Raw genomic sequence first — 56,096 nt, 5'->3', positions numbered from 1 at the left:
CATCCGCGCGTGCTGATGCTGGACGAGCCGGTCGAAGGCCTGGCGCCGGTGATCGTCGAGGAGATCGTGGCGCAGATCAAGTCCATCAAGCAGGCCGGCGTCACCATCCTGCTGGTGGAGCAGAACCTGGAAGTCTGCATCCAGCTGGCCGACCGCCATTTCATCATCGAGCAGGGATCCATCGCCTACGCAGGCAGCAACGCGGCCTTCATCGCGGACGAAAACGTGAAGGACCGATACCTGGGCGTGGGCGTCTAGGGACCGCCTGTGCCGCGCAACGTGAAGCAAGGGAACATCATGGAAATGAACACATTGGAGGCCGTCAGCGGCATCCGCGTCGACGGCAACCGTCTTTGGAACTCGTTGATGGAGCTGGCCCGCATCGGCGCCACCGACAAGGGCGGGGTGTGCCGGCTGGCGCTGAGCGACCTGGACCGGCAGGGCCGCGACCTGGTCTGCGCCTGGGCCCGCGAGCTGGGCTGCAGCGTGCGCGTGGACGCCATCGGCAATATCTTCATGCGCCGCCCGGGCCTGCGCGATGATTTGCCCGCCGTGATGACCGGCAGCCATATCGACACCCAGCCCACCGGCGGCAAATTCGACGGCAACTACGGCGTGCTCGCCGGGATCGAGGTTCTGCGCACTCTGCACGAGCGCGGCATCGCCACCGAGGCGCCGCTGGAAGTGGTGGTGTGGACCAACGAAGAAGGCTCGCGCTTCGTGCCGGTGATGATGGGCTCGGGCGTGTACGCCGGCGCCTTCACGCTGGAGCATGCGCTGGCGGCGCGGGACCGCGACGGCGTCAGCGTGGACCAGGCGCTGCGCGCCATCGGCTACGCGGGGCCGGAGCCCGCTCGTCCGGGCTCGGTCAGCGCCTACTTCGAGGCGCACATCGAGCAAGGCCCCATCCTGGAGGATCGCGGCATCACCATCGGCGCGGTGCAGGGCGCCCTGGGCCAGCGCTGGTACGACGTGGCCATCACCGGCCAGGAAGCGCATGCCGGGCCCACGCCCATGGAGCTGCGCCGCGACGCCTTGCTGACCGCGTCCAGGCTGGTGCTGGAGGTCAACCGGATCGCGCTGGAGCACGCGCCGCATGGCCGCGGCACCGTGGGCTGCATCGACAGCTTCCCGAACTCGCGCAATGTGATCCCGGGCCGGGTGGCGCTCACCGTGGATTTGCGCGCCGCCGATGACGCCACGCTGGACAGCATGGCTGCGGCGTTCGCCCGCGTCTGCGAGGAACTGGCCGAACCGGGCCGCTTCCAGGTCGAAAGCAAGGAGGTGGTGTACTTCCCGCCGCAGCCCTTCGAGCCTCGGCTGGTGCAGGCGATCCGCGACGGCGCGCGCACGCTGGGCCTGGATTCGCTGGACGTGATCAGCGGCGCGGGCCATGACGCCGTCTACATGGCGCGGGTGGCGCCCACCGCCATGATCTTCGTGCCGTGCAAGGATGGCATCAGCCACAACGAGATCGAGGACGCGCAGCCCGAGCATCTGGAGGCGGGCTGCAATGTGCTGCTGCACGCCATGTTGCGCTGCTGCGGGCGTATCCAGTTGGCCGATGGGACCGCGCAATGAAGGCGCTGATCGCAAGGCTGAACCATGAAACCAACACCTTCTCGCCGGTGCCCACGCCCTTGTCGGCCTTCGGCAACGGCGGTCCCGCCTACGATGCGGCGGCCTACGAAGAGAACCAGGGCAAGCGCACGGCGATGTCGGCATTCATAGACCTGGCCGAAGCGCGCGGCGCCGAACTGGTCACGCCGGTCTCGGCCACCGCCTATCCCAGCGGGCGCGTCGACGGCCAGGCCTATGCGGAACTCTGCGACCGCATCGTGGCCGCCGCGCCGGGTTGCGACGTCATCCTGCTGGATCTGCATGGCGCCATGGCGGTGGAGACCACCGACGATGGCGAGGGCGACCTGCTCGAACGGCTGCGCGCGGCCGCGCCCGGCGCGCCGATCGCGGTGGCGCTGGACCTGCATGGCAACGTCACGCAGAAGATGATGGACAACGCCGACGTCATCGTCAGCTTCAAGACCTATCCCCATATCGACATGTACGAAACCGGCGAGCACGCCGGCAGGCTGCTGTTCGCCGGCATCGACGGCGGGTGCAAGCCGGTCATGGCGTGGCGCCGGCTGCCGTTGGTGTCGCATTCCCTGCGCAGCAACACCGCCGAAGGCGCCATGCGCGCCGCCGTCGAAGCGGCGCGCCAGGCCGAGGCCGCGGGGGCGCTGGGCGTGTCGGTGCTGGCGGGCTTCGGCCTGGCCGACATCCCGCATCCCTGTGTCAGCGTGGTCGTGGTGGCCGACGGCGACCGCGCCGAGGCGGAGCGCGTGGCGGGCGAGATCGCCGCCCTGATCTGGGAGCAGCGCGACGGATTCTTCTATGACAGCGAGCCGCTGGCCGAGTCGCTGGCGCGCGCCAAGATCCTGGCCGAAGGTGCAAGTAAGCCGGTGCTGCTGCTGGACCATGGCGACAACTGCATGAGCGGCGGCACTTGCGACACCCTGGACGTGCTGATGGCCGCGCTGGATGCAGGCCTGGAAGGCATACAGGCGGGGCTGTACTGCGATCCCGAGGCGGTGGCCGAATTGACCCGCGCCGGCGTCGGCGCCACGGTGGAGCTGCCGGTGGGCAACAAGCGCGCCATCGGCGAGATCGGCCGGCAGGCGCGGCCCGTCACGCTGCGCGGCACCGTGCGCGCGTTGAGCAACGGCGAATACGTGATCAGCGGCCCGACCTACACCGGGCAACTGGCCTGCATGGGCCGCAGCGCGGTGCTGGACATAGGCGCCGCGCAGCTGGTGCTGACCGAGCAGACCCACGAGCCCTGGGACCTGGGCGTGTTCCAGAGCCTGGGACTGGATCCGTCCCGCGCCCGCTACGTGCTGGTGAAGTCGCGCATGTATTGCCGCCCGGTGTTCGTGCCGATCTCGCAGGCGCTGGTTGAATGCGACAGCCCCGGCGTGACCAGCTCCGACTGGTCGCTGTTCGAATTCCGCAGGCGCGCGCGGCCGCTGCATCCGCTGGAACCCATGGCGGCGGGCGACTACGATCCCCGCGCAGACGGTCAATAAACCAGCTGGAAGAGCAGGGCGCCGCAGGCGGCAGCTGTGGCGCCCGGGCAACGGACATTCTCAAACAAAAAGTAACATAAATGAGAATGATTCCGTTTGTCGTAGAATGGGGCGCTCAGTGATTCCAGCCCCCTTTGGTGCAGCCGGCCCGGCAAGGCCCTGGCCTTCCGGCACATTCCAGACGCATTCGTAGTTCTCCAGTGCGCGCGTGACCCCATCGGGATTTTGATTTCTGCCCGCGAACTTCCCGACATGAAAATCCGAACTCTTGCCTGCATGGCCGCCGCGCTGCCGTGCTATCTCCCCGTTGTCCACGCCCAATCCGCGTCCGATCAATCCGGTTCCGTCGTTTCCATGGACGCGATCAAGGTCGAGGCCAGCGCCGATGCCTCGGCCGGCGGCTTGGCCGAACCCTTTGCTGGCGGGCAGGTTGCGCGCGGCGGCCGCATCGGCCTGTTTGGCACCCAGGACATCATGGACACGCCGTTCAGCATCACCAGCTACACCAATGAATTGATCCAGGACCGGCAGGCCCGCAGCGTGGGCGACGTGCTGCAGAACGATTCCGGCGTGCGAGTGGCGCGCGGTTTCGGCAACTTCCAGGAGTCGTACTTCATCCGCGGCTTCATCCTGGGTTCGGACGACGTGGCCTATAACGGCCTCTACAGCCTGCTGCCGCGCCAGTACATCGCCACCGAGCTGTTCGAGCGCGTGGAGGTCCTGCGCGGCGCTTCGACCTTCCTGACGGGCGCCTCGCCTGGCGGCGGCGGCATCGGCGGGGTGATCAACCTGGTGCCCAAGCGCGCGCCGAACGAACCGTTGACCCGCGTCACCACCGGCGTGTCCAGCGGCGGACAGTTCCAGTTGTCCACCGACATCGCCCGCCGCTTCGGCCCCGGCGACAGCACCGGCATCCGCTTGAACGCCGCGCAGCGCAGCGGCGACACCGGCATCGACGATGAACACTCGCGTACCAGCCTGGTCTCGCTGGGCCTGGACTGGCGTTCGGCCGACACGCGATTGTCCGCGGACATCGGCTGGCAGGAAAACAAGCTCAAGCGCGCGCGTCCCAACGTGACGCTGGGCGCCGGCGTCACCAAAGTGCCGGACGCGCCCGACGCCAGCTCCAACTATGCGCAGCCGTGGTCGTATTCGAATGAGCGCGATGTCTTCGGCACCGTGCGCGGCGAACATGATTTCAGCGACAAGCTGACCGCCTATGCGGCGTTTGGCATGCGCCGCAGCGACGAAGCGAACTCGCTGGGCAACGTCACGCTGACCAACGGCAGCACGGGCGCGGGCACCTTCTACCGCTTCGACAACACCCGCGAAGACAGCGTGAACACGGGCGAACTGGGCCTGCGCGGCAAAGTGCGCACGGGCCCGGTGGGCCACGAGTTCGTCGTGTCGGCATCGTTCTTCGACCTGAAGAAGAAGAACGCTTATGTGATGGACTGGCAGAACACCTATCCCACCAATATCTACAACCCGATTTCGTATGACAAGCCGCCGTTCAGCGCCACCGCGCTGCGCGGCAACGACCTGGACGATCCGGCGCTGCAGGGCCGTACCCGCCTGAGCAGCTACGCCATTGGCGACACGCTGTCGTTCCTGGACGACAAGGTGCTGCTCACGGCCGGCATCCGCCATCAGCGCTTGTCGCAACGCGACTACGCGTACAACACCGGCAAGGAAAACGGCGCCTACGACGCCAGCCACAATTCGCCCGCCGCGGGTCTGGTCGTCAAGGTCGCGCCCAGCGTTTCGCTGTATGCGAACTACATCGAGGCGCTGGTCGCGGGACCGACCGCCCCGGCCAATGCCGGCGGCAAGCCGGTGCCCAACGCCGGCCAGAGCCTGCCGCCGTTTGTCTCCAAGCAGAAGGAAATCGGCGCGAAGTATGAAGGTGATGGACTGGGCGCGGGACTCGCGCTGTTCTCGACCGACAAGCCGCGCGCCATGTACAACGCCAGCAACGAGCTGACCACGTCCGGCAAGGACCGCCACCAGGGCGTGGAACTCACGATGTACGGCGAGCCCATCAAGAGCGTGCGCCTCTTGGGCGGCCTGACCTGGCTGGACGCCAAGCAGATCTCCACCGGCAACCCGTCCATCGACGGCAACCGCGTGATCGGCGTGCCGCGCTTCCAGGCCAACATGGGCGTGGAATGGGACATCCCCGGCGTGCCGGGCCTGGCGGTGGACGGCCGCGTGGTCTATACCGGCTCGTCCTACGCTGACGACGCGAACACGCTCAAGGTGCCGGGCTGGACCCGCTTCGATGCGGGCCTGCGCTACATGATGGATGTGGACGGCCACGTCGTGACCCTGCGCGCCCGCGTGGACAATATCGCCAACCGCAACTACTGGTCCTCGGTGGGCGGCTATCCGGGCAACGGCTACCTGGTGCTGGGCGGACCGCGCACCTTCTTGCTCAGCGCAAGCATGGACTTCTAAGGCCGGGCGGCGTTCACCAGAACCAGCCGCCACGCGTCAGATCCGCCTCGCAGCCCTTGTACTGCGAGGCGAATTTCTGGGCCCGCGCCTGCACCTTCTGCGATACGGTCTTGAGCCAGGCCTTGCGGTCATAGCTGCGGTTGCGGTAGCCGGTCCAGCCTTCGTGGTAGTTCAGGTACTGGCCGTAGGCATCCGACTTGGACACGCCGTTGATGCGCTGGGTCTTGTTCATGTACCAGCCCATGAAGTCCAGCGCGTCGGCGAAGTCGTCGCGGCTGGAGCCCCAGCCGCCGGCATCTTTCTTGTAGTCGTCCCAGGTTTCGTCCTTGACCTGGGCGTAGCCGTAGGCGGAACTGACGCGGCCCCAGGGGATGAAGCCCAGGAAGTAATAGCGCGGCGGCACCGCGTCATGCTTGAAGGAAGACTCCTGGTACATCATGGCCATGGGCACCGGCACGGGCGCGCCCCATTTCTTCTGTACCTTCAGGGCGGCATCGTGCCAGTCCGGCTTTTCGCGAAAGATGGCGCAGATATTCTCGGGATTCGAGGGCGGCGCGGTGGCGCAGCCGGCAAGCGCCAGCAGTAGCAGCGGCGGCAGCAATAGCCGGGTCATTGGCGGTCTTCCTCCGGAGATCGGGGCTGGGGTGGGGCGGATGTCACAAGATACCGCGATTGTATGAAAACGTATCGCCGAAAAAGTTCCGTCCCTGAAATTCTCCGACCCATGCCGCATGCGCCAGGCAAAGAAAAACGGCCCCGGATCGCTCCGGGGCCGTCTTGCAGGCAATGCAGCCAGGCTGCGCTGCCCGTGATGCTTAGACTTCGATGACGTCAGCGACGTCCTTGTAGTCGGCGATCTTGTCGAAGTTCAGGTACTGGTAGATCTGGTCGCCGCTCTTGTTGATGACGCCCATGTCGGCCATGTACTCGTCCTTGGTCGGGATGCGGCCCAGCTTCGAGCAGATGGCGGCCAGTTCGGCCGAACCCAGGTACACGTTGGTGTTCTTGCCCAGGCGGTTGGGGAAGTTGCGGGTGCTGGTCGACATCACGGTCGCGCCTTCGCGCACCTGTGCCTGGTTGCCCATGCACAGCGAGCAGCCCGGCATTTCCGTGCGGGCGCCGGCGGTGCCGAACACGCCGTAATGGCCTTCCTCGGTCAGTTGCGTGGCGTCCATCTTGGTCGGCGGGGCGACCCACAGCTTGACCGGGATGTCGCGCTTGCCTTCCAGCAGCTTGGAGGCTGCGCGGAAGTGGCCGATGTTGGTCATGCAGCTGCCGATGAACACTTCGTCGATCTTGGCGCCGGCGACTTCCGACAGCGTCTTCACGTCGTCCGGGTCGTTCGGGCAGGCCACGATGGGCTCGTGCACGTCGGCCAGGTCGATCTCGATCACGGCGGCGTACTCGGCGTCGGCGTCCGGCTCCAGCAGCTTGGGGTCGGCCAGCCAGGCTTCCATGGCCTTGATGCGGCGGCCCAGCGTGCGCTCGTCTTCGTAGCCGTTGGCGATCATCCACTTCAGCATCACGATGTTGCTGTTGATGTACTCGATGATCGGTTCCTTGTTCAGGAACACCGAGCAGCCGGCGGCCGAACGTTCGGCGGAAGCGTCCGACAGTTCAAAGGCTTGTTCGACCTTCAGGTCGGGCAGGCCTTCGATTTCGAGGATGCGGCCGGAGAAGATGTTCTTCTTGCCTTGCTTGGCGACCGTCAGCAGGCCTTGCTTGATGGCGTACAGCGGGATCGCGTTGACCAGGTCGCGCAGGGTCACGCCGGGCTGCAGCTTGCCCTTGAAGCGGACCAGCACCGATTCCGGCATGTCCAGCGGCATCACGCCGGTGGCGGCGGCAAAGGCGACCAGGCCCGAACCGGCCGGGAACGAGATGCCGATGGGGAAGCGGGTGTGCGAGTCGCCGCCGGTGCCGACGGTGTCGGGCAGCAGCATGCGGTTGAGCCACGAGTGGATCACGCCGTCGCCCGGGCGCAGCGAGACGCCGCCGCGGGTGCTGATGAATTCCGGCAGCGTGTGGTGCGTCTTGACGTCCACGGGCTTCGGGTAGGCGGCGGTGTGGCAGAACGACTGCATCACCAGGTCGGCCGAGAAGCCCAGGCAGGCCAGGTCCTTCAGTTCGTCGCGGGTCATGGGGCCGGTGGTGTCCTGGCTGCCGACCGAGGTCATCTTCGGTTCGCAGTAGGTGCCCGGGCGGATGCCGCGGCCTTCCGGCATGCCGCAGGCGCGGCCGACCATCTTCTGGGCCAGGGTGTAACCCTTACCGGTATCGGCCGGATCCTTGGGCAGGCGGAACAGCGTCGAGGCCGGCAGGCCCAGCGCTTCGCGCGCCTTGGCGGTCAGGCCGCGGCCGATGATCAGCGGAATGCGGCCGCCGGCGCGCACTTCGTCGAACAGCACGTCGGACTTCACTTCGAATTCGGCGATGACTTCGCCGTTCTTCAGAGCCTTTCCGTCATAGGGGCGCAGTTCGACCACGTCGCCCATTTCCATCTTGGAAACGTCGAGTTCGATCGGCAGGGCGCCGGCGTCTTCCATGGTGTTGTAGAAGATCGGAGCGATCTTGTTGCCCAGGCACACGCCGCCGAAACGCTTGTTCGGCACGAAGGGGATGTCTTCGCCGGTGAACCACAGCACCGAGTTGGTGGCCGACTTGCGCGACGAACCCGTGCCGACCACGTCGCCCACGTAGGCGACCAGGTGGCCCTTTTCCTTCAGGGATTCGATGAACTTGACCGGGCCGCGCTTGCCGTCTTCTTCCGGTTCGAACGCGGCGCCGTCGCGCTTGTTCTTCAGCATCGCCAGGGCGTGCATCGGGATGTCGGGGCGGGTGGTGGCGTCGGGAGCCGGCGACAGGTCGTCGGTGTTGGTTTCGCCGGGCACCTTGAAGACGGTGATCGTCAGGCTTTGCGGCAGTTCCGGACGGCTGGTGAACCATTCGGCGTCGGCCCAGCTTTGCATCACAGACTTGGCGTTGGCGTTGCCCTTGTCCGCCTTTTCCTTCACGTCGTGGAAGGCGTCGAACATCAACAGGGTCTTCTTCAGCGCATCGGCGGCGATGGTGCCGATTTCAGCGTCGTCCAGCAGGTCGACCAGCGGGCCAATGTTGTAGCCGCCCAGCATGGTGCCGAGCAGTTCAGTCGCCTTGGCGCGGCTGATCAGCGCACAAGCTTCCTTGCCCAGCGCCACGGCGGCCAGGTACGAAGCCTTGACCTTGGCGGCGTCGTCCACGCCGGCCGGCACGCGGTGGGTCAGCAGCTCGACCAGGTTCTGCTCTTCGCCAGCGGGCGGGTTCTTGAGCAGTTCGATCAGTTCAGCGGTTTGTTTGGCCGTAAGGGGCAGCGGGGGGATCCCCAGAGCCGCGCGTTCGGCAACGTGTTGGCGGTAGTTATCCAGCATGTGAGGCCTGCTCAAAGTCGGGTTGGAAGAAGGGTTGTTGGCCGGATTGTAGAGGTAACAGGGGGACGCAAGCAAATGTCTTATATCTTATATAAGACTTGAGGCCATAGCTGTTGCTTAAGGGCGACGCGCAGGCGGCGCAGCCGGCTGAGGGGGGCTGCGGGTACGGGCCTGCCGGGGGAGTCCGGGCGCGCGCAGGGGCACGCCCGGCGGGACGGCCTAGCGCGGTCCGGCGTCGTAAACCACGCCCACCCGCGCGAAATTGCCGCCGTACTGCTTCACGTCAACCTGGAACGGCGCGCTTTCCTCCGGCTTGAGCTTGGGCAGCCGCAGTTCCTGGTAGGCCGCGCCGGTCAGCTTGTCCTGGGCGTCGTACAGGCTGACCCAGACCTTGACGTTTTCGACCTCGGCCTGGCTGTCGTTGCGTACGCGCCCGTGCACGGTCACGTACTTGTAGCGGAAGCGGTAGCTGAAGTTCAGGGTGCCGGTCCCGACCTGGGCCTCGGTGTTCTCGACCGTGACCGCCAGCTTGGGGCGGGGGCCGGGCAGGGCGGCGCGCTTGGCGGGCAGCCAGTCGGTCTTGGCCTCGGTGTAGCGGTCGATGCGGCCGGTCAGGGCCACCGGCACCCGTTCGCCGGGATACAGGCGGGCTGGCAGGCTCCAGGCCTGGCGGACGTCCAGCCGGCGGGAACCGTCGAACAGCGAGATATCCGCCTTCGGCGACAGGACGACGTACTGGTCGCTGGTGTTGACCAGCTCGGCGTACAGGATCGGGCGCTCGATCTCGTCGAGCAGGCGGCGCGGCGCGGACAGCTTGAGCGCGCTGGCGTCGAACAGGGCGAAGTCCGGATCCAGCAGTTCCTCGGTGGTCAGGCGCACATGTTCGATGACGCGCACATCGGCCGGGCTGACGCGCACGATGCGGCTGGGCGGCGCTTCTTCCTTGGACGCGGCGGGCATGGCGGCATGGTCTTCGCTTTGCACCATATAGTCGTAGGACGCGACCCGGCCTTCGGCCAGCATCTCGCCGCGCGCGTCGAACGAGGTCAGCGCATTCGGCGCCAGCGGGCTGGCGGCGCCGTAGCCATTGGCCGTGCCGATCAGCTTGCCGTCCTCGCCGTACAGCATCACCGTGATCTGGCTGCTGTTGGCCTCGTTGGCGCCGTTGTTCTTCAACAGGCCGACCAGGCGGTAGGCGCCGTCGTTGCGCACCAATTGCACCTTGCTGGCGACCACGTCGTTGTTCTTGCCCCGCGCCAGCGACGGCTGGGACACCTGCAAGGTGTAGCGGCTGTAGGCCTGGCTGGGCGTGGAGATCGTGACGGGGGTGTATTCGCCCGGTTGCAGCGAGCGCGCCGGCGCCGATCCGGAATTCGACGGCAACGACAGTTCGCCCTGGAAGAACGAAGCCGTGACGCGCGGCACCTCGATCTTCCTGCCGGTCTCGTTGCGCATGATCATGACCAGCTGCGTGCGGTCGCGGACCCGGATTTCCTGCACGTCCGTCAGCTTGACCAGCGAGGCGTCGATGGGAGGGGGCGCCGGCGGCTGCCGCGTGACGGTCGGCTTGGAACCGAGCAGGGAGGCGGCCAGCGGAACCACGAACACGGCGGCGACGGCGACCGCGATCGCCGCGATGGCGCGCGGGCCGAGCTGCGGCTTGGGCGCCGGCTGCTGCATCCCGCGCAGGATCTTCTCCAGCCTTTGCGCGACGTTGTCTTCGACCAGCGTGACCGCGTGGCAATGGCTGCAGCGGTATTCGTTGGTGTCCAGCTTGGTGAATTGGGCGCTGCCGCAGGTCGAGCAGGTCAGCGTCACCGTATTGATCGTGGTCTGTTTGGGCGTCATTCTCGCAGCCGTGCACGCCGGATCCAGACGGCGCGGCGGATGGCGCGGCGGGAGCAAGGCGCAAGGGATTTACAGGGCGGCAAGGATAGCGGCAGGGGGTGGGAGGCATGGTGCACGAGCGCATCTGTTTGTGACCAAATGTGTTATTGGGCTTGCCGGTGCTATCATCGCCGGCGGAAAAATCAGATCCGAAATCCCTTACGCTGTTCCCCGTCGATCCGCTCCCGTGCCGCGCAACGCGCCGCCCCGGGCAGAGCCGAGGCAGGTCAGGCTCTACCCACTAGCATGAGCATTTCCCAATATTTGCTGTTCCTCGCCTGCGTGGCGCTCGCCACCTATGCGCAGACCATGACGGGCTTCGCCTTCGGGCTGGTGCTGCTGGGCCTGTCGGGCGTGTTCCAGCTGGCGTCGGTGTCCGAAGTGGCCAACGTGGTCAGCGTGCTGTCGCTGGTGAACGCGGCGGTGACGCTGGCGCGCGCCAAGCCCCAGGTGAACTGGTCGCTGATGCGGCCCGCCATGGCCAGCAGCCTGATCGGCGTGGGGGCGGGCGTGGCGGCGCTGGCCTGGATCAGCGGTTCCATGAGCGTGCTGCTGCAGCTGCTTCTGGGCTGCACCATCCTGGGCTGCGCGGTGTTGCTGATTGCCCGCGCGCAGCCGCTGGCGCGCGTGTCCTCGCGCGGTTCGTTCGTGTTCTTCGGGGCGATTTCGGGCGTGCTGGGCGGATTGTTTTCCAGCGCCGGGCCGCCCATGGTCTATCACCTGTACCGCCAACCCCTGCCGCTGGCCGCCATCCGCAACAGCCTGCTCATCCTGTTCTCGCTCAATGCGGTCGTGCGCCTGGCGCTCGTGACCGGGCAGGGGGCCTTCATGGCCTCGTCGTTCTGGCTGAGTCTGCTGGCGCTGCCGGTTGTGATCGGCGTCACCTGGGTGGCGCGCCGCTACAGCACGGCTGGCTCGATGAAGACCGTCAAGCGCATGGTGTTCGTGCTGCTGCTGGCGGCCGGCATGGGTTTGATCGTGCCGGCATTCAGGACGCTCGCGGCCGGCTAGCCGCGAGTCCGCGTGGATGACGCGGCGTCAGCCGCGTTCGCCGGTGATGTAGCGTTCGAGTTCGTGGATGATGAACTTCTGTTCGCTCATGACGTCCTTGACCAGGTCGCCGATGGAGAGCAGGCCGATCAGTTTGCCGTCTTCGATGACAGGCAGATGACGGAAGTGGCGTTCCGTCATCATCGCCATGCAGTGCTCGCGCGTATCCGTGCGGCCGACGTAGTAGACGGAATCGGTCATGATGTCCCGCACTTTCGTGGTGCGCGAGGAGCGGTCCTGCAGCACGATCTTGCGGGCGTAATCGCGCTCGGTCAGCATGCCCAGCACTTCGTCGCCCTGGACCACCACCACGGCGCCGATGCTGCGTTCCGCCATGATCCTGACGGCTTCGAACACCGAGGCGTCGGGCGAAACCGTCACGACGGAATGATTGGCTTTTTCCCTGAGTATCTCAGCAACTGTCTTCACGATGCGCTCCCGTATCGCTGGTGAGGATAAAACCCAAGCTCCATCCTAAGCCTGGCGGCGGTGTTGCCGCAAGCGCGGCGCTTATTTCACCGCCTTGTCCCGGAACGCCTGGCTGGCCATTTCGCGCAGGTTGCGCGTGGCGCTGCGCTCGGTGGCGGGATTCCACGCCAGCGAAATGCCGATCGTTGCATCGGCGGGAAAATCGGCCAGCGTCTTGTAGACGACATTGGTGCCCGGAAGGCGCCGGCCGCCGGCCGGCACCAGGGCCACGCCCAGGCCGCTTTCCACCAGGCTGAGCAGCGTCTGCACTTGCACCGCTTCCTGTGTGATGCGGGGCGTGAAGCCGCGCAGCTGGCAGGCGTTGATGGCGGCCATGCGCAGGCCGGCGGCCTCGGTGGCGGTGTACATGATGAAGGCTTCGTCGGCCAGGTCCGCCAGGCGGATACGGCCGCGCCGCGCCAGCGGATGCGTCTTGGGCACGGCCAGCGCGAAGTTCTCGGTCGTCAGCGGCGCAAGCCGCACGTTCGATCCCATCGCCACCGGCACGCGCACGATGCCGATCTCCAGCGTGTCTTCCTCGAGTTCCTGCATGATGCGTATGGAAGTGGCTTCGCGCAGCACCACGGTGACGCCGGGATAGCGCTGCCGGAACGGCGGCAGGATGCGCGGCAGCACGCCGTGCGTGGCCGAGCCCACGAAACCGATGCGCACGGTGCCGCCTTCGCCCGCGGCGCCGGCGCGCGCCGCCTGCCGGAATTGCTCGGCATGGAACAGGGCGCGGCGGGCCTCGTCCAGCGCGGCCAGGCCCGCCTCGGTGAGTTTTACGCCCTGGCGGCCGCGCAGGAATAGCGGCACGCCCACCATCTCTTCGAGCTTGCGTATCGAGACGGACAGGGGCGGCTGCGACATGTGCAGTTTTTCGGCCGCGCGGTGGAAATTCAACGTTTCGGCCAAGACCAGGAACTGCTGCAGATGACGGAAATCCATGGGGGCGCTCCGGATGGCGGTGGGCATGGATGATATGAAGTTCGTATCGATAGGGATATTGGTGCTATCCCTTCGGTATCGGGCAGTCATGCCGCGCAAGCCCCGGGCACAAGACGGCGGCGGTATGATGGAACGCATTACAAGGAGGAAACACCATGAATGAAGTCATCGTCGCGTCCGCCGTCCGCACCGCCATCGGCGATTTCGGGGGCGCGCTGAAAGACGTGCCGCCGTGCGATCTGGGCGCAACCGTCATCAAGGCCGCGCTGGAACGCGCCGCCGTCAAGGGCGATGAGGTCGGCCACGTCGCCGTGGGCCACGTCATCAACACCGAACCCCGCGACATGTACCTGTCGCGCGTGGCGGCGATGAACGCCGGCATCGCCAAGGAAACCCCCGCCTTCAACGTCAACCGCCTTTGCGGTTCCGGCCTGCAGGCCATCGTGTCGGCCGCGCAGACCATCATGCTGGGCGACGCTGAAATCGCCGTCGGCGCGGGCGCCGAAAGCATGAGCCGCGCGCCGTACATCGCGCCGGCGCAGCGCTGGGGCGCGCGCATGGGCGACAGCGTGATGCTGGACATGATGACCGGCGCGCTGTCGGATCCATTCGGCCGCATGCACATGGGCGTGACCGCCGAGAACGTGGCGGCCAAGTTCGGCATCAGCCGCCAGGACCAGGACGCCGTGGCCGCGGAATCGCATCGCCGCGCCGCGGCCGCCATCGACGCCGGCTACTTCCGCGACCAGATCGTGCCGGTGGTGATGAAGTCGCGCAAGGGCGAAGTGGTGTTCGACACCGATGAGCACGTGCGCCGCGACGTCACGGCCGAAAACCTTGCCAGCTTGAAGGCCGTATTCCAGAAGGAAAACGGCACCGTCACGGCGGGCAACGCCTCGGGCCTGAACGACGGCGCGGGCGCGGTGGTGCTGATGAACGCCTCGGTCGCGGCCAAGCGCGGCGTCAAGCCGCTGGCGCGCCTGGTGGCCTATGCCCACGCGGGCGTGGATCCCAACATCATGGGCATCGGTCCGGTGCCGGCCACGCAGGCCGCGCTCAAGCGCGCGGGCCTGACCGTGGACCAGCTGGACGTGATCGAAGCCAACGAAGCGTTCGCCGCGCAGGCATGCGCCGTGTCGCGCGAACTGAAGCTGGATCCGGCCAAGGTGAACCCCAACGGCAGCGGCATCGGCCTGGGTCACCCCATCGGCGCCACCGGCGCGATCATCACCGTCAAGGCGCTGCACGAACTGCAGCGCGTGGGCGGGCGCTACGCGCTGGTGACCATGTGCATCGGCGGCGGCCAGGGTATCGCCGCCATCTTCGAGCGGATCTGAAGCGCCAGGGGGCGCCCTGGAGCGCCCAGTCGCTAGTCAGCCCCCTCGCTGCGCGAGGGGGCTTTATTTTTCGAGGTAGTCCTGGGCCCACGCCTGGCATTCGGCGCGCAGCAGCGCGCCCATCTGCGCCCGCCGCGGCGCGTCCAGCCGGCTGCTGATCGCGCCGAAGCTGAAAGCCACCCAGGTCAGTTCCGACACGCGGAACGCCGCGCCCACGCCCGACACGCCGGGCGTGATGGTGTCGACGATCTCTGAATAGCCCGAGGCGCGCGCCTGCCTGACCGATTTCATCAGGGCGGCGCTGGATGCGCCGATCTGCGCGTAGGTCGCGGCATGCCGCGCATACAGCGCGGCGATTTCTTCGTCGGGCAGCGTGGCCATCAGCGCCAGTCCGCCCGCGCCCACGCCCAGCAGGCGCCGCTCGCCCTGGTCGATGGTAAACACCTTGACGGGGAATGAACCCGCCTCGCGCAGCAGGCACAGGGCGTAGTCGCCCTGGCGTATCACCAGGAACACCGTGTCGCCCGACAGGCGCGCGAGCTTCTGCGCGAATGGACGCAGCGCGTCCAGCAGCGGCGTGCGCCGCAACGCCGCGAATCCCAGTTGCATGGAATCCACGCCCAGACGATAGCGCCGGGTCGTGGCATCGCGCTCGGCGAACTGCTCTTCCAGCAGGCAACTGAGCAGCCGGTGCGCGGTGGAGCGTTCCAGCCCGGCCTCGGCCATGACGCCTTGCAGATCTATGCCTTCTTCCTGATGCTGCGCCAGCACGCGCAGCAGGCCCAGGGCGCGCCGCATGCTCTGAGTACCGCCTGTGGAACCGCTGTTGTTCATAATGTGGGAAAAAGTAGTTGAATATTTTGTATTTTAGGATTCCAGGTGCGTTAATTCAATCCAGTCGACCGCGCCGCCTCTCAAGGCGCGGCAGAACAAGGACGAGGAGACCATGGAATACGCCACCCTGGCCGTCGAGCGGCACGACTCGGTATGCCGCATCAGCCTGGCGCGCGAATCCGCGCGCAATGCCCAAAGCCAGCAGATGCTGGACGAACTGGACGACGCGTTGACGCGCGCCGAACAGGACGATTCGGTGCGGGTCGTGGTGCTGGCCGGACGCGGCGCGCACTTTTCCGCCGGCCATGACCTGAAGGAAGCGCAGGCCAAGCGCGCCGACTTCACGGTGGAGGAGCGCTGGGATTACGAGTCGCGCCGCTACTACGGCTATTGCATGCGCATCTGGGACTTTCCCAAGCCGACGGTGGCGCAGGTGCAGGGCGCCTGCGTGGCAGGCGGTTTCATGATCGCCAATATGTGCGACCTGGTGGTGTGTTCCGACACGGCCTATTTTTCGGATCCCGTCGGCCACACGCTGGCGGCCGCCGCCACCGAGGTGCTGATCCATCCCTGGGTCATGGGGCTGCGCAAGGCCAAGGAAATGCTCTACACGGGCGAAAAAGTGGACGCGCAGGAAGCGCTGCGCATCGGCATGGTGAACCGCGTGGTGCCCGAGGCCGAGCTGGACGCCGCGACCCTGGCGCTGGCGCAGCGCATCGCGCAGGCGCCGCCTTTCGGCCTGCGCCTCATCAAGCGCTCGCTGAACCGCACGGCCGACGCGCAGGGCTTTCGCACCGCCTTGTCGGCGCATTTCGATACGCACCAGCTGTCGCACATGAGCGAAGAGTTCCAGGCCGTGCGCGACCGCGGCTTGGCCCAGGCCATCCAGCGTAATAAGAAGGGCGAGACCGCATGACTCTGGACCCCTTGCTCAACCCGCGCTCCATCGCGATGATCGGCGCCAGCGCCGACGCCGGGCGCATCGGCGGCATGCCGCTGGACCTGCTGACCCGCTTCGGTTACGCGGGCGGCATCTATCCCGTAAATCCGAAGTACCAGGAAGTGTTCGGCCGCCGCTGCTGGCCGGATATCGAATCCGTGCCCGAGCCGGTGGACTTGGCGGTGCTGGCGATCGCGGCCGCGGATGTCACGCCCATGCTGCGCCGCTGCCACGCAAAGGGCGTGCGCGCCGCCATCGTCTACGCCGCGGGCTTTGCCGAAGCGGGCGGCGAGGGCGCGCGCCTGCAGGACGAGCTGGAGGCCTTCGTGGCGGAAAGCGGCATGGCCGTGGCCGGCCCGAACTGCATGGGCTTCGCCAACCTGAACACGCAGGCCTACACGGCGTTCGCCTCGGTCTTCAAGACCGCGCCGGCGCAGACGGGGCCGGGCAAGGTCAGCCTGCTGACGCAGAGCGGCAACGTGTGCGCGGCGGTGTATGCGATTGCGCGCCGGCTGGACCTGCCGTTCTCGCATTTCATCAACACCGGCAACGAAGCCTGCCTGGATTTTTCGCAATACCTGGAGTACCTGGCGGCGGATCCGCAGACGGAAATCGTGCTGGGCTACATCGAGCAGCTGCGCGACGGCGAACGCTTCATACGCGCCTGCCGCGAACTGGAACGCCAGGGCAAGCTGTTGATCGCGCTGAAGGCCGGCACCACGGACAAGGGCGCGCAGGCGGTGCAGTCGCATACCTCGGCGCTGGCCGGGGACCGGCGCGTGTACGGCGCGGCCTTCCGCCAATTGAATGTGATCGAGGCCACCGATTTCGCGCAGATGGCGCATCTGGCCAGCCTGGCCACGCTACGCCACCGCACGGCGGGCAAGCGCGTCGCGGTGCTGACCATGTCGGGCGCGCTGGGCGCGATCCTGGCGGACAAGTTCATCGGCGCGGGGCTGGACCTGCCCGACCTGCCGCCCGAACTGCAGGCGGTGCTGCGCGGCGGCATTCCCGACTACGGCATGGTCGGCAATCCGGTGGACGTGACCGGCAACGTGGTCAACGATCCGGCCTTCGTGCATACCGTGCTGGAAGCGCTGGCCACGACCGATGCGATCGACGCGGTCGTCGTGTATGCGCCCGGCTACATGCTGGACCGCATGGCCGACGCGCTGACGGACGTGTCGCGCCGCCATCAACGGCTGTTCGTCGCCATCGATACCGGCCTGGCGCAGAGCCGCGCCGCCTTGCGCGACGCCGAGGTGGCCGTGTTCGAGGACTTGGGCCTGGCAGTCGCCGCCCTGGCGCCCTACCTGCTGTGGTGCGAGGCGCGCGGCGCCAAGCGCATCGCGGCGGCGCCACAACTGGACGCGCCAGCGGTGCCGGCCTTGCCCTGCAATGAAGCGGATGCTCGCGGTTACGTGGCCGCTTTCGGACTGCCGCAGGCGCGAATCAACGTGGCCGCGACCGCGGACGAAGCCGTCGCGCAAGCGCGGGCGGCCGGATATCCGGTGGCCCTGAAGATACTGAGCGCCGACATCGCCCACAAGACCGAGGCGGGCGGCGTCGCGCTGAACCTGGCCGACGACGACGCCGTGCGCCGCGCGTACGGCGAGGTGACGCGGGCCGCGGCCGCGGCGCAGCCGGACGCGCGCATCGACGGCGCGATGGTGCAGAAGATGGAGCGCGGCGTGGCCGAGATCATCGTCGGCGCCACGCGCGATCCCGTCTTCGGTCCGGTGCTGACCGTGGGCCTGGGCGGCGTGCTGACCGAGTTGTACCAGGACACCAGCCACCGCCTGCTGCCAGTGGACGAGGACATTGCGCTGCAAATGCTGCGGGAGCTCAAGGCCTACGCGTTGCTGGACGGCTATCGCGGCAAGCCCCTAGCCGACGTGGCGGCCGCGTGCCGCAGCATCGTGGCGGTGGGCAATGCCTTGCTTGCCGCGCCCGAGCATGTGGCGGAAATCGAAGTCAATCCATTGCTGATCAAAGAGGCGGGACAGGGCGTGGCGGTACTGGACGCGCTGATCCTGCCCGCAACCCGTAGCGCCTAGCGCGCAATCCATCCCAGGAGGAGACAAGCATGATGAAGAGACTATTGGCCGGCGTCGCGCTGGCTTGCATGGGCGTCACGGGCCAGGCGATGGCCCAGGACAGCTATCCCAACCGCCCGATACGCATCGTGGTGCCGTTCTCGCCGGGCGGCGCGACCGACATCATGAGCCGCCTGCTGGCGGAAAAGCTCAGCGGCAAGCTGGGCCAGCCGGTGATCGTGGAAAACAAGCCGGGCGGCGGCACCATGATCGCGTCAGACTACGTGTCGCGCGCCGAGCCCGACGGCTATACCTTGCTGATGGCGGCGTCGTCGCTGGGCATCGCGCCCAGCATCTACGCCAAGGTGAACTACGACCCGATCAAGGACTTCGCGCCCATCAGCCAGGTAGCCTCGGTGGTGCACGTGCTGGAAGTGCATCCCTCGGTGCCCGCCAAGAACGTGGGCGAGCTGATCGCCTATCTGAAGGCGAACCCGGGCAAGGTCAGCTACGGTTCGGTCGGCACCGGCAGCTCGACCCATCTGGAGGCCGAACTCTTCAACAGCATGGCGGGCGTGCAGATGACGCACATTCCGTACAAGGGCAGCGCGCCGGCGCTCAACGATCTGGTGGCGGGCCGCCTGCAGGTCATGTTCGACGCCTGGGCCTCGTCCGGTCCCTTCGTCAAGGACGGCAAGCTGCGCGTGCTGGCGGTGACCACCGCCCAGCCCTCGGCCTCGGTGCCGGACCTGCCCACCGTCGCGGCCTCGGGCTTGCCGGGCTATTCCGCCATGCCGTGGCTGGGCCTGGTGGCGCCGGCGCGCACGCCGCAGCCGGTGGTGGACAAGATCTACAGCAACCTGGCGCAGATCCTGCAACAGCCCGACGTCAAGGCGCAGTTCACCGGCCTGGGGCTGGACATCATCGGCAGCGATCCCAAGACTTTCGCCGCCTTCATCCGCCAGGACGTGACCACCTGGGCCAAGGTCGCGCGCGACTCGAACATCCGCCTGGAGTAATGGCATGACGCAGTTGGAAAGCGCCGCGCGGGAAGACCAGGCATTCCGCCTGGACCTGCGCGGCTGGCTGGCATCGGCCTACGCCGGTTTCGTCAAGGACTGGCCGGGCGGGGCCGAGCCGCGCAGCCTCGATTTCCGGCGGGCATGGGAAGACACCCTGTGCGCCAACGGCTGGTCCGGGCTGGGCTGGCCCAAGGAGCACGGGGGGCGCGCTCTGCCGCTGTCGCGGCAGGCGGTGTTTCACGAAGAGCACGCGCGCTGCGGCGCGCCGCTGGGCGTGAACCTGATCGGCCACGGCATTCTGGCGCCGACCCTGCTGCATTTCGGCACCGAGGCGCAGAAGCGGCGCTTTCTGCCCGGCATCCTGTCCAACCGCGAAGTCTGGTGCCAGGGTTATTCGGAACCGGGCGCCGGCTCCGACCTGGCATCGGTGCGCACGCGGGCGGAGGCCGCGCCCGGCGGCTTGCGCTTGAACGGCCACAAGATCTGGACCTCGTTCGCCGACCGCGCGCAGTGGTGCTTCGTGCTGGCGCGCACCGATGCGCAGGCCCCCAAGCACAAGGGCCTGAGTTTCCTGCTGGTGGACCTGCGCAGCCCGGGCGTGCGGGTTGAGCCGATCCGGCAGATCACGGGCGAGGCCGAGTTCTGCGAGGTGTTCTTCGAGGACGTGTTCGTGCCTGAAGACTGCCTGCTGGGTGAGCCGAACCAGGGCTGGAGGATCGCCATGGCCGCGGCCAGCTTCGAGCGCGGCACCTACTTCATCCCGCGCCTGGTGCGCTTCGCGCAGGAACTGAGCCAGGTGCGCGAACTGGCGCTGCGCGCCGATGCCCACGGCCACGTGCCGGCGTCTTCGGCCGCGGTGCGCCATCAATGGGCGCGGCTGGCGGCCGACAGCCATGTGCTGGCGCTGAAGTCGCAGCGCGCGCTGGCTGGCGCGATGCGCGGCGATCCGCCGGGGCCCGAAGGCTCGTCGACCAAGATCCATTGGAGCGAAGCGCATCAGCGGCTGCTGGAATTGTCGCTGCAACTGCTGGGCGAGGATGCCTGTCTGGCGGACGACGCGCCCGACGCGCTTGCCGCCGAGCTGACGCACGCCTACCTGTGGTCGCGCGCCGAGACCATATTGGCCGGCACTTCCGAAATCCAGCGCAATATCATCGCCGAGCAGATGCTCGGCCTGCCCAAGGCTTGAATCTCATGGACCTGCATCCGACCGAAGACCAGCGCATGCTGGACGACGCGGCCCGGCGCTTTCTGGCCGACCGTCATCCGCCAGCCACGGCCCGCGCCGCGGCCGGCAAATCCCGCGAAACGCGCCTGGCGCAGTGGCGCGAGATCGCGGCCCAGGGCTGGCCCGCCTTGCTGGCGCCGGCCGGGTTGGACGGACTGGGGCTGGGCATGCGCGAGGCCTGGATCGTCGCCGAAGCCGCCGGGCGGCACCTGCTGAGCCTGCCTCTGGCGGCCAACATGGCGGTGCTGCCGACACTTTGCGCGGCGGGCGCGGCGGGACCGGCCGCGCAATGGGCCGGCGCCGTGATGGCGGGCGACGCGTACTTTGCCGACGCCACCCTGCGTCCCGACGGATCGGCCTTCATCGAAGGCGCAGGCGAGGGCGTGCGCGCCCTGGCCGTGCGGCGCGTAAGCGCTACCGCCCTGAGCTTGGAACTGCTGGCGCCCGTGCCCGGTTCTGCCGGGCTGGATCCGACCATGCCTGTGGCGCGCGTGAGCTGCCCGCTGGTGTTGGACCGCGTGGAGCTGCAGGTCGAATCGGGCGCCTGGGAACGGCTGCGCACTCGGTTGCGCCTGTTGCGTTCGGCCGAACTGCTGGGCGCGGCCTCGGCCGCGTTGGACATGGCGGCGGCCCATGCGCGCGAGCGCCGTCAGTTCGACCGCGCCATCGGCGCCAACCAGGCGATCAAGCATCGGCTGGCGGAAGACTGGATGGCCCTGGACGACGCCAGGCTGGCGGGAGTGGCGGCGGTCGCCGCGCATGATGCGGGCGCTGCCTCGGCGCAACGCGACAGCCTGTTCGCGCCACTGCTTGCGGTGGAGGCGGGCCGGCGCGCGGCGCAGAACGCCATCCAGGTCCACGGCGCCTTGGGCGTCACCTGGGAGTGCGATGCGCACCTTTACCTGAAGCGGGTGCTGCGGCTGGCGGCCGGCCTGCAAGCCGAAACGTCCCGCGCGGAACTGCTGGAACGCATCTGGGAGAGCGGGGACGGCCGCCTGGCCGCCTGACGCAGAGGCGGCGTCCGACCTACAATCGCCGCCATGCATAAATCGAACTTTCCTTCCGAGCTGGACCAGCCGACCCTGTCCGAAGTGGACGGCGTCCGCTATCTGCACTTCAACACCGTCTGGGTCCAGGGCGCCATGCGCATCAAGAACCCGTCGGAGCTGGTGCTCGAGTACACCGCCCAGATGATGGCCTGGCTGCTGTTCCTGGAACCGCCCAAGGACGAAGCCATCGGCATGCTGGGCCTGGGCGCCGGCTCGCTGGCGCGCTACTGCGTGAAGCACACGCGCAGCCCCTTGCTGGCGGTGGAATGGAATCCGCGGGTGACGGCGGCGTGCCATATGTTCTTCCGCCTGCCCGGCGCGAACCGGCTGGATGTCGAGCACGCCGACGCCGGCGCCTGGGTGGCCGATCCGCTCAACGCGGGGCGCTGCCCGGTGCTGATGGTGGATCTGTACGACGCTTCGGCCGAAGGACCGGTGCGCGACAGCGTGAAGTTCTATCGCGACTGCCGCCGCGTGCTGGGCGAGGTCGGCGTGCTGGCGGTGAACCTGTTCGGCCGCCACGAGAGCTTCGGCAAGAACATCGACAACCTGTCCAAGGCCTTCGACGACCGCATCGTGCTGCTGCCCGAGGTCGAGGCGGGCAACCAGATCGTGCTGGCCTTCTCCGGCCCGCGCCTGGAAGTCACTCCCGCCGAGTTGCTGGCCCGCGCCGAGGTGGTGGAGGCCAAGTACGGCCTGCCGGCGCGTCGCTGGGCCCGCTCGCTGACCCGCCACGCGGTCGATGGGGTGCTGCACTTCTGAGTTTTGTCCCCGTTTTTTGGGTTGAACCAACGGGCCTCCGGATGTCGGAGGCCCTTTTTTTATTCCTAGGGTAGCCACGGAGGCGCAAGGGGTTTTCTTTTTCCCGCATCCAGCTCTATCATGGCCTTATTCATAATTATGAATTACGGTGCAGTCCAGGCCGCTGACCCATGACCCTACCGATCGTCCGGCAAGCCCTCTACCTGGAAGTCGCGGATCGCCTGCGCGGCATGATCCATGCGCGCTCCCTGCGCAACGGCGAATGGATAGACGAACTGCGCCTGGCGGGCGAGCTGGGCATCTCCCGCACCCCCTTGCGCGAAGCGCTCAAGGTGCTGGCCACCGAAGGGCTGGTGCGGCTGGAGCCGCGCCGCGGCTGCTTCGTCAATGAACTCTCGGCGCAAGACCTGGAAGACATCTTCCCGCTGATGGCCATGCTGGAAGGGCGCTGCGCCTTCGAGGCCGCGCGCAAGGCCAGCGATGCGCAGCTAGCCGAACTCGAACCGCTGCACGCGGCGCTGGCGGGGCACGCCCAGGCCGGCCGCATCGACGCCTACTACAAGACCAATTACCTGATCCACGAAGCGGTGCAGGCCCTGGCCGGCAACCAATGGCTGTCGGACATGGTGGGCAATCTGCGCAAGGTGCTGAGCCTGTCGCGCCACCGCAGCCTGTCGCAGCCCGGCCGCATCCAGCAGTCCTGCGCCGAGCACCTGGCCATATTCGAAGCGCTCAAGGCGCACGACAGCGAGGCCGCGCAGGCGCTCGCGCACAATCATCTGATGCGGCAGCTGGAAGCGCTGCGCGCATTGAGCCATGCGGACGCCGCCGATGCGGCGCCGTCCGACCCCATCGTCATCGAGGAGCCCGCCCATGTCCGCACCCGCCAATCTCGCACCCGCGCGCGGCGCACGCACGCCTGAGCCCGAGGCCGATGCCGTCGATGCGGCGGCCGGTGCCGCGGCGGCCGCCGCCGAAAGCGCAGGCCTGATGTCCCGCCTGGGCAAGCTATGGGAGCGCGGCCGGCTGCCCAGCGAATCCGAAGTCCGGCGCCTGTTCGAGGCGCGCCTGACCGACGTGGCCGCCAACAAGCTGGCGCGCCGCTGGTGCGAACAGTACAGCGCCGCGGACGGCAAGGACCGCCGGCTGATGCTGACCGCGCTGGCGCAGGCGCGCGGCGGCTATGCGGGCGACGGCGGCGAGGGCGCGCGCCTGTTCAAGCGCTTCAACGCCCAGCCCCAGGGCCTGCGTTTCCTGGTCGAACTGCGCGCGGACATGCTGCGCTGGCGCAAGCAGGTGGCGGGCATCCAGACGCTCGACAAGGACCTCGAAGGCCTGCTGTCCGCCTGGTTCGACGTGGGCCTGCTGGAACTGCGCCCTCTGACCTGGGATTCGCCGGCGTCGCTGCTGGAAAAACTGATCCTCTACGAGGCCGTGCACGAAATCACCTCCTGGGACGACCTGCGCCGCCGCGTTTCGCCGGACCGCCGCTGCTATGCCTACTTCCATCCGCAGATGCCGGGCGTGCCGCTCATCTTCGTGGAAGTGGCCTTCGCCAGCCAGATGGCCGACAACGTGCAGGTGCTGCTGGACAGCACCTTGCCGCCGCAGGACCTGGACAAGGCGCGCTGGGCCATCTTCTATTCCATCTCCAACACGCAGCCCGGCCTGAAGGGCATCAGCTTCGGCAACTTCCTGCTCAAGCGCGTGGTCGAGCAGCTGCTGCACGAACTGCCCAAGCTGAAGTCCTTCGCCACGCTGTCGCCCATCCCAGGCTTCGCCGACTGGCTGGGCAAGCTGGACGCCGAGGCGGTGGAGGCCATCGTGCGCGAGGACAAGGTGCGCGCCAAGTCGCGCAAGCGCGAGGGCGTGCCCGACGGCCGGCGCTGGGTCGCGCGCCTGGCCAAGGCGGCCCAGGGCAAGGCCGCGGATGTGGTCAAGCGCGCGGGTTTCCGCCTGACGGCCAATTATCTGCAGTCCATGAAAAACGGCATACCGGTGGACGCGGTGGCGCGTTTCCACCTGGGCAATGGCGCGCGCATCGAACGGCTCAATTGGGCTGCGGATACCTCGCCCAAGGGGCTCAAGCAATCCTGCGGCTTGATGGTGAACTACCTTTACGACCTTGACGAACTGGACGACAACCTGGCCCTGTTGGGCGAGGGCAAGCCCCAGGTCAGCCGCGGTGTGGGGCGCGTGGCATAAGCGTCGCGCCCGCGGCGCAACAACATAAGAAAGAGGGCAGGAGACATGACGGACAACGTGGCCGGCCGCGTGCTGCTGGAACGCGAGGGCAATCTGGCCCGGGTGACGCTATCGCATCCGGGGCGCCTGAACGCGATCACGGTGGGCATGTGGCATGAACTGCGGGACGTGTTCGGCCGCATCGCGCAGGACGACGCCGTGCGTTGCGTGATCGTGCGCGGCGAGGGCGGCAATTTCGCCGCCGGCGCCGACATCCGCGAATTCCCCGCGCAGCGCGGCGACATGGCCGGCGTGCAGCGCTACCACCGCGAGGTGCTGGCGCCCGCCTTGCAGGCGGTCGCCCTGTGTCCGCATCCGGTCGTGGCGCAGATCGAAGGCGTATGCGTGGGCGGGGGGCTTGAGATCGCCAGCCAGTGCGATCTGCGGATCGCTGGTGAATCCGCGCGTTTCGGCGTGCCGATCAACCGCCTGGGATTCCCCATGGCGCCTGACGAAATGAGCGGCCTGCTAGCTCTGGTCGGACGCGCCGCCACCCTGGCCATCCTGCTCGAAGGCCGCGTGTTCGGCGCCACCGAGGCCCGCGAACTGGGCCTGCTGACGCGCATCGTCGCCGACGACCAGGTGGCCGACGCGGCCAAACGCAGCGCCGAGCGCATCGCGGCTGGCGCGCCGCTGGCGGCCCGCATCAACAAGCGTCTGTCGCGCAGGCTCGCCGCGGGCGGCGCCTTGACCGAAGACGAATACCAGGATTATTTCTCGTACGCCGACAGCCGGGACCACCAGGAGGGCGTGCGCGCTTTCCTGGCCGGCGTGGACCCTTCCTTTTCCGGAGACTAGACAAGGTGAGCAACGCCAATCTATACGCTGTCCTGCAAGGCGGCTTTCCCAAAGACCGCAGCAAAGTCGCGCTGGAAACGCCCGACCTGCAATACACCTGGGACGACATCGATCGCGCCACCGCGTGCCTGGCCAACCTGCTGACCTCGCTGGACTTGCCGGCGGGTTCGCGCGTGGCGGTGCAGGTCGAGAAGTCGCCCGAAGCGTTGTTGCTGTACCTGGCCACCTTGCGCGCCGGCCTGGTGTATCTGCCGCTGAACACCGCCTACCGCGAATCGGAAATCGAGTATTTCCTGGGCAACGCCGAACCGGCCGTGGTGGTCTGCGCCAGCAAGAACCTGGAGTGGGTCCGGCGCGCGGCCGACAAGGCCGGCACCGCGCATGTTTACACGCTGGACGAGGACCGCAGCGGCACGCTGCTGGATGCCGCCGGCGGCCTGCCGCAGACCTTCAAGACGGTGGCGCGCAAGCCCGACGACCTGGCCGCCATCCTGTACACCTCCGGCACCACCGGCCGCAGCAAGGGCGCGATGCTGTCGCATGGCAATCTCGCCGCCAATGCCCGTGTGCTGCACGATTACTGGGGCTGGCGTTCGGACGACGTGCTGCTGCACATGCTGCCGATCTTCCACGTGCACGGCCTGTTCGTGGCCTCGCATGGCGCCTTGCTGGCCGGCGCCAGGATGATCTGGCTGCCCAAGCTCGACCTCGAACAGGCCCTGCACTATCTGCCGCAGAGCACTGTGATGATGGGCGTGCCGACGTACTACGTGCGCCTGCTGGCCGACCCGCGTTTCAACCGCGGCGCCTGCGCCAATATGCGGCTCTTCATTTCGGGCTCGGCGCCGCTCCTGGCCGAGACCTTCTCGGACTTCCAGCAGCGCAGCGGCCACGCCATCCTGGAACGCTACGGCATGAGCGAGACGGTCATGCTCACGTCCAACCCCTACGATCCCAAGCTGGGCGAACGTTTGGCCGGCACCGTGGGCCGCGCCTTGCCGCAAGTGCAGGTGCGCGTGGTCGACGACGCCGGCATCGCGCTCGCGCCGGGCGAGATCGGCAATGTGCAGGTACGCGGGCCGAACGTGTTCTCGGGCTACTGGCGCATGCCGGAAAAGACCGCCGAGGAATTCACCGCCGACGGCTGGTTCAAGACCGGCGACGTGGGTCGCTGGGGCGGCGAGTCCGCCGGGCGCGACGTGCCCGCGGACTACCTGTCCATCGTCGGCCGCAGCAAGGACCTGATCATTTCCGGCGGGTTCAACGTGTACCCCAAGGAAATCGAAACGCTGATCGACGACATGCCGGGCGTGGCCGAATCGGCGGTCATCGGCGTGCCGCATGCAGACTTCGGCGAGGCCGTGGTCGCGGTGGTGGTGCCCAAGGATGGCGTGGCGCTGGACGCGGATGCCATGCAGGCCGAGCTGAAATCGCGCATCGCCAATTTCAAGGTGCCCAAGCGGGTGCACATCATCGGTGAGCTGCCGCGCAACACCATGGGCAAGGTGCAGAAGAACGTGCTGCGCGAAACCTACAAGGCGCTCTGACGTTTAGCCTAGGCCGCTTCCCGCCGGGGGAGCGGCTTTTCCGGCCGGGCGCGCCGCGCCGGCCTTCTTTCAGGAGTCCACCCCAAGAAAACACCGCAGGTCCCAGCAGCCCATTCCATACAAGAACTTAAAGAGACGAGACGCACACAACCGCGCCGTCCCCATGCTGCAGCTAGAGGAGACAATATGAAATATCGCACCACCGCCGCGGCCGTGTTCGCCGTGGCCGCCCTGGGTTTTGGCGGCGTCGCCGCCGCGCAATGGCCCGAACGCCCGATCACGCTGATCGTCCCGTTCCCCGCCGGCGGCGGCACGGATACCTTTGCCCGACCGCTGGCCCAGCAATTGACCACGCAACTGGGCCAGCCCGTGGTCATCGACAACAAGGGCGGGGCGGGCGGAACCGTGGGCGCGGGCGTCGCGGCCAAGGCCAGGCCCGACGGCTACACCTTCTTCATGGGTGGCGCGCACCATGCGCTGGCCCCCTCGCTGTACAAGAACCTCAACTACGACATCCAGAAGGACTTCGTGCCGGTCGCGCTGGTCGCGCAGCCGCCGCAGGTCATCGTCATCAATCCGTCCAAGCTGCCGGTGAAGACGGTCCAGGAGCTGATCGACTACGCCAAGAAGCGCCCCGGTGAAATCAACTTCGGCACCGCCGGCAAGGGCAGCACCCATCACCTGGCCGGCGAACTGTTCGCCATGCAGACCGGCATCAAGCTGGTGGACGTGCCCTACCAGGGCGCGGGCCCCATGCTGTCGGCCCTGATCGGCGGACAGGTGGACCTGGCGTTCGACGGACTGGGTTCGTCCGCCGGCCATATCCGCTCCGGCACGATCAAGCCGCTGGCCGTGGCCGCCACCGAACGCTCGCAGTCGCTGCCCGACGTGCCCACCGCCGCCGAGGCCGGCGTGCCGAACTACGTGGTGTCGACCTGGTACGCGATCTGGGCGCCCGCGGGCACGCCCAAGGAAGCGGTGGACCGGATGAGCGCCGAGATCACCAAGGCCCTGAACGCGCCGAAGATCAAGGAAACCTGGGCCGGCAACGGCTCGGCCGTGCCTACGCTCACGGGGCCTGAGTTCGGCAAGTTCGTCGACAGCGAGGTGGGGCGCTGGGCCAAGGTGGTGAAGGATTCGGGGGTGAAGCTGGATTGATGAGCCGGCGCTTTCTTGTCCGTCACTCCGGCAGGACAAGGAAGCGCCGCCTGCACCCCTGGTAGATCTTCGCCGCCAGAGCTCTGTGCTCCCGTCGTGATTGATCCACCAGCCTGGCCAGCTTGCGCGGGGAATTGATCTTGCGAGACTGAAGCCGATGTTGGAAACGGCGGATTTCAACCGAGGTGCAGGCCCGGCGCGCATCGCGCAGCAGGCCATGGATCTGCAGCAACCGCAGATTCTCCGGGTGGATCAACGCCAAGAGGCTTTCCGCTTTGTCGATCTTCTCGTGCAAGTGTTGCAGGGCCTCGGCTTCCGTCTGGACGCCGTACCGCTTCCAAGCAGGTTCGTGATGAAAAAGACGATTGCGGAACTCCCTCAGCGTCGCAACCAAGTCTCTGCCGTGGGCCAGTACGGCGCTCGCCTGGCGCGTGGGCCAAGGTCCGCGAAACACGGTGGATAGATGCTTGGGCCAGATCAGGCCCCGTCCCATGAAATCGGCATTGAGCAGGAACTCCCAGGATGAGAATTCAGTCTTGGAAATCACGCCTGCATGGTTGGGGATGATGTGACCGCGTAGCCGGTGACGACTGCGGACCTCGCTGATGTACTTGCGCGTTGCCTTGACAAAATTGTCATGCACCGCCTGCACGGCGTAAGGTGGCGCAGCGCCGGGCGCATACGAGCGATACAGTAGCCGCGGACCCGACCACCAGAACGAGCCCAGGTCCGCGGTCAGCGCACGGTCGATGGCATTGCGCAAGGTGATTTCAACCGCGCTGATCAACGGGTACAACGCGCCGCTGGCATGGGTGTTCCATAAATAGGCGCCCATCAGTTCCACATCATTGGCTGGGCTGAAGACGGTCTGATAACTGCTCATGCGCTCGTTGCTGATGAGCGTGTCTATCAGAATCGGCCGATATTGCAGTGTTGTTGGCATGTCACGCACCCTGGAAAGATCCGCAGGTGTCCAAGATTGACTCTGGACAGCCTCGCGGAATAAGATCTCTCTAAGGTTGGTGATGGCTTCCAATTGGCGCAAGCCTACGACCCATCATGTAAGACCTGATGTCACCCCGGCCTTGAGCCGGGGATTTCTTTTTCTGCCCTGTAAAGTTTGTCCTATTCGGGGCGCGGACCTGCCGTTGCGGCTCGTCCGGTATTCTCACCCCTCCCTCACCGCCATTCACTCGCCTGGCTCAGCTTGGCCAACTGATCATGCGTCAGCGTCAGGCTGGCCGCCTTGACCAGTTCGTCCAGTTGCTCGAGCGAGGTCGCGCTGACGATGGGCGAGGTGATGCCGGGCTGCGCGATCTGCCAGGCCAGCGCGGCCTGGGCAGGCGTGCAGCCGGCGTCCTCGGCCACTTCGTCCAGCGCCTTCAGGATGCGGTAGCCACGGTCGTTGAGATAGGTCTCCACGATCTTGCGGCCGCGCGGGCTCTTGCCCGCGTCCGCGGGGCTGCGGTACTTGCCGCTGAGGAAGCCGCTGGCCAGCGCGTAATAGTTGATCGTGCCCATCTGCTGCGTCTTCACCAGGCTTTGCAGCCCCGATTCGAAGGGCTCGCGGCGGTACAGGTTGTACTCGGGCTGGATGCTCTCGTAGCGCGGCAGGCTGTGGCGTTCGCTGGCGATCAGCGCTTCCGACAGCCGCACCGCGGTGTAGTTGGAGGCGCCGATGGCGCGCACCTTGCCGGACTCGATGTGCTTGGCGTATTCGGCCAGGGTGTCGGTCAGCGGCGTGTCGGGATCGTCCTGGTGCGACTGGTACAGATCGATGTGGTCCGTCTGCAGCCGGGCCAGCGAGGCTTCCAGCGAGCGGCGGATGTAGGCGGGCGCCAGGCCCTTGGCGTCGGGCCCCATCTCCATGCCGACCTTGGTGGCGATCAGCACCCGGTCGCGCTTGCCCGAGCGCTTGAGCCATTTGCCGATCAGGGTTTCGGATTCGCCGCCCTGGTTGCCCGGAACCCAACGGGAATACACGTCGGCCGTGTCGATGAAGTTCAGGCCGGCATCCACCAGCGCGTCCAGCAGCGAGTACGTGCCGGCTTCGTCCACGGTCCAGCCGAAGACGTTGCCGCCGAAGGTGAGCGGGGGGATCTGCAGGCCGGAACGGCCCAATGCGCGTTTGATCATGGTGAGGCCTCTGGATGCTGCGGTTGGCGGCGGGTAAAAAGTCCGGTTTCTGTATATCCGGCCGATGCGATTCCGGGCTTTTTCAGTATATTTACGCCGCTGCGCCCAGTCGCGGCGCATGCCGCTGCGGCATGCACCATTTCAGGGATTCCCCCGAAACGTTTTCGGTGGGCGGCAAGTTAGACTATACGGCTTTATGGCTAGTCCGGCCGGCGGGGAGCCGCCAGCGGCGCCGTAATAATGAGCAAATACAAGGGTTCAAGGAGCTTAACTATGCTGATCGGAAAAAAACATTTTCTGACGGTTGGCGCCATGGCGCTGGCGATGGCTATCGCCGCGCCGGTGGCGGCGCAGCAGAAGTCGGTGGCGGTGACCGCCATCGTCGAGCATCCGGCGCTGGACGCCGTGCGTGACGGGGTGCAGGACGCCCTCAAGCAAGCCGGCTACGAGCCGGGCAAGAACCTGAAGTGGCAATACCAGAGCGCCCAGGGCAACAACGGCACCGCCGCCCAGATCGCGCGCAAGTTCGTCGGCGACAAGCCCGACGCTATCGTCGCGATCGCCACGCCTTCGGCCCAGGCCGTCGTCGCGGCCACCAAGGACGTGCCGGTGGTGTATTCCGCCGTGACCGATCCGGTTGCCGCCCAGCTGGTCGCCAGCATGGACGCCTCGGGCACCAACGTGACCGGCGTGTCGGACCTGCTGGCCCTGGACAAGCAGGTCGAGCTGATCAAGAAAATCGTCCCCAACGCCAAGCGCGTCGGCATTGTCTACAACCCGGGCGAGGCCAACTCGGTCGTGGTCGTGAAGAAGCTGCAGGAAATCCTGCCGAAGTCGGGCATGAGCCTGGTCGAAGCGGCCGCGCCGCGCTCGGTGGACGTGGCTTCCGCCGCCCGCAGCCTGATCGGCAAGGTCGACGTCATCTACACCAACACCGACAACAACGTCGTGTCGGCCTATGAGTCGCTGGTCAAGGTCGGCAACGACGCCAAGATCCCGCTGATCGCGTCCGACACCGACAGCGTCAAGCGCGGCGGCATCGCCGCCCTGGGCATCAACTACCGCGACCTGGGCGTGCAGACGGGCAAGGTGGTGGTGCGCATCCTCAAGGGCGAAAAGCCCGGCGCCATTCCCTCGGAAACGATCTCCAAGCTCGAGCTCTACGTGAACCCGGGCGCCGCCGCCAAGCAGGGCGTGACCCTGTCCGACGCGATCATCAAGTCGGCCGCGGTGGTTGTGAAGTAATAATCCGCCGTACCCGCCCCGCCATGCCTACCCGGCGTGAGCGGGGCTTGTTTTATGTTCTGGTGTCTTGCCTTACCCCATGGTCTTCAGGGCGGCAGCATTCACAAGATGCTCGCGGCCCGGCGCAATGTGCTGGTCTTGAATGGCCGGCGGCCCGCCCTAAGGCGTCGTGCCCGCCCGGCGTTTTTGCTCCCTGAATGGTCCTGCAGACTCCTGCTGGCGGCCCGGCCGTCCGGCACGGGAAGGCTTTGGCAGGAAACCAGGGAAAATCCCCCGCGAGGAAACGTTTCTTGCGAAAGCTGGGGTAAAACTGACCCCGAAACGCAAGATATCCGACGTGGCAACTCTTTAATATGCTCGTTTCTTGCCTTCGCGCAACTTATTAATGTGCTCGTTTCTCACTGATTGGATTTGACCCATGTCATTGTTCTCGTTGTTAGGCGCGTTGGAGATCGGCCTGATCTTCAGCCTGGTGGCTCTGGGCGTGTATATCTCGTTCCGCCTGTTGCGCTTCCCGGACCTGACCGTTGACGGCAGCTTCCCGTTGGGCGGCGCGGTCTGTGCCACGCTGATCGCCTCGGGCACGGATCCGTTCCTGGCCACCGTCATTGCCACGGTCGCCGGCGCCGCGGCCGGACTGGTCACCGGCTGGCTGAACGTCAAGCTCAAGATCATGGACCTGCTGGCTAGCATCCTGATGATGATCGCGCTGTACTCGGTCAACCTGCGCATCATGGGCAAGCCCAACGTCCCGCTGATCACCGAATCCACCGTATTCACCATCCTGCAGCCCGAGTGGCTGTCGGACTACGTCGCCCGTCCGCTGATCCTGATCGTGATCGTGATCCTGGCGAAGCTGGCGCTGGACTGGTTCTTCGCCACGCAGACCGGCCTGGCGGTGCGCGCCACCGGTTCCAACGGCCGCATGGCCCGCGCCCAGGGCGTCAACACTGGCCGCATGATCCTGGGCGGCATGGCGCTGTCCAACGCATTGGTCGCGCTGGCGGGCGCGCTGTTCGCCCAGACCCAGGGCGGTTCGGACATTTCCATGGGCATCGGCACCATCGTGATCGGCCTGGCCGCCGTGATCGTGGGCGAGAGCATCCTGCCGTCGCGCAAGCTGGTGCTGGCCACGCTGGCCGTCATCATCGGCGCTATCGTCTACCGCTTCTTCATCGCCCTGGCGCTGAACAGCGATTTCATCGGCCTGAAGGCGCAAGACCTGAACCTCGTCACCGCGGTGCTGGTCACGTTCGCCCTGGTCATTCCCATGCTCAAGCGCCGCCTGGTCGGCAAGAAAGGGCGCTGAATATGTTGTCCGCAAAAGACCTCAAGATCACGTTCAACGCGGGTACGCCCATCGAAACCCGCGCCTTGCGCGGCCTGTCGCTGGAGATCCCCTCGGGCCAGTTCGTGACCGTCATCGGCTCCAACGGCGCCGGCAAGTCCACCTTCCTGAATGCGGTCTCCGGCGACCTGCCGGTCGATTCCGGCCGCATCGACATCAACGGCGTGGACGTCACGCGCCAACCGGTGTGGGCGCGCGCCGGCCGGGTGGCCCGCGTGTTCCAGGATCCCATGGCCGGCACCTGCGAAGACCTGACCATCGAAGAAAACATGGCGCTGGCGCAGATGCGCGGCGCGCGCCGCGGCTACAGCCGCGCGGTCAAGGCTTCCATGAAGGAAGGCTTCCGCGAGCGCCTGGCCACGCTGGGCCTGGGATTGGAAAACCGCCTGACCGACCGTATCGGCCTGTTGTCGGGCGGCCAGCGCCAGGCGGTCAGCCTGCTGATGGCGGCCTTGCAGCCTTCGCGCATCCTGTTGCTGGACGAACACACCGCGGCGCTGGACCCGCGCACGGCGGACTTCGTGCTGCAGCTGACGGCGCGCATCGTCGCCGAAAGCCAGCTGACGACCATGATGGTGACCCACAGCATGCGCCAGGCGCTGGACGTGGGCGACCGCACGGTCATGCTGCATCAGGGCCAGGTGGTGCTGGACGTGTCGGGCGAAGAGCGCCGCGGCATGGACGTGCCGGACCTGCTGGCCATGTTCGAGCGCGTGCGCGGCGAGAAGATCTCGGACGACGCCCTGCTGCTGGGGTGAGCGCCAGACGCCGGTCGCGTGGACCGCGGCCGGCTCGCGAGGCTGCCGTGCCCTAGATGAACCGGCCTGGCCGGAACGCCTCGTGGCGCGAAGCCGCGCCGCCCTCGCTCATGAGTTCGCCCAGTATCCTGGCCGTGCCGGGCGCGGTGCTGAAGCCGATGTGCTGATGCCCCAGCGCCAACCACAGGCCGGGGTGGCGCGGCGCTTCGCCTATCATCGGCCGGCTGTCGGGCAGCGTCGGACGCCGCCCCAGCCAAGCCGCGGAATCCAGCCGCCGGTCCAGCGGAAACGCTTCCCGGGCTCGCGCTTCCGCCAGGTCCAGCTGCAGCGGCCGGGCGGGCGACTCGCAGGCATCCAGTTCCACGCCCGTGGTCAGGCGCAGCCCGCGCGCCATGGGCGACAGCACATAGCCGCCGCCGGTGTCGTAGACCGGACGCGTCAGGCTGGCGCCGTCCACGCCGCTGTAGTGCATGTGGTAACCGCGCTCGAACGCCATGGGCAGGTCTATGCCCACCGTCTTCAGCAGAAGCTTCGACCAGGGGCCCAGCGCCACCACCAATCGATCCGCCGCCATGGATTCGGACCCTTCGCCTTGCACGACCCAGCCCTGGCCCTCGCGGCGGATGGCGCTGGCGGTCAGGCGCCGGAACGCGCCGCCCGCGCGCCGGAACAGGGCGGCGTAGGCCGCGACCACTTCGTGCGGGTCATCGACGGAGTATGAACCCTGGATCCACAGGGCGCGGCGGAAGATCGGCGCGAGGGCGGGTTCGATCTCCGCGAGTTCCGCAGGTTGCAAGACCTGAGTTGGAACCTGGTATTGGGCAAAGGTCCGACGCGACAGTTCGCCGCTGCTCCAGCCTGGTTCCGAGCGGTACAGGAATATCCAGCCGGTATCGCGCAGCCGGTGCGCCGCGCCCGCTTCGTTCAGCAGCCGCAGATGCTCGGGCGCCGAGAGACGGATCAGGCCGTCCAGCGCCTCCACGGTCTGCCTGAACACTGCGGGCCGGGCGCTCAACAGGAAACGCGCGGCCCAGCCCAGGTTCCGCGCCAGGTAGTCCAGCTTGTAGCGGAACTGCACGGTGTCGTTCTTCAGCAGCCGGGGCAACTGCGCCCACAGGCCGGGATGGTTGAACGGCATCAACGAACTGCGCGCGATCACCCCCGCGTTGCCCAGCGAGGTTTCCAGGCCCGGCTCCTGCCGGTCGACCAGCGTGACGGACAGGCCGCGGCGCTGCAATTCCAGGGCGCAGCAAACGCCCACGATGCCCGCGCCTAGGACAACGACTTGCTTTCCCATGTGTTTTTATCCGAGTCCGGTCAGGAGATGCCGTGATGCCGGCAGGCTCGCGGAATTGTATTGCAGGCGGCCGCAAGGCCCCGGGGGAAATCGCGCGCGCAATCTCAGGATTGCGACGGCTTCTGGCCCATGATCCGCCCCGCCGCGGCCACGCCCCACCACGAGGCTTCCTCGAACACGGAATAGCCCGAAAGGTCGGCGTGCGCGAACAGCACCGGACCGTCCACGTCGCGCAGCGCGGCCAGTCCCGGATTGGACAGGTAGCCGCATAGCGGCGAGGCCATGGCATGGCCGCGCACCGTGATTTCCAACTGACGCGCATGGCGCCAGAATTCCTGGCCGTAGGCCGCGACCAGGTCGGATGCTGCCTCGGCCCGCAGTTCCTCTGGGCTGGCGTGGGTCAGCCAGTCGCGAGCGGCGTCGGGCTTCATTTCGCTGAGCGCGTGGTAGGCGGTGAAGACGCTGCGCGGCGTGCGGGCCACGCGCAGCAGCTGGTGCGTGGAGACGACGTAGCCCAGCGCCTTGCCCTGATAGACCACGTTGTCCCAGGACAGCGGTTCGCCGGGGGCTTCGGCGGGGTAGCCTTCCATGACGAAGTTCGACACCATCCAGGGCGCGTGCGGAGACGCGTGCACCGCCGGATCGTAGCCATAGGCGCGGATGTCGGGCAGGATGCGCTGGGCCACGAACAAGGGCATCGCGCACACGGCGCGGCGGGCCTGCACCGTGTAGGCTGCAGCCGAGCTCAGGCAAGTGACCAGCGGGCCGGCGGGCGTCTCCTGCACCCGGACCGCCGTGCCGGCGGCCAGCCAGCCGGCATGGCCGAGCTTGTTCGTGATGGCGTCGCGCATGCGCTGCATCAACGTCGACAGGCCGCCGGGCCAGGTCAGCACGGCGCCTTCGCCCGCATTGGCGGCATGGCCGTCGCGGCTGGCGAAGTAGTGCAGGCCGGCCCAGGCCGAGACCGCGTCGTACCGCGCGCCGTAGTCGTCGCGGCAGCAGTAGTTCAGGTACCAATGCAGCGCGGGCGAGGTATAGCCTTCGCGTTCCAGCCATTGCTTGAACGTGATCGCGTCCAGCGCGCGCCAGGCCGGATCCTGGGACGAGTGGGCGAGGGGGATGCAGAAGACCTTGCGGCCGTCGTTGCCCGTCTGCGTGTGCAGGCGATCGATCAGCGCAAGAAACTTGCGGTGCTGCGCCAGGTCCGCTTCCGGCAGCCCGGTCATGGGCAGCAGGCTTTCTTCCCAGTGGCCGCCGCGCAGCAGGCGTTCCTGGGGCGAGTGCACCAGGGCGGTCTCGTCGTAGTAGGGGCGGGCCTCGCTCGCGCCGCGTTCGATGATGCCGAAATCCGCGAGCATCTCGCGGACGTGGCTGGACGCCAGCGAGGGCAACGGCAGGTAGTGCGCGCCCAAGGGGTAGTCCAGGCCGTCGCGCAGGCCGGCGGCGGCATTGCCTTCGAGTTCCGGACCCTGCACCACCAGGAAATCCGTGTGCCCTTCGCGCGCCAGCTTCCAGGCGCAGGACAGGCCCGCCACGCCCGAGCCCAGGATCACCACGTCGCGCTTGTGGCTGGCCGAGGGCTGCGGCCAGGCTGCGCCATCGCGCAAGGCGTGGCCCGCCTGCATGCCCGGGTAATGGATTTCCGGCGTGGTCTCGACGATGCGCGAACGGTAGTACCCGGCGGTGCCGGCTATCGCGGCCGTGGCTGCGCCCAACAGGAAGCTGCGCCGCCGCATCAGCGAATGACCTTGCGCCAGTCCTCGTCGAAGTAGCGCACGAGCGACTGTTCGTTCAGGCGGTTCGGCGGCATCGCCAGCGCGGGCATGTCGGCGGGGAAGTGGAACAGTTCGCGCGTGGTGACCGGGTCCAGATAGCGCGTGGGCACGGTGATCGTGGAGGGCGGCTCGTAGTCGCGGCGCTTGCTGGCCAGGATGAACCCCCAGTCGCCGAAGGACGGCACATAGGTGTGGTACGGCCAGGTGTTCAGGCCGGCTTCCTTCAAGGTGGCATCCACGCTCCAGAACGAGCGCGGCGCGAAGTAGGGCGAGGTCGACTGCACCACCATGTAGCCATTCTCGGCCAGGTGGCGCGCCATCAGGTGATAGACCGGCACCGAGTACAGGCGGCCCAGGCCGAAGTTGGACGGGTCGGGAAAATCCACCACGATGTAGTCATAGACCTCGGCATGGGTTTCCAGCCAGCGGCCGGCGTCGTCGTTGATGACCGTGACCCGTGGATCCTTCAGCGACCCCTGGTTCAGCTTGACCAGCGGCTCGGAGCGCGAGAACAGCCCGGTCATGGCAGGGTCCAGGTCCACCAGCGTCACGTGTTCGATATTCTTGTATTTGAGGATCTCGCGCACGGCCAGGCCGTCGCCGCCGCCCAGCACCAGCACGTTGCGGGCCCACGGCAGGGCCTGCAGGCCGGGGTGCACCAGCGCCTCGTGATAGCGGTGCTCGTCGCGCGAGGAGAATTGCAGGTTGCCGTTGATGTACAGGCGCAGGTCGTCGTGCCAGCGCGTGACCACCAGGCGCTGGTACGGCGTCGTTTCCGCATGCACCACGTCGTCGCCGTACAGGCCTTTTTCGGCCCAGGCTGTCATGGTGCCGGAATAGATGAAGCCCAATCCCAGGAATCCGATCACCACGCTGGCGCGGATCGCCTTCTCGCCGGGCCGGGGGATCTCCGAGCGGAACAGCCAGGTGGTCCACAGCGCCACGCTGGCGTTCAAGATGCCGAACAGGAAGCTGGTGCGCAGCAGGCCGAGCTTGGGCGCGAGCAGCAAGGGAAAGACCAGCGACACGGCCAGCGCGCCCAGGTAGTCGAAGGTCAGCACGCGGCTGACGATTTCGCGGAACTCGGTCTTGCGCTGGTTGAATACCCGCATCACCAGCGGGATTTCCATGCCGACCATCAGGCCGATGAGGAACACGCCCACGTACAGGGCCGCGCGAAAGGGCGCAGGCATCCATGAGAAGACCATGAACAGCACCGCAGCCGAGACGCCGCCCAACAGGGCAACCAGCAGCTCCACGTCGATGAAGCGATTCAAAACGTCTTCGTCTCTTACATATTTTGACAACCACGAGCCTATGCCCATGGCGAACAGATAGCAGCCGATGACGGAAGAGAACTGCAGTATCGAATCCCCCAGCAAATAGCTGGCCAGCGCGCTGCTGATGAGCTCATAGCCCAAACCGCAGGAGGCGACGATCAATACCGAAAGAATGAGAACGCGGTCGCGCATGAGGTGTCCGACACGAAAAATGCGTTCGCAGTATATCGAACGCGCCGTATATACTGCGCGCAATTAGGAGGGTGGCAATGGGAGAAGCAATGCATCCGGTGGTGACCTATCTGATCTATATGGCGTCCGCGCTTGCCATGCTGGGTGTCTTCACCCTGGTCTATACGGCCGTCACGCGCTACAAGGAATTCGAGCTGATCCGCGAAGGCAATATCGCCGCGGTGCTGTCGTATGGCGGCGCGCTGGTGGGCTTCAGCTTCACCTTGTGCTCCAGCATCGCGATCCACGCCAGCTATGCCATGTTCCTGCTCTGGGGCCTGGTGGCCATGCTGGTGCAGATCGTCGTGTACGTGGGCGTGTCCCAGGCGGTGCGCGGCATGAACGAGGCCATCGAAGAAAACAACATCGCCATGGGCGGACTGATCGGGTCGATTTCGATCGCCGCCGGCATCGTCAATGCGGCCAGCCTGACCTGATACGGCCAGGCGCCCAACCCGATCTGACAGGAGGACTATTCATGAGTCTCGGTTCATTCATCCGCAAGCAGTTCATCGACATCCTGCAATGGAACGAGGACCGCGACGGCGTGCTCGCCTGGCGGCACCCCATGCAGGATTTCGAAATCCAGTACGGCGCCAGCCTGACCGTGCGCGAATCGCAGATGGCGGTGTTCGTCAACGAAGGCAAGGTGGCCGACGTGTTCGGCCCCGGCATGTACAAGCTGACCACGCAGACGCTGCCGATCCTGACCTACCTGAAGAATTGGGACAAGCTGTTCGAGTCCCCCTTCAAGTCGGACGTGATCTTCTTCAGCACGCGCCTGCAGCTGGGCCGGCGCTGGGGCACGGCCCAGCCGGTGACGCTGCGCGACAGCGAATTCGGCATGGTGCGGCTGCGCGCCTTTGGCGTCTATTCCTACCAGATCTCGGATCCTGCCAAGTTCTACCGCGAGGTCAGCGGCACGCGCGACGAGTACACCGTCGACGACCTGGAAACGCAGCTGCGCAACATGGTGGTCGCGGCGATGACGACGGCGCTGGGCGGCTCCAAGGTGCCGTTCCTGGACATGGCCGGCAACCAGGGGCTGATGTCGCAAAGCATCTCCGAGCAACTGGCGCCGGTGTTCGACCGCTACGGCGTCAAGCTGGACAACTTCACGGTCGAGAACGTTTCGCTGCCGGAAGAACTGCAGAAGGCGCTGGATACGCGCATCTCCATGGGCATGGCCGGCGACCTGGGCAAGTTCACCCAGTACCAGACCGCCACCGCCATTCCGATGGCGGCGCAGAACGAGGGCGGCATCGCCGGCATCGGCGCGGGTCTTGCGGCCGGGGCGGCGCTGGGCCAGACCATGGCCGCGGGATTGGCTGGCGCCCAGGGGCAGCCGCCGCAGCCGGCGGCGCAACAACCCGCCCCGCAGGCGCCTGCCGCCGCGGGCGGCGATCCGGCGCAGCGGCTGCAGCAGCTCAAGGATCTGCTGGACAAGGGCCTGATCACGGCCGCGGACTACGATTCGGCCAAGGCCGAAGTGCTGAAGAAACTCACCAGCTAAGGCTCCATGCAGCAGGTTCTGTGTCCGCAGTGCGGCGCCCCAGTCAAATTCACGTCCGCGGCATCGGTCATGGCGGTCTGCGGCGCCTGCCGCAGCACCTTGCTGAAGGACGCCGAGTCGGTCAAGCGCATCGGCGAGGCCGCCGAGGTCCTGGAGGACTACTCGCCCTTATGCCTGGGCGCGGCCGGCACCCATGACGGCAAGCGCTTCGATCTGATCGGCCGCATCCAGCTGCGCTACGACGAAGGCTTCTGGAACGAGTGGTACCTGTGGTTCGAGGACGGCTCCGACGGCTGGCTGTCGGACGCGTCGGGCCAGTACGCCGTGACCCGGCGGCGCAAGGTCAAGTCCACGCAGGGCATGCCCGCGTTCGACGATATCGCGCCCGGCGACGAGCTGAAGCTGGACGGCCAGCGCTTTACCGCCGCCGACGTGCGCGCCTGCCAGGCGGGCGGCACGCAAGGCGAGCTGCCCTTCGTGCCGGGCGACGGGTGGCTGGCCAAGGTGGCGGATTACCGCAGCCTGGACGCGTTCCTGACGCTGGATTTTTCCGACGGGCCCGAGCCCGAGTTGTACATCGGCAAGGCGTTCGATCTGTCCGCCATGCAGGCAGCGTCGCTGCGGACCAATGAACAGGTCGAGGAGACCGCCGGCCGTTTCCGCGGCCAGATCAAGGCGCTGGACTGCCCGAACTGCGGCGGGCCGATAAGCTTCGTGGCCGCCATGGCCACCCAAGTGGTCTGCCCCTCGTGCGCGGCCGCCGTTGATTGCTCGGGACCCACGGCCGAAGTCATCGAGAAAGCGCGCAAGGTCAAGGCCATCAAGACCACGCTGGCGCTGGGCGCCGTGGCCAAGATCGACGGCGCGTCCTATACGCTCATCGGCCTGATGAAGTGCGCGGATCCGGACCCCGAGGAGCCTTCCGACTGGATCGAGTACTTGCTGTTCAATCCCGCGAAGGGATTCATCTGGCTGGTGGAAACGGACGAGGGCTGGGAGCGGGTGCAGGTGTGCGACACCTGGCCCAGCCACAACAACGCCAGCAGCGTGCGCTGGCGCTCCAAGCTTTACCAGAAGCTATACGACTACACCTCGCGCGTGGAACTGGCCCTGGGCGCCTTCAACTGGCGCGTCAAGGTCGGCGACAGCACCAAGATCACGGATTACAAGGCCGGCAACCTCAAGCTGACGCGCGAATTGAGCGAGTCCGAACTGGGCTGGTCGGCCTCGGGGCCGGTGGCGCCGGCGCAGTTGGCCGAATGGTTCGGCGATCCTGAGCTTGCCAAGCAGAAGGCCATGCCGCTTGGCGGCAAGCCTGGGGGCTATCGCAAGTTCGCCTGGACGGCCATGATCGTGCTGGCATTCCTGAACATCGACACCATTTTCAGTGGCGGCTTCGTCCCGATCCTGATCGGCCTGGCGTTCCTCTGGATCCCGGCGGCGGTGGCGGACAAATTATCTGGCAAGGACGAATAACAGGATGGGCAAACTCTTATATACCGTCTATGCCGTCGTGGTGGTGATATTCGCTACCGGCGCTGGCTCGCCTGGCGCGCGCATGTCCAGCGGCGGCAGCACCAGTAGCAGCAGCTGGGGCAGCAGTTCCTCCGGCGGGTCGGGCTGGTCCTCGGGCGGATCCCACAAGTGACCCCGCATGCCACCCCCGGCCGCCACGTGCTGGCGGATTTCCGTGGCGTGCCCGCGGATCGCCTGGCCGATGCGCAAGGGCTGGAACGCGACCTGATCGCAGCAGCCCGTGCGGCAGGCGCCCATGTGCTGAGCGCGCACTTTCATCATTTCGGCGATGGCGCTGGCGTGACCGGCGTGGTCCTGCTGAGCGAATCCCACATCAGCATCCATACCTGGCCCGAGCATGCGTTCGCGGCGCTGGACATCTTCATGTGCGGCGCGGCCCGGCCAGAGCTGGCGCTGGAGCATCTGCGGGCGCGGCTGGCGCCCGAGGCCGTGCACGCGACCACGGTGGCGCGCGGCTGAAGCCCGCGCCCGCCACTCCTTGATTTTGCTCAAAGCTCCCCTGGGCAGCCAAATTGACGAGCGTTATATACCTATATATATTTCGTTACTGACTTAGCGATTTCCCCTGGGAGAAGAACATGTTCCGCAAACGTCCGATCGTGGCGCTGTCCTTGGCGCTGGCCGCCGCATGGAGCGCCAACGCCAGCGCCGGCGACCTGGTGGTGTCGGCTGCCGCCAGCCTGACCAACGCCTTCAAGGAAGTCGCGCAGGGCTATGAAAAAGAGCACGCCGGCACCAAGGTCATCCTGAACTTCGGCGCGTCCGACGTGCTGCTGCAGCAGATCGTCAAGGGCGCCCCGGCCGATGTGTTCGCCTCGGCGGACCAGAAGGCCATGGACAAGGCGGTCGAGGAAAAAGCCGTCAAGCCGGCTTCGCGCGTGGACTTCGCCGCCAACCAGGTGGTGTTGATCGTCCCGGCCGACAGCAAGGCCAACATCACCGCGCTCAAGGACCTGACCCGCGACGACGTCAAGCGCATCGCCTACGGCAACCCGGCATCGGTGCCGGTGGGCCGCTATACGCAGGGCGCGCTGGAAGCGGCCGGACTGTGGAGCGCGGTGCAGGCCAAGAGCGTGCTGGCCCAGAACGTGCGTCAGAGCCTGGACTATGTGGCGCGCGGCGAGGTCGACGCGGGCTTCGTGTTCGCGACCGACGCGGCCATCATGGCGGACAAGGTCAAGATCGCGGTACGCGTGCCTTCGCAGACGCCGGTGACCTATCCCATCGCCGTCACCACGCGTGAAGCCGCCGCCAAGGAAGCCGAAAGTTTCGTGGCCTATGTGCTGTCTCCCGCAGGTCAGGCGATACTGTCGCGCTACGGCTTCCAGAAGCCCTGAACCCTGTTGAATCGTAGGCATTGATGAGTGATCCGGTTTGGGTGCCCCTGCTGCTTTCCCTGAAAGTGGCAGGCTGGGCAACGCTGTTGGCGACCGTGGCCGGCACGGCCGCGGCTTATGGCCTGTCGCGCTGGCGCTGGCCGGGGCGCGACCTGTTGGACGCGCTGTTGACCTTGCCGCTGGTGTTGCCGCCCACGGTGCTCGGCTACTACCTGCTGGTGCTGCTGGGGCGCCGCGGCATCATCGGCGAGACGCTGGCGGGCTGGGGCATCGAACTGGTCTTTACCTGGCAGGGCGCGGTGATCGCGGCCTCGGTGGTGGCTTTTCCGCTGGTGTTCAAATCCGCCCGCGCCGCCTTCGAGAACGTCGACAGCCAGCTGGAAAGCGCGGCGCGCGTGCTGGGCGTATGCGAAGCGGGGGTCTTCTTCCGCGTCACCTTGCCGCTGGCCGCCCGCGGCATTGCCGCCGGCGTGCTGCTAGCCTTCGCGCGGGCGCTGGGCGAATTCGGCGCCACGCTGATGATCGCCGGCAATCTGCCGGGACGCACACAGACTCTGTCGGTCGCCATCTACGAGGCGGTGCAGGCGGGCGACGATGCCACGGCCAACATGCTGGTGTTGGTCACCTCGGTGACCTGCGTGGTGGTCCTGCTGCTTGCCGGCAAGCTGGTGCCCGTCAGCAGCGGCCGGCGCAACGGGAGCGCGCTATGAGCGTCAGCATCCAGGTGCGCAAGCAGATGGTGTCCGGCGACCGGCGCTTCGCGCTGGACGTTGCATTCGATTCGTCAGCCAAGCGCATCGCGCTGTTCGGACCCTCGGGCGCGGGCAAAAGCCTGACCCTGCGCGCGGTGGCGGGCCTGCTGCGCCCGGACTCGGGGCGCATCGAAATCAATGGCCGCGTGCTGTTCGACACGGACGCCGGCGTCAACCTGCCGGCGCAATCCCGCCGCGTCGCCTATCTGTTCCAGGACTACGCCCTGTTTCCCCACCTGACCGTGGCGCAGAACATCGCTTTCGGGCTGCGCCGCGGCTGGCGCAACCCGCCCCGGCGCGAGGTCGGGCCCGAGGCGCAGCGCTGGGTGGACGCATTCGAGCTGGGTTCCATCGTGGGCAGCTATCCCAGCGAGATCTCCGGTGGCCAGAAGCAGCGGGTGGCGTTGGCGCGAGCCCTCATGCTGCGGCCCGACATCCTGTTGCTGGACGAGCCATTCTCAGCGCTGGATTCGCAGCTGCGCGGCAAGATGCGGCTGGAACTCAACGCCTTGCAGCGTCAGCTGGACGTGCCGATGCTCCTGATCACGCACGACCCGGCGGATGTGGACGCGCTGGCCGACGAGGTGTTCGAAGTGCGCGAGGGCAGGGTGCGGCGCCACGACGAAGACGTGGGCGTCTGAGGCTGGCCGGCATACGCTTTCACTTGAGCGCCGGGCTTTTGCTTGTTATTGATGGCATATACAATATGGCATATGCAATAACAGTGAGGGAAGCGCCATGGCCATTCGTACTCCCGTGTCCAGGCCTCGAGAGGCCAAGCTCTTTCGCAACAATCGCAGTCAGGCTGTGCGCATTCCGGCAGAGTTCGAGCTGCCGGGCGAGCGCGTGTTGATTCGTCGAGAGGGTGAAAAGCTCATTATTGAGCCCATTGCCGGCCCGCGTAACCTTTCGGAATTGCTGGCCCGATGGGCAGCAGAGGAACCGCTCGCGCCTGAAGACCAGTTTCCGGACATCAGCGATATGCCGTTGCGGCCGGAGGACGTCCTGTGAGCGGCTATCTGCTGGACACTAATATCATTAGCGCGCTTTTGCGGGACCCGGGTGGCCGAGCGGCGCGGCACGTTGCGCGGGTAGGGCACCGCAAGATCTGCACCAGCATTATCGTGTCCGCCGAGTTGCGCTACGGCTGCGCCGAGAAAGGATCCGCCAAGCTGTTGGCCAAAGTCGAAAGCCTGCTGGCGGTGATTCCGGTCCTGCCTTTTGATGTGGCTGCTGATGCGAAATATGGAGGCATACGCGCCGACTTGGAAGCGGCGGGGCAAACCATCGGCGCCAACGATCTCTTGATCGGTGCTCACGCCCACGCGCTGGGCCTGACGCTCGTCACCGGCAACATGCGGGAATTCGAACGCATCCGCGGCCTCGCCATGGAAAATTGGTTGATCTGAAACGGTAGCGGCTCGGAGTGGCTCAGTCCAGCACGCCCAGGATCACGCTGGAAGCCTTGAAGATCGCCACCGCGTCGGCGCCTACGTCCAATCCCAGGTCCTGCGCGCTTTCGTTGGTGACGATGGCCGCCAGCGTCACGCCGCCGTCCAGTCCGATCAGGATCTCGCTGTTGACAGCGCCCGGGCGCAATGCCGTGATCTTGCCCGGCAGTTGATTGCGCGCCGACAGGCGCAGGCCGGGGCCGGGCGCGCCCACGATGACGGACGACGCCTTGACCAGCGCGATCGCTTCCTTGCCCGTCTCCAGTCCCAGTTCCTGCGTGCTTTCGCGGGTGATGGTGGCCGTGATGGTCTGGCCGCCCGCGATGCGCAGCACGATCTCGTCGTTGACGGCGCCGGCGCGGATCTGGATGACGGTGCCTAGCAGTTTGTTGCGTGCGCTGGTCTTCAGCATGAAACGCCTCATGAGGTCGATGTCGCCGCTGGCGTTCATGCCAGCGCGGATCAGGTTTTCCATGAACTTGCGGTGTTCGGCTTCCAGGGCGCGGAAGGTGGCGATCAGGCCGCGCGCGCGGTCGGTCAGGCGGGTGCCGCCGCCGCCCTTGCCGCCAGCGGCGCGGATTACCAAAGGCTCGCCCGCCAGATTGTTCATGGCGTCGATGGCGTCCCAGGCGCCCTTGTAGCTCATGCCCACGGCGCGCGCTGCGGCCGTGATCGAGCCGGTGGCGTCGATCTGCGCCAGCAGGTCTATGCGGTTTCTTCCGCCCCAGGTCTGGGCGCCTGAGCGAAACCAAATCGAGCCGTCGAGTTCCAACATCTGTGTCGCGCCGTGGTCAGGGTATGAGATAGCTGAAAGTGTAATGGACGGGGAGGCTGTCCTGGCGGTTCACGGCGGACACGATGAGAATGAGATTCTGTTGAAATTTTGCAGGCTTAGCGGCACTATGTTCACGCATCGGGCTCACGGAGAAAACGACATGAAAGCGTTCAAATTGCTGGCTGCGGGTTCCATGACGGTGCTGTTGGCGGCTTGCGCCACCGGCCCTGACGTCAAGAGCGACTACGATCACCAGGCGAATTTCGCCCAGTACCGGACCTTCGGGTACATGGCGCCGCTGGGCACCGACAAGGCCGGCTACAGCACCTTGCTGACCGAGCGCCTGAAGAATGCCACGCGCGGCCAGATGGAAATGCGCGGCTATACCTACAGCGCCGCCAATCCCGACCTGCTGGTCAACTTCAGCGCCAAGCTGCAGCAGAAGGTGCAGGTCACGCCGGCCGCGCCGCCCATGGGCCCGTACTACGGCTATCGCACCGGCTTCTACGGCGGCTGGCCCGGCTACGGCTGGGGCGACGACGTCTACCAATATACTGAGGGGACCTTGAACATCGACCTCGTCGACGCGCGCCGCAGGCAGCTGGTGTGGGAAGGCGTGGCGGTGGGCGAGGTCCAGCCCGATGCGGCCGCCACGCCCGAGAATACGGACAAGGTGGTTGCGCAGATCTTCTCCAAGTATCCGTTCCGCGCGGGCGTGGCCGCGCCGCAGCTGCCGGAAAAAAGCAAGTAGGGCGGTCCGCCAGCCCTGCCTAGAGGAAGCCGTATGAGTACTCGCCGCAAGGCCCCCAAGCAAGATACCGGCGATACGCCGCCCTATGAAGTCGTCGCCCTGGTGCTGCAGGGCGGGGGAGCGCTGGGGGCCTACCAGGCCGGGGTGTATCAGGGGCTGCACGAAGCGGGTATCCGGCCCAACTGGATTTCCGGCATCTCCATTGGGTCGATCAACGCGGCAATCATCGCGGGTTCCCCCGAGGACGAGCGCGTGGAGCGCCTACGCGGGTTCTGGGAGAGCATCTGCCGCCCGGCGGGTTTCGCCTCGGTGCCCTGGGGCGAGACGCTCGGGTCCGTGTTCGAAGGCGTGCCGTTCGGCTTCGGTTCGCCCGTCATGAATGGGCATGTGTCGGCATTCCAGGCCCTGTTCTCGGGCCAGCCGGGCTTTTTCAAACCGCGTTTTCCACCGCCCTACCTGGTGCACGGCAGGGGGGCGGCGTCCACCAGCTTCTACGACACCACGCCGTTGGCCGCGACCCTGCGGGAGTTCGTCGATTTCGACCTGCTAAACAGCGGCGCCGTGCGCGCCAGTTTCGGCGTGGTCAACGTGCGCAGCGGCAACTTCGCCTATTTCGACAGCTTGAAGGACACCCTGGCCCCGGAACACATCATGGCCTCGGGCGCCTTGCCGCCAGGCTTTCCCTCCGTCGAGATCGACGGCGAGCACTACTGGGACGGCGGCGTCGTGTCCAACACGCCGCTGGCCCAGGTGTTGACCACCGACAACATGCGGGACACGCTGGCGTTCCAGGTCGACCTGTGGCCCGCGCGCGGCGGCCTGCCGACCAATCTGGAGGAAGTGGCCGAGCGCCAGAAGGACATCCAGTACTCCAGCCGGACCCGCCTGGTCACGGACCAGCTGCGGCGCGTGCTCAAGCTGCGCCACGGCTTGCAGCGCCTGCTGGCCAAGCTGCCGGAGGCCGAGCGCAATGCGGCCGAGTTCGCCGAAATCCGCAAGCTGTCCCATACGCCGGCCACCAACATCATCAACCTCATCTACGAGTCCAAGCACCGGGAGCGCTACTCCAAGGACTACGAGTTCGGCACCGAGGCCATGCGCGAGCACTGGGAGTCCGGCCTGGCCGACATCCGCGCCACGCTGGCCAAGCCCGGCATCCTGGCCCGGCCGACCGAGAACAGCTGTTTCGTCACGCACGATATCCATCGCAACGGCAAGCGCACCTGAACTGGCGGGGCAGCGGCGAGATCGACGTTTTTGGATAGGGGCGGGGCAGCCTTCCGATCGGATTGGTCTTATAGATGCCCTGCAATTTCAATCCACAAGGGTTCCGGCGGTAGTCTTTCGGAGCTAATTGCAGCCCTGTTCCGGGAGCCGGCCGCCATCCCGCGCGGCGCGGGCCGTCCTGGTGGAGACCCGTCGTGAATGCCCCCGCTCGCCTTGCCCAGGTCGCGCCCGCCCGCGCGGCCGACACTCCCTATGCCATGGACGGCTGGTGGACCCTGGTCTACCAGGGCTGGACCCTGCTTACGCCTCATGGCATCCGCATCGGCCTGACCGCCCTGGAGCGCACCTGCCTGCTTTGCCTGGCGGCCAATCCTGCCAGGGAATTGCGGCGCGATGAATTCGTGGCCGTGCGCAGGCGCACCACGATGCGCACGCTGAACGTGGCGATTTGCCGCTTGCGCGGCAAGGTTCTGCTGGCTGGCACCCGGCTGCCGCTGCATACGGTGCACGGCATGGGCTATGTGTTCCTGGGCAAGCTGCGAGAGCTTTCCGAGAGCTGATCTGTTGTATGAAATCCCCCCGCCAGTGGTATTCGAAGCACTAAAAATCAGTGATTTCCCCAATAACTGAGTTACATTACTGGGCTGATTACGTGCCTTGATGACGCATGCTTCTTATTTGATCGCGGCCTGAGCCGCATTCAAATACTGCGGTTACATGACGCGATTACGGTTAATTACGCTATACGCGGGGGTTTCAATGCGGTTTTCGCCTAAACGTGTTTCAGGGCTGGCTTTTTCCGGCGGGGTCCTCGCACTGATATTGGCTGGTTGCGGTGAAAAGCCGCACATGAATCCAGGCATGCCCCAGGTCAGCGTCATTACGATCCAGCCGCAGCGCGCGCCCATCGTGTCGGAGCTGCCCGGCCGCGTCGACGCCGTCCGCGATGCGCAGATCCGTGCGCGGGTCACCGGCATCGTCCAGAAGATCGCCTTCGAGCAAGGCGGGGACGTCAAGGAAAACCAGCTGCTGTTCAAGATTGATCCGGCGCCCTACAAGGCCACCTACGATCAGGCGACGGCGCAGCTCAAGCAGGCGCAGGCCAACCTGTTCAGCGCCAAACTGCTGGCCGACCGCTACGCGCCGCTGGTCAAGGCCAACGCCGTCAGCAAGCAGGAATACGACAACGCCGTGGCCTCGTACCGCCAGGCGGACGCTGCTGTCGCCGCCGCCAAGGCGGCGCAGGACAACGCCGCGATCAACCTCGGCTACACCGACGTCACCTCGCCCATCACCGGCCGCATCGGCAAGCCGCTGGTCACCGAAGGCGCGCTGGTCGAGGCCACCTCGGCCACGCAGATGGCCACGGTGCAGCAGCTCGATCCGATCTACGTCGACTTCACCCAGTCCACCGCGGAACTCGCGTCCCTGCGCCGCGCCTTCGCCAGCGGCCAGCTGCAGCAGGTCGGCAAGGATACGGCGCGCGCCACCATCGTGCTGGAAGACGGTTCCGAATACGGCCAGCCGGGCAAGCTGCTGTTCACCGGCATCACCGTGGATCCGACCACGGGCCAGGTGAACCTGCGCGCCGAAGTCCCCAACCCCGACGGCATCCTGTTGCCCGGCATGTATGTGCGCGTGCGCCTGGAGCAGGGCGTGGACGACAAGGCCCTGATGGTGCCGCAGCAGGCGCTGCAGCGTACCGCGGACGGCCTGCAAAGCCTGATGCTGGTCAAGGACAACAAGATCGAGCAGATTCCGGTTACCACCGGCGGCGCCCTCAAGAGCAACTGGATCGTCACCAGCGGCCTGAAGGCCGGCGACGTGGTCGTGGTGGAAGGATTCCAGAAGGTCCGGCCGGGCGCTCCGGTGCAGGCCAGCGAATGGAAGAGCGGCACGCCCGCGCCGGGCGGCCAGGCCCCCGCGCAACCGGGCGCCAAGCCCGCGGAATCCGCCCCGCAGCCTGGCGCCAAGCCGGCCGAGCCTGCGCAGCAGGACAAGGCCGCAGGCCAGAAATCTTAAGCGGCACGCGGCGCAAGCGCCGCGTTCCTCTTTGGTGAGCATCGCTTTCAGAGTCAGCCCACATGCCGCAATTTTTTATTGATAGACCGATTTTCGCTTGGGTAGTCGCCCTGTTCATCCTGCTGGCCGGGGTGTTGGCGATCCCGAACATGCCGATCTCGCAGTACCCGGACGTGGCGCCGCCCGCGATCACGATCACCGCGACCTATCCCGGCGCTTCGGCCAACGAAGTGGCCGAGCAGGTCACCAGTATCATCGAAGACCAGCTCAACGGCGCCAAGGGCCTGATCTACTACGAGTCGGTCAGCGATTCCTACGGCACCTCGACCATCACCGCCACCTTCGCTCCGGGGACCAACCCCGATCTTGCGCAGGTGGACGTGCAGAACCGCGTGTCGAACGTGGTCGCGCAGCTGCCCACCGCCGTGCAGCAGCAGGGCCTGCAATATGAGCAGACCAGTACCGGCTTCCTGATGGTGGCGGCGGTGTCGTCCACCGACGGCTCGCTGGACCAGACCGCGCTGGCCGACTACATCACCCGCAACATCAAGAACCCGGTGTCGCGCGTGCCCGGCGTGGGCCAGTTCCAGCTGTTCGCGGCGCCGCGCGCCATGCGCGTGTGGGTCGATCCCGCCAAGCTGGTCGGTTTCAACCTGAGCATGTCGCAGGTCAACCAGGCCATCGCCCAGCAGAACGTGGTGATTTCCGGCGGCAGCATCGGCGCGCCGCCCAATCCGGATTCGCAACGCATCACCGCCACGGTCACGGCCAACGGCCAGCTGAGCACGGTGGAGGGCTTCGGCAAGATCGTCCTGCGCGCCAATACCGACGGCTCCAAGGTGCTGCTGCGCGACGTCGCCCGCATCGAAGTCGGCGCCGACAACTACCAGTTCGGCGCCCGCCTGAACGGCAAGCCGACGGCGGCATTCGCCATCGTGCTGTCACCCAACGCCAACGCGCTGGCCACCGCCCAGGGCGTGCGCCAGCAGATGGAAGAGCTGTCCAAGTACTTCCCGGGCAACATCACGTACTCCATTCCGTACGACACGGCGCCTTACGTGAAGGTGTCCATCGAGCAGGTGGTCCACACCCTGGCGGAAGCCATGGTGCTGGTGTTCCTGGTGATGTACCTGTTCCTGCAGAACGTCCGCTATACCCTGATCCCGGCCCTGGTGGTGCCGGTGGCCATGCTGGGGGCGTTCGCGGTGATGCTGGCGCTTGGCTTCTCCATCAACGTGCTGACCATGTTCGCCATGGTGCTGGCCATCGGGATTCTGGTGGACGACGCCATCGTGGTGGTGGAGAACGTCGAGCGCATCATGTCCACAGAGGGCTTACCACCCAAGGAAGCCACCAAGAAGGCCATGCCGCAGATCAGCGGCGCCATCATCGGCATTACGCTGGTGCTGGTGACGGTGTTCCTGCCCCTGGCCTTCATGAGCGGTTCGGTGGGCGTGATCTATCGCCAGTTCTCGATCGCGATGGCCGTGTCCATCTTCTTCTCGGCGCTGCTGGCCCTGACCTTCACCCCGGCGCTGTGCGCCACCATCCTCAAGCCGGTGCCCAAAGGCCACCACGAGGACAAGAAGGGTTTCTTCGGCTGGTTCAACCGCAAGTTCGACGCCACCACCCACAACTACCAGAACTGGGTGTCGCGCATCCTGCACAAGGGCGGCCGCATGATGCTGGCGTTCCTGCTGCTGGTCGTGCTGCTGGGCTGGCTGTACCTGCGCCTGCCGTCGTCCTTCCTGCCCGAGGAAGACCAGGGCTACGTGGTCAGCAACATCGAGCTGCCCACCGGCGCCACGGCCAACCGCACGGTCGAGGTCATCGAGCAGGTCGAGAAATACTTCTCGGACGTGCCGGCGGTCGAGAACATCATTGCCGTGCAGGGTTACAGCTTCAACGGCAACGGCCTGAACGCCGCCATCGCCTTCGTGACGCTGAAGGACTTCAGCGAGCGCAAGGAGCGCAAGGATTCCGCGGGCGCGATCGCCTTCCGGGCCTTCGAGAAGCAGCTGATGGGCATTCATGACGCGCAGGTGTTCACCCTGGTGCCGCCCGCCATTTCGTCCCTGGGCAACGCCACCGGCTTCGACTTCCGCCTGCAGGATCGCGGCGCGGCGGGTTCTGCCGCCCTGGCCGCGGCCACCGGCGAACTCATGGGCCTGGTCATGAAGAGCCCGGTGCTGTCGCAGGTGCGCATCACCGGCCTCGGACCGGGCGCGCAGCTCAGCCTGACCATCGACCGCGAGAAGGCGGCCGCGCTGGGCGTGGACTTCAACGAGGCCGCCTCGCTGATTTCCACCGCGGTCGGTTCCGCCTACCTCAGCAAGTTCCCCAACCTGGGCCGGATGCAGAACATCTGGGTGCAGGCCGACGCGCCGTACCGCATGCAGCTCAATGACGTGCTGCAGCTGAACGCCCGCAACGGCCAGGGCGGCATGGTGCCGCTGTCCACCTTCGTCAAGGCCGAATGGAAGCAGGGTCCGGTGCAGGTGGTGCGCTACAACAGTTACGAGTCCATGCGTATCGGCGGCGACGCCGCCCCTGGCTACACCACGGGCGAGGCCATGGCCGAGATGGAACGTCTGGTGGGACAGTTGCCGCAGGGCTTCGGCTACGAATGGAACGGCCTTTCCTACCAGGAGCGCCAGGCAGGCAACCAGGCCCCGATCCTGATGGGCCTGTCGCTGCTGGTGGTGTTCCTGGTGCTGGCCGCCCTGTATGAAAGCTGGGCCATCCCGATTTCGGTGATGCTGGTGGTGCCGCTGGGCATGCTGGGCGCGGTGGCGCTGATCAGCGCGCTGGGCATGTCCAACGATGTGTACTTCCAGGTGGGCATGGTGACCGTGATCGGCTTGGCGGCCAAGAACGCCATTCTTATCGTGGAATTCGCCAAGGACCAGTACGCTCGCGGCATGGGGCTGTACGAATCCGCGGTGGAAGCCGCGAGGCTGCGTTTCCGCCCCATCCTGATGACCTCGCTGGCCTTTATCCTGGGCGTGGTGCCCCTGGCCATGGCGACCGGCGCAGGCGCCGCCAGCCAGCGCGCCGTGGGTCTGGGCGTGCTGGGCGGCATGTTGGCCGCCACGCCGTTCGCGGTGATTTTCGTGCCGACCTTCTTCGTGGTGGTGCTGGGCCTGTTCAAGACCCGGCCGCGCCTGCTGGGCGCCGAACTGCGCGCCTTCGAGGAAGAGCAGGCGGCCAAGAAGGCAGCCGGACAGGCTGCGCCGGACGCTGCCGCGCAACACCCCGCACAACCCAACGGTGGCCAGGAGGGCAAGGAATGAAAGCCCTGAAGTTCAAACAGACCGCCTTGTCCGCTTTCGTGGCGGTGGCGTTGGCCGGCTGCTCGCTGGCGCCCGATTACAAGCGTCCCGACGCGCCGGTCTCCGGCACGTGGCCGGACCAGCCCAAGGTGCAGTACGGCGGCTACGCCAAGCCCACGTCGCTGGGCACTCAGCCGTCCACCGCGGTCATGCCGCAGGAAGGCACGCCCGCGGCCAATCTGGGCTGGCGCGAGTTCTTCCGCGATCCGCGCCTGCAAAGCCTGATCGAGCTGTCGCTGGTCAACAACCGCGACCTGCGCGTGGCAGTGCAGCGGGTGGAAGAGGCCCGTGCCCAGTACGGCGTCCAGCGCGGCGCGCAATGGCCCAGCATCGGCGCCGGCATCCAGGGCCAGCGCCAGCATCTGCCGCAGAACATGCGGGCTGCCGGCTCGGGTTCGATCAGCAGTTCGTACCAGGCCGGCATCGGCCTGACCACCTTCGAGATCGACCTGTTCGGCCGTCTGCGCAACCTGTCCGAGGCGGCGTACCAGCAGTACCTGTCGACGGAGCAGGCGCAGAAGAGCGTGCACATCACGCTGGTCGGCTCGGTCGCGCAGTCGTATTTCAATCTGCGCGCGGCCGAGGTCCAGCTGGACCTGACCAAGCGCACGCTGGCCTCGCGCCAGGAATCCTACGACCTGGTCAAGCGCCGTTTCGATGGCGGCGTGGCCTCGGAACTGGACCTGAACCAGGCCAAGACCTTGCTGGATACGGCCTCGTCCGACCTGGCGCAACTGGCCCGCGCCCAGGCCCAGGCCATGAACGCCCTGGTGCTGCTGGTCGGCACGCCGCTGCCGCCGGACTTGCCGGCGCCCGCCGTGTTCGGCCGCGACCAGCTGCTGGCCACGGTGCCCGCCGGCCTGCCGTCCGACCTGCTGGAACGCCGCCCGGACATCATGGCCGCGGAAAACCAGCTGCTGTCCGCCAATGCCAACATCGGCGCCGCGCGCGCGGCGTTCTTCCCGACCATCTCGCTGACCGGCCTGCTGGGCGTGGCCAGCCCCTCGTTGGGCGACCTGTTCAAGGGCGGCCAGGGTTATTGGAGCTTTTCGCCTTCGATCACCACGCCGCTGTTTGCCGGCGGCAGCATTCGTGAAGGGCTGAACCTGGCCAAGGCGCGCGACAATATCGCCGTGGCGCAGTACGAACAGTCCATCCAGCAGGCGTTCCGCGAAGTGTCGGACGCGCTGGCGGGCGAAGCCACCTATGGGGCGCAACTGGACGCCCAGCGCGCCTTGCAGGATGCATCCGGGCGCACGCTGGAACTGTCGAATTTGCGCTATACCAATGGTATCGACAGCTACCTGCAGGTGCAGACCGCGCAGGTGGACTTTTTCAATGCCCAGCTCTCCCTGGTCCAGACCGGCCTGGCGGCGCTGATCAACCGCGTCGAACTGTACAAGGCCCTGGGCGGCGGCTGGGAAGAAACGACGAAAGTGCAATGATAGAACTTGGTGTAAACATCGATCACGTTGCCACGCTGCGGCAACAACGCCACACGACCTATCCGGACCCGGTCCTCGCCGCGCTGCGCGCGGAGGACGCCGGCGCCGACCTGATCACGCTGCATCTGCGCGAGGACCGGCGCCACATCCAGGATAAGGACGTGTACGCCATGCGTCCGCAACTGCGCACGCGCATGAACCTGGAATGCGCGGTGACGGCGGAAATGCTGGAAATCGCCTGCGCGGTCAAGCCGAATGACGTTTGCCTCGTGCCCGAAAAGCGCACCGAACTGACGACCGAAGGCGGCCTGGAAGTCGTGGGCGCCATGGGGCCCGTGTCGGATGCGGTGGGCCTGCTGGCCGAGGCCGGCATTCGCGTGTCGCTTTTCATCGACCCGGATCCGGTGCAGATCGCGGCCGCGGCCAAGGCCGGCGCGCCGGTGATCGAGTTGCATACCGGCGCCTACGCCGAAGCTGAAGGCGAGGCCGCCGAGGCCGAACTGCAGCGCCTGCGCCTGGCCGTGACCGAAGGGTTGCGCCATGGCTTGCGCGTGAATGCAGGCCACGGCCTGCATTACGGCAACGTCAAGCCGGTAGCCGCGCTGGAGGGCATTTCCGAACTCAACATCGGCCACGCCATCGTGGCGCAGGCGGTGTTCGACGGCTGGGAAAAGGCCGTGCGCGACATGAAGGCGCTGATGGTGCAGGCCCGCCTGCAAGCGCTGCGCGGGCTGTGACCGCGAGCCCGGTGTCCTGTTCTTGCCTGCGGCCGCGCGCTGATTCCCATGTCTGACGCTTCCCGCCCCGCCGCGCCCGCGCCTGCGGGCGCCATTGCCGGCATCGGCATGGACCTGCTGCGCATCGACCGCATCGAGCGCGCGCTGGCGCGCCACGGCGACCGCTTCGCGGAAAAGATCCTGGGCGTCGAGGAACTGCAGAAGTTCCACGCGCGCCGCGCCCGCGACCCGGCGCGCGGCCTGCGTTTCCTGGCCACGCGCTTCGCGGCCAAGGAGGCGTTTTCCAAGGCCATCGGCCTGGGCATGCGCATGCCCATGACCTGGCGCCGGGTGCAGACCTTGAACGCGCCCGGCGGGCGTCCCGTGCTGGTGATCGCGCCCGAACTGCTGTCATGGTATGAGCAGCGTTTCGGCGCGGCGCATGTTTCCATTACCGACGAATCCGACATGGCCGCCGCTTACGTGGTGGTCGAACGCAAGCCCTGATCCGCGGGCCTCGCGCCCGCCGCCGGCTTGCCAGACTTAGACAGAAGGACAGCCTGACATGGCCAAGAAGAAATCCAGGGCGGTCCTGCCGCCCGGCCCCGTGATGGTCGATGTGGCGGGACACACGCTGACGAAGGCGGAGAAGAAGCGCCTGCGCCACCCGCTGGTGGGCGGGGTGATCCTGTTCGCGCGCAATTTCGAAAGCCGCAAGCAACTGACGGAACTGACGCGCCAGATCCACAAGGCCCGCAAGGAACCGCTCTTGATCCTGGTGGACCATGAGGGCGGCCGCGTGCAGCGCTTCCGCGAAGACGGCTTCACGGCGCTGCCCGCCATGCGCGACCTGGGCGCGTTGTGGGACCGCGATCCCCTGCAAGCCATGCGCCTGGCGACCGAGGCCGGCT

51 protein-coding genes (2 of these 51 only partly in view) are annotated in these 56,096 nt (G+C 66.6%); 38 read left to right on the top strand and 13 right to left on the bottom strand.

All coding sequences use genetic code 11. The features are described from left to right. The 4 genes from BRO63_RS20875 to BRO63_RS20860 form a co-directional block, all read left to right on the top strand. On the top strand, positions 1–258 hold the 3' portion of the coding sequence (locus BRO63_RS20875; protein ID WP_088141628.1) for an ABC transporter ATP-binding protein. 441 nt of this gene lie to the left of the window's left edge; only the last 258 of its 699 coding nucleotides appear in the window; its start codon lies off the left edge, out of view; it ends in the stop codon at positions 256–258. Between the two features lie 39 nt (positions 259–297). Beyond that, entirely contained in the window at positions 298–1,581 is a 1,284-nt protein-coding gene (locus BRO63_RS20870; protein ID WP_088141671.1) for a Zn-dependent hydrolase, read from the top strand. After that, positions 1,578–3,086: a M81 family metallopeptidase gene (locus BRO63_RS20865; RefSeq protein ID WP_088141627.1), complete on the top strand. Its 1,509-nt coding sequence runs from the start codon at positions 1,578–1,580 to the stop codon at positions 3,084–3,086. Before BRO63_RS20870 ends, BRO63_RS20865 begins: the two co-directional genes overlap by 4 nt. 252 nt (positions 3,087–3,338) lie before the next feature. Then, positions 3,339–5,543 (top strand): TonB-dependent receptor, encoded by a 2,205-nt coding sequence (locus tag BRO63_RS20860; protein ID WP_088141626.1) that lies wholly within the window; start codon positions 3,339–3,341, stop codon positions 5,541–5,543. 13 nt (positions 5,544–5,556) lie between these two features. On the opposite strand, the gene BRO63_RS20855 is transcribed toward BRO63_RS20860, so the two are convergent. The 3 genes from BRO63_RS20855 to BRO63_RS34525 all read right to left on the bottom strand — a co-directional run bounded on the left by BRO63_RS20855 (position 5,557) and on the right by BRO63_RS34525 (position 10,798). Continuing rightward, positions 5,557–6,156: a transglycosylase SLT domain-containing protein gene (locus tag BRO63_RS20855; protein WP_088141625.1), complete on the bottom strand. Its 600-nt coding sequence runs from the start codon at positions 6,154–6,156 to the stop codon at positions 5,557–5,559. A 202-nt stretch (positions 6,157–6,358) separates the two neighbouring features. Next, entirely contained in the window at positions 6,359–8,950 is a 2,592-nt protein-coding gene (gene acnB / locus BRO63_RS20850) for a bifunctional aconitate hydratase 2/2-methylisocitrate dehydratase (protein WP_088141624.1), read from the bottom strand. Positions 8,951–9,169: 219 nt separating this feature from the next. Continuing rightward, positions 9,170–10,798: an FxLYD domain-containing protein gene (locus BRO63_RS34525; RefSeq protein ID WP_256943368.1), complete on the bottom strand. Its 1,629-nt coding sequence runs from the start codon at positions 10,796–10,798 to the stop codon at positions 9,170–9,172. A 285-nt stretch (positions 10,799–11,083) separates the two neighbouring features. Here BRO63_RS34525 and BRO63_RS20835 point away from each other — a divergent pair, with 285 nt between their 5' ends. Continuing rightward, positions 11,084–11,848, top strand: coding sequence for a sulfite exporter TauE/SafE family protein (locus BRO63_RS20835; RefSeq protein WP_088141623.1), 765 nt, complete (start codon positions 11,084–11,086; stop codon positions 11,846–11,848). Between the two features lie 27 nt (positions 11,849–11,875). Here the strand turns inward: BRO63_RS20835 and BRO63_RS20830 are convergent, their stop codons facing one another. Then, positions 11,876–12,316 (bottom strand): CBS domain-containing protein, encoded by a 441-nt coding sequence (locus tag BRO63_RS20830; protein ID WP_088141622.1) that lies wholly within the window; start codon positions 12,314–12,316, stop codon positions 11,876–11,878. 81 nt (positions 12,317–12,397) lie between these two features. Beyond that, a complete protein-coding gene (locus BRO63_RS20825; RefSeq protein ID WP_088141621.1) occupies positions 12,398–13,303 on the bottom strand; it encodes a LysR family transcriptional regulator in 906 nt (301 codons plus the stop codon). Positions 13,304–13,458: 155 nt separating this feature from the next. On the opposite strand from BRO63_RS20825, the gene bktB reads away from it, so the two are divergent. Next, positions 13,459–14,640, top strand: coding sequence for a beta-ketothiolase BktB (gene bktB / locus BRO63_RS20820; protein WP_088141620.1), 1,182 nt, complete (start codon positions 13,459–13,461; stop codon positions 14,638–14,640). A 63-nt stretch (positions 14,641–14,703) separates the two neighbouring features. On the opposite strand, the gene BRO63_RS20815 is transcribed toward bktB, so the two are convergent. Beyond that, positions 14,704–15,474 carry an IclR family transcriptional regulator gene (locus tag BRO63_RS20815; RefSeq protein ID WP_088141619.1) on the bottom strand — a complete coding sequence of 257 codons (771 nt, stop codon included), beginning with the start codon at positions 15,472–15,474 and terminating at the stop codon, positions 14,704–14,706. Between the two features lie 112 nt (positions 15,475–15,586). On the opposite strand from BRO63_RS20815, the gene BRO63_RS20810 reads away from it, so the two are divergent. The 11 genes from BRO63_RS20810 to BRO63_RS20760 all read left to right on the top strand — a co-directional run bounded on the left by BRO63_RS20810 (position 15,587) and on the right by BRO63_RS20760 (position 28,258). After that, on the top strand, positions 15,587–16,390 hold the full coding sequence (locus BRO63_RS20810) for an enoyl-CoA hydratase (RefSeq protein WP_088141618.1): 804 nt from the start codon (positions 15,587–15,589) through the stop codon (positions 16,388–16,390). Beyond that, positions 16,387–18,471, top strand: a complete 2,085-nt coding sequence (locus BRO63_RS20805) for an acetate--CoA ligase family protein (RefSeq protein ID WP_088141617.1) — start codon at positions 16,387–16,389, stop codon at positions 18,469–18,471. The genes BRO63_RS20810 and BRO63_RS20805 overlap by 4 nt, the downstream gene beginning before the upstream one ends. A 29-nt stretch (positions 18,472–18,500) precedes the next feature. Then, the gene (locus BRO63_RS20800; RefSeq protein WP_088141616.1) at positions 18,501–19,469 is read left to right on the top strand and encodes a Bug family tripartite tricarboxylate transporter substrate binding protein; all 969 of its coding nucleotides are present in this window, start codon (positions 18,501–18,503) and stop codon (positions 19,467–19,469) included. Between the two features lie 4 nt (positions 19,470–19,473). Beyond that, positions 19,474–20,661, top strand: coding sequence for an acyl-CoA dehydrogenase family protein (locus tag BRO63_RS20795; RefSeq protein ID WP_088141615.1), 1,188 nt, complete (start codon positions 19,474–19,476; stop codon positions 20,659–20,661). Between the two features lie 5 nt (positions 20,662–20,666). Further along, positions 20,667–21,707: an acyl-CoA dehydrogenase family protein gene (locus BRO63_RS20790; protein WP_088141614.1), complete on the top strand. Its 1,041-nt coding sequence runs from the start codon at positions 20,667–20,669 to the stop codon at positions 21,705–21,707. 33 nt (positions 21,708–21,740) lie between these two features. Beyond that, complete coding sequence (locus tag BRO63_RS20785) at positions 21,741–22,511, top strand: spermidine synthase (RefSeq protein ID WP_088141613.1); 771 nt, start codon at positions 21,741–21,743, stop codon at positions 22,509–22,511. A 170-nt stretch (positions 22,512–22,681) separates the two neighbouring features. Beyond that, entirely contained in the window at positions 22,682–23,434 is a 753-nt protein-coding gene (locus tag BRO63_RS20780) for a GntR family transcriptional regulator (RefSeq protein WP_088141612.1), read from the top strand. Beyond that, the gene (locus tag BRO63_RS20775; protein ID WP_179215166.1) at positions 23,385–24,716 is read left to right on the top strand and encodes a malonyl-CoA decarboxylase domain-containing protein; all 1,332 of its coding nucleotides are present in this window, start codon (positions 23,385–23,387) and stop codon (positions 24,714–24,716) included. The genes BRO63_RS20780 and BRO63_RS20775 overlap by 50 nt, the downstream gene beginning before the upstream one ends. 45 nt (positions 24,717–24,761) lie before the next feature. Beyond that, a complete protein-coding gene (locus BRO63_RS20770) occupies positions 24,762–25,553 on the top strand; it encodes an enoyl-CoA hydratase/isomerase family protein (RefSeq protein WP_088141611.1) in 792 nt (263 codons plus the stop codon). Positions 25,554–25,558: 5 nt separating this feature from the next. Further along, positions 25,559–27,100, top strand: coding sequence for a malonate--CoA ligase (locus tag BRO63_RS20765; protein ID WP_088141610.1), 1,542 nt, complete (start codon positions 25,559–25,561; stop codon positions 27,098–27,100). Between the two features lie 186 nt (positions 27,101–27,286). Next, positions 27,287–28,258 (top strand): Bug family tripartite tricarboxylate transporter substrate binding protein, encoded by a 972-nt coding sequence (locus tag BRO63_RS20760; RefSeq protein WP_088141609.1) that lies wholly within the window; start codon positions 27,287–27,289, stop codon positions 28,256–28,258. 22 nt (positions 28,259–28,280) lie between these two features. Here the strand turns inward: BRO63_RS20760 and BRO63_RS20755 are convergent, their stop codons facing one another. Both BRO63_RS20755 and BRO63_RS20750 read right to left on the bottom strand, forming a co-directional pair. Continuing rightward, on the bottom strand, positions 28,281–29,294 hold the full coding sequence (locus BRO63_RS20755) for a CAAX protease (protein ID WP_256943367.1): 1,014 nt from the start codon (positions 29,292–29,294) through the stop codon (positions 28,281–28,283). Between the two features lie 143 nt (positions 29,295–29,437). Next, positions 29,438–30,394, bottom strand: coding sequence for an aldo/keto reductase (locus BRO63_RS20750; RefSeq protein ID WP_088141608.1), 957 nt, complete (start codon positions 30,392–30,394; stop codon positions 29,438–29,440). A gap of 273 nt (positions 30,395–30,667) precedes the next feature. Between BRO63_RS20750 and BRO63_RS20745 the strand changes: the two genes are divergently transcribed. The 3 genes from BRO63_RS20745 to BRO63_RS20735 all read left to right on the top strand — a co-directional run bounded on the left by BRO63_RS20745 (position 30,668) and on the right by BRO63_RS20735 (position 33,745). Beyond that, entirely contained in the window at positions 30,668–31,639 is a 972-nt protein-coding gene (locus BRO63_RS20745; protein ID WP_013395028.1) for an ABC transporter substrate-binding protein, read from the top strand. Between the two features lie 418 nt (positions 31,640–32,057). Beyond that, positions 32,058–32,948 carry an ABC transporter permease gene (locus tag BRO63_RS20740; protein WP_088141607.1) on the top strand — a complete coding sequence of 297 codons (891 nt, stop codon included), beginning with the start codon at positions 32,058–32,060 and terminating at the stop codon, positions 32,946–32,948. A 2-nt stretch (positions 32,949–32,950) separates the two neighbouring features. Beyond that, positions 32,951–33,745 (top strand): ABC transporter ATP-binding protein, encoded by a 795-nt coding sequence (locus BRO63_RS20735; protein ID WP_088141606.1) that lies wholly within the window; start codon positions 32,951–32,953, stop codon positions 33,743–33,745. Between the two features lie 52 nt (positions 33,746–33,797). Here BRO63_RS20735 and BRO63_RS20730 read toward each other — a convergent pair whose 3' ends face one another. The 3 genes from BRO63_RS20730 to BRO63_RS20720 all read right to left on the bottom strand — a co-directional run bounded on the left by BRO63_RS20730 (position 33,798) and on the right by BRO63_RS20720 (position 38,289). Beyond that, positions 33,798–35,042: an NAD(P)/FAD-dependent oxidoreductase gene (locus BRO63_RS20730; RefSeq protein ID WP_088141605.1), complete on the bottom strand. Its 1,245-nt coding sequence runs from the start codon at positions 35,040–35,042 to the stop codon at positions 33,798–33,800. A gap of 104 nt (positions 35,043–35,146) precedes the next feature. Then, entirely contained in the window at positions 35,147–36,778 is a 1,632-nt protein-coding gene (locus BRO63_RS20725; RefSeq protein ID WP_088141604.1) for an FAD-dependent oxidoreductase, read from the bottom strand. Then, positions 36,778–38,289 (bottom strand): polyamine aminopropyltransferase, encoded by a 1,512-nt coding sequence (locus BRO63_RS20720; RefSeq protein WP_088141603.1) that lies wholly within the window; start codon positions 38,287–38,289, stop codon positions 36,778–36,780. The genes BRO63_RS20725 and BRO63_RS20720 overlap by 1 nt, the downstream gene beginning before the upstream one ends. Positions 38,290–38,378: 89 nt before the next feature. Between BRO63_RS20720 and BRO63_RS20715 the strand changes: the two genes are divergently transcribed. From BRO63_RS20715 to BRO63_RS20705, 3 genes are read left to right on the top strand one after another with little or no spacing between them, the layout of a single operon-like run. Then, positions 38,379–38,765, top strand: a complete 387-nt coding sequence (locus BRO63_RS20715) for a DUF350 domain-containing protein (RefSeq protein WP_041654065.1) — start codon at positions 38,379–38,381, stop codon at positions 38,763–38,765. Between the two features lie 41 nt (positions 38,766–38,806). Then, on the top strand, positions 38,807–39,841 hold the full coding sequence (locus BRO63_RS20710; protein ID WP_088141602.1) for an SPFH domain-containing protein: 1,035 nt from the start codon (positions 38,807–38,809) through the stop codon (positions 39,839–39,841). A gap of 6 nt (positions 39,842–39,847) precedes the next feature. Next, positions 39,848–41,317, top strand: coding sequence for a DUF4178 domain-containing protein (locus BRO63_RS20705; RefSeq protein ID WP_088141601.1), 1,470 nt, complete (start codon positions 39,848–39,850; stop codon positions 41,315–41,317). A 27-nt stretch (positions 41,318–41,344) separates the two neighbouring features. Here the strand turns inward: BRO63_RS20705 and BRO63_RS34235 are convergent, their stop codons facing one another. Then, positions 41,345–41,497 (bottom strand): hypothetical protein, encoded by a 153-nt coding sequence (locus tag BRO63_RS34235; protein ID WP_173146637.1) that lies wholly within the window; start codon positions 41,495–41,497, stop codon positions 41,345–41,347. On the opposite strand from BRO63_RS34235, the gene speD reads away from it, so the two are divergent. The 6 genes from speD (at position 41,486) to BRO63_RS20675 (ending at position 44,875) form a co-directional block, all read left to right on the top strand. Further along, on the top strand, positions 41,486–41,836 hold the full coding sequence (gene speD, locus BRO63_RS20700) for an adenosylmethionine decarboxylase (RefSeq protein WP_088141600.1): 351 nt from the start codon (positions 41,486–41,488) through the stop codon (positions 41,834–41,836). The genes BRO63_RS34235 and speD overlap by 12 nt on opposite strands. A gap of 119 nt (positions 41,837–41,955) precedes the next feature. Next, on the top strand, positions 41,956–42,714 hold the full coding sequence (gene modA / locus BRO63_RS20695) for a molybdate ABC transporter substrate-binding protein (RefSeq protein ID WP_088141599.1): 759 nt from the start codon (positions 41,956–41,958) through the stop codon (positions 42,712–42,714). A gap of 23 nt (positions 42,715–42,737) precedes the next feature. Next, positions 42,738–43,424, top strand: a complete 687-nt coding sequence (gene modB / locus BRO63_RS20690) for a molybdate ABC transporter permease subunit (protein ID WP_054452904.1) — start codon at positions 42,738–42,740, stop codon at positions 43,422–43,424. Then, positions 43,421–44,107, top strand: coding sequence for an ATP-binding cassette domain-containing protein (locus BRO63_RS20685; RefSeq protein ID WP_088141598.1), 687 nt, complete (start codon positions 43,421–43,423; stop codon positions 44,105–44,107). The genes modB and BRO63_RS20685 overlap by 4 nt, the downstream gene beginning before the upstream one ends. A gap of 97 nt (positions 44,108–44,204) precedes the next feature. Beyond that, positions 44,205–44,477, top strand: coding sequence for an antitoxin (locus tag BRO63_RS20680; RefSeq protein WP_088141597.1), 273 nt, complete (start codon positions 44,205–44,207; stop codon positions 44,475–44,477). After that, entirely contained in the window at positions 44,474–44,875 is a 402-nt protein-coding gene (locus BRO63_RS20675; protein ID WP_088141596.1) for a type II toxin-antitoxin system VapC family toxin, read from the top strand. Before BRO63_RS20680 ends, BRO63_RS20675 begins: the two co-directional genes overlap by 4 nt. Positions 44,876–44,897: 22 nt before the next feature. Here the strand turns inward: BRO63_RS20675 and BRO63_RS20670 are convergent, their stop codons facing one another. Continuing rightward, positions 44,898–45,692 (bottom strand): TOBE domain-containing protein, encoded by a 795-nt coding sequence (locus BRO63_RS20670; protein WP_088141595.1) that lies wholly within the window; start codon positions 45,690–45,692, stop codon positions 44,898–44,900. Between the two features lie 160 nt (positions 45,693–45,852). Between BRO63_RS20670 and BRO63_RS20665 the strand changes: the two genes are divergently transcribed. The 9 genes from BRO63_RS20665 to nagZ all read left to right on the top strand — a co-directional run. Then, positions 45,853–46,443 carry a DUF4136 domain-containing protein gene (locus BRO63_RS20665; protein ID WP_088141594.1) on the top strand — a complete coding sequence of 197 codons (591 nt, stop codon included), beginning with the start codon at positions 45,853–45,855 and terminating at the stop codon, positions 46,441–46,443. Between the two features lie 33 nt (positions 46,444–46,476). Beyond that, positions 46,477–47,670, top strand: a complete 1,194-nt coding sequence (locus BRO63_RS20660) for a DUF3734 domain-containing protein (protein WP_088141593.1) — start codon at positions 46,477–46,479, stop codon at positions 47,668–47,670. Positions 47,671–47,864: 194 nt separating this feature from the next. Next, entirely contained in the window at positions 47,865–48,230 is a 366-nt protein-coding gene (locus BRO63_RS20655; RefSeq protein WP_088141592.1) for a helix-turn-helix domain-containing protein, read from the top strand. Between the two features lie 199 nt (positions 48,231–48,429). Next, a complete protein-coding gene (locus BRO63_RS20650; RefSeq protein ID WP_088141591.1) occupies positions 48,430–49,692 on the top strand; it encodes an efflux RND transporter periplasmic adaptor subunit in 1,263 nt (420 codons plus the stop codon). Between the two features lie 62 nt (positions 49,693–49,754). After that, positions 49,755–52,985, top strand: coding sequence for a multidrug efflux RND transporter permease subunit (locus tag BRO63_RS20645; RefSeq protein ID WP_088141590.1), 3,231 nt, complete (start codon positions 49,755–49,757; stop codon positions 52,983–52,985). Further along, on the top strand, positions 52,982–54,469 hold the full coding sequence (locus tag BRO63_RS20640; protein WP_088141589.1) for an efflux transporter outer membrane subunit: 1,488 nt from the start codon (positions 52,982–52,984) through the stop codon (positions 54,467–54,469). Before BRO63_RS20645 ends, BRO63_RS20640 begins: the two co-directional genes overlap by 4 nt. Next, positions 54,466–55,206: a pyridoxine 5'-phosphate synthase gene (gene pdxJ, locus BRO63_RS20635; RefSeq protein WP_088141588.1), complete on the top strand. Its 741-nt coding sequence runs from the start codon at positions 54,466–54,468 to the stop codon at positions 55,204–55,206. Before BRO63_RS20640 ends, pdxJ begins: the two co-directional genes overlap by 4 nt. Positions 55,207–55,254: 48 nt before the next feature. Beyond that, positions 55,255–55,692, top strand: a complete 438-nt coding sequence (gene acpS, locus BRO63_RS20630) for a holo-ACP synthase (protein ID WP_088141587.1) — start codon at positions 55,255–55,257, stop codon at positions 55,690–55,692. 58 nt (positions 55,693–55,750) lie between these two features. Next, positions 55,751–56,096, top strand: partial view of a beta-N-acetylhexosaminidase gene (gene nagZ, locus BRO63_RS20625; protein ID WP_088141586.1) — the 5' portion only. The gene runs 713 nt beyond the window's last position; 346 of the gene's 1,059 nt are visible here — the first part of the coding sequence; it begins with the start codon at positions 55,751–55,753; its stop codon lies beyond the right edge, outside the window.

Origin of the sequence: Achromobacter xylosoxidans (assembly GCF_002192695.1) — a bacterium.
In the GTDB taxonomy this organism is placed as follows: domain Bacteria; phylum Pseudomonadota; class Gammaproteobacteria; order Burkholderiales; family Burkholderiaceae_B; genus Achromobacter; species Achromobacter xylosoxidans_C.
The sequence above is the reverse complement of the archived record's forward strand: the minus strand, read 5'-3'. Positions and strand labels throughout refer to the sequence as shown.

What these genes read in the sequence shown, in the direction of transcription:
- BRO63_RS20870 (WP_088141671.1), top strand. Translation starts at nt 298, where the DNA reads ATGGAAATGAACACATTGGAGGCCGTCAGCGGCATCCGCGTCGACGGC.
- BRO63_RS20865 (WP_088141627.1), top strand. Translation starts at nt 1,578, where the DNA reads ATGAAGGCGCTGATCGCAAGGCTGAACCATGAAACCAACACCTTCTCG.
- BRO63_RS20860 (WP_088141626.1), top strand. Translation starts at nt 3,339, where the DNA reads ATGAAAATCCGAACTCTTGCCTGCATGGCCGCCGCGCTGCCGTGCTAT.
- BRO63_RS20855 (WP_088141625.1), bottom strand. Translation starts at nt 6,156, where the DNA reads ATGACCCGGCTATTGCTGCCGCCGCTGCTACTGCTGGCGCTTGCCGGC.
- acnB (WP_088141624.1), bottom strand. Translation starts at nt 8,950, where the DNA reads ATGCTGGATAACTACCGCCAACACGTTGCCGAACGCGCGGCTCTGGGG.
- BRO63_RS34525 (WP_256943368.1), bottom strand. Translation starts at nt 10,798, where the DNA reads ATGACGCCCAAACAGACCACGATCAATACGGTGACGCTGACCTGCTCG.
- BRO63_RS20835 (WP_088141623.1), top strand. Translation starts at nt 11,084, where the DNA reads ATGAGCATTTCCCAATATTTGCTGTTCCTCGCCTGCGTGGCGCTCGCC.
- BRO63_RS20825 (WP_088141621.1), bottom strand. Translation starts at nt 13,303, where the DNA reads ATGGATTTCCGTCATCTGCAGCAGTTCCTGGTCTTGGCCGAAACGTTG.
- bktB (WP_088141620.1), top strand. Translation starts at nt 13,459, where the DNA reads ATGAATGAAGTCATCGTCGCGTCCGCCGTCCGCACCGCCATCGGCGAT.
- BRO63_RS20815 (WP_088141619.1), bottom strand. Translation starts at nt 15,474, where the DNA reads ATGAACAACAGCGGTTCCACAGGCGGTACTCAGAGCATGCGGCGCGCC.
- BRO63_RS20810 (WP_088141618.1), top strand. Translation starts at nt 15,587, where the DNA reads ATGGAATACGCCACCCTGGCCGTCGAGCGGCACGACTCGGTATGCCGC.
- BRO63_RS20805 (WP_088141617.1), top strand. Translation starts at nt 16,387, where the DNA reads ATGACTCTGGACCCCTTGCTCAACCCGCGCTCCATCGCGATGATCGGC.
- BRO63_RS20800 (WP_088141616.1), top strand. Translation starts at nt 18,501, where the DNA reads ATGATGAAGAGACTATTGGCCGGCGTCGCGCTGGCTTGCATGGGCGTC.
- BRO63_RS20795 (WP_088141615.1), top strand. Translation starts at nt 19,474, where the DNA reads ATGACGCAGTTGGAAAGCGCCGCGCGGGAAGACCAGGCATTCCGCCTG.
- BRO63_RS20790 (WP_088141614.1), top strand. Translation starts at nt 20,667, where the DNA reads ATGGACCTGCATCCGACCGAAGACCAGCGCATGCTGGACGACGCGGCC.
- BRO63_RS20785 (WP_088141613.1), top strand. Translation starts at nt 21,741, where the DNA reads ATGCATAAATCGAACTTTCCTTCCGAGCTGGACCAGCCGACCCTGTCC.
- BRO63_RS20780 (WP_088141612.1), top strand. Translation starts at nt 22,682, where the DNA reads ATGACCCTACCGATCGTCCGGCAAGCCCTCTACCTGGAAGTCGCGGAT.
- BRO63_RS20775 (WP_179215166.1), top strand. Translation starts at nt 23,385, where the DNA reads ATGTCCGCACCCGCCAATCTCGCACCCGCGCGCGGCGCACGCACGCCT.
- BRO63_RS20770 (WP_088141611.1), top strand. Translation starts at nt 24,762, where the DNA reads ATGACGGACAACGTGGCCGGCCGCGTGCTGCTGGAACGCGAGGGCAAT.
- BRO63_RS20760 (WP_088141609.1), top strand. Translation starts at nt 27,287, where the DNA reads ATGAAATATCGCACCACCGCCGCGGCCGTGTTCGCCGTGGCCGCCCTG.
- BRO63_RS20750 (WP_088141608.1), bottom strand. Translation starts at nt 30,394, where the DNA reads ATGATCAAACGCGCATTGGGCCGTTCCGGCCTGCAGATCCCCCCGCTC.
- BRO63_RS20745 (WP_013395028.1), top strand. Translation starts at nt 30,668, where the DNA reads ATGCTGATCGGAAAAAAACATTTTCTGACGGTTGGCGCCATGGCGCTG.
- BRO63_RS20740 (WP_088141607.1), top strand. Translation starts at nt 32,058, where the DNA reads ATGTCATTGTTCTCGTTGTTAGGCGCGTTGGAGATCGGCCTGATCTTC.
- BRO63_RS20735 (WP_088141606.1), top strand. Translation starts at nt 32,951, where the DNA reads ATGTTGTCCGCAAAAGACCTCAAGATCACGTTCAACGCGGGTACGCCC.
- BRO63_RS20730 (WP_088141605.1), bottom strand. Translation starts at nt 35,042, where the DNA reads ATGGGAAAGCAAGTCGTTGTCCTAGGCGCGGGCATCGTGGGCGTTTGC.
- BRO63_RS20725 (WP_088141604.1), bottom strand. Translation starts at nt 36,778, where the DNA reads ATGCGGCGGCGCAGCTTCCTGTTGGGCGCAGCCACGGCCGCGATAGCC.
- BRO63_RS20720 (WP_088141603.1), bottom strand. Translation starts at nt 38,289, where the DNA reads ATGCGCGACCGCGTTCTCATTCTTTCGGTATTGATCGTCGCCTCCTGC.
- BRO63_RS20715 (WP_041654065.1), top strand. Translation starts at nt 38,379, where the DNA reads ATGCATCCGGTGGTGACCTATCTGATCTATATGGCGTCCGCGCTTGCC.
- BRO63_RS20710 (WP_088141602.1), top strand. Translation starts at nt 38,807, where the DNA reads ATGAGTCTCGGTTCATTCATCCGCAAGCAGTTCATCGACATCCTGCAA.
- BRO63_RS20705 (WP_088141601.1), top strand. Translation starts at nt 39,848, where the DNA reads ATGCAGCAGGTTCTGTGTCCGCAGTGCGGCGCCCCAGTCAAATTCACG.
- BRO63_RS34235 (WP_173146637.1), bottom strand. Translation starts at nt 41,497, where the DNA reads ATGCGGGGTCACTTGTGGGATCCGCCCGAGGACCAGCCCGACCCGCCG.
- modA (WP_088141599.1), top strand. Translation starts at nt 41,956, where the DNA reads ATGTTCCGCAAACGTCCGATCGTGGCGCTGTCCTTGGCGCTGGCCGCC.
- modB (WP_054452904.1), top strand. Translation starts at nt 42,738, where the DNA reads ATGAGTGATCCGGTTTGGGTGCCCCTGCTGCTTTCCCTGAAAGTGGCA.
- BRO63_RS20685 (WP_088141598.1), top strand. Translation starts at nt 43,421, where the DNA reads ATGAGCGTCAGCATCCAGGTGCGCAAGCAGATGGTGTCCGGCGACCGG.
- BRO63_RS20680 (WP_088141597.1), top strand. Translation starts at nt 44,205, where the DNA reads ATGGCCATTCGTACTCCCGTGTCCAGGCCTCGAGAGGCCAAGCTCTTT.
- BRO63_RS20670 (WP_088141595.1), bottom strand. Translation starts at nt 45,692, where the DNA reads ATGTTGGAACTCGACGGCTCGATTTGGTTTCGCTCAGGCGCCCAGACC.
- BRO63_RS20665 (WP_088141594.1), top strand. Translation starts at nt 45,853, where the DNA reads ATGAAAGCGTTCAAATTGCTGGCTGCGGGTTCCATGACGGTGCTGTTG.
- BRO63_RS20660 (WP_088141593.1), top strand. Translation starts at nt 46,477, where the DNA reads ATGAGTACTCGCCGCAAGGCCCCCAAGCAAGATACCGGCGATACGCCG.
- BRO63_RS20650 (WP_088141591.1), top strand. Translation starts at nt 48,430, where the DNA reads ATGCGGTTTTCGCCTAAACGTGTTTCAGGGCTGGCTTTTTCCGGCGGG.
- BRO63_RS20645 (WP_088141590.1), top strand. Translation starts at nt 49,755, where the DNA reads ATGCCGCAATTTTTTATTGATAGACCGATTTTCGCTTGGGTAGTCGCC.
- BRO63_RS20640 (WP_088141589.1), top strand. Translation starts at nt 52,982, where the DNA reads ATGAAAGCCCTGAAGTTCAAACAGACCGCCTTGTCCGCTTTCGTGGCG.
- pdxJ (WP_088141588.1), top strand. Translation starts at nt 54,466, where the DNA reads ATGATAGAACTTGGTGTAAACATCGATCACGTTGCCACGCTGCGGCAA.
- acpS (WP_088141587.1), top strand. Translation starts at nt 55,255, where the DNA reads ATGTCTGACGCTTCCCGCCCCGCCGCGCCCGCGCCTGCGGGCGCCATT.